At 73.9% G+C, this 57,671-nt stretch carries 46 protein-coding genes; 24 read left to right on the forward strand and 22 right to left on the reverse strand.

Going from position 1 to position 57,671, the window contains the following annotated elements; translation table 11 throughout:
• Positions 1-157: 157 nt before the first annotated feature.
• A complete protein-coding gene (locus ACFVFS_RS25210) occupies positions 158-1,693 on the forward strand; it encodes an FAD-binding oxidoreductase (RefSeq protein WP_380626963.1) in 1,536 nt (511 codons plus the stop codon).
• Between the two features lie 176 nt (positions 1,694-1,869).
• The gene (locus ACFVFS_RS25215; RefSeq protein WP_380626964.1) at positions 1,870-3,384 is read left to right on the forward strand and encodes an ABC1 kinase family protein; all 1,515 of its coding nucleotides are present in this window, start codon (positions 1,870-1,872) and stop codon (positions 3,382-3,384) included.
• A 141-nt stretch (positions 3,385-3,525) separates the two neighbouring features.
• On the opposite strand, the gene ACFVFS_RS25220 is transcribed toward ACFVFS_RS25215, so the two are convergent.
• The 4 genes from ACFVFS_RS25220 to ACFVFS_RS25235 form a co-directional block, all read right to left on the reverse strand.
• The gene (locus ACFVFS_RS25220; protein ID WP_380627012.1) at positions 3,526-3,771 is read right to left on the reverse strand and encodes a hypothetical protein; all 246 of its coding nucleotides are present in this window, start codon (positions 3,769-3,771) and stop codon (positions 3,526-3,528) included.
• A gap of 149 nt (positions 3,772-3,920) precedes the next feature.
• Entirely contained in the window at positions 3,921-4,286 is a 366-nt protein-coding gene (locus ACFVFS_RS25225) for a WhiB family transcriptional regulator (RefSeq protein WP_376149379.1), read from the reverse strand.
• A gap of 168 nt (positions 4,287-4,454) precedes the next feature.
• Complete coding sequence (locus tag ACFVFS_RS25230) at positions 4,455-4,931, reverse strand: hypothetical protein (protein WP_380626965.1); 477 nt, start codon at positions 4,929-4,931, stop codon at positions 4,455-4,457.
• Positions 4,932-5,190: 259 nt separating this feature from the next.
• Positions 5,191-7,449: an ATP-dependent DNA helicase UvrD2 gene (locus tag ACFVFS_RS25235; RefSeq protein ID WP_380626966.1), complete on the reverse strand. Its 2,259-nt coding sequence runs from the start codon at positions 7,447-7,449 to the stop codon at positions 5,191-5,193.
• Between the two features lie 291 nt (positions 7,450-7,740).
• On the opposite strand from ACFVFS_RS25235, the gene ACFVFS_RS25240 reads away from it, so the two are divergent.
• Positions 7,741-7,998 carry a mycoredoxin gene (locus tag ACFVFS_RS25240; RefSeq protein WP_344345785.1) on the forward strand — a complete coding sequence of 86 codons (258 nt, stop codon included), beginning with the start codon at positions 7,741-7,743 and terminating at the stop codon, positions 7,996-7,998.
• Between the two features lie 73 nt (positions 7,999-8,071).
• Here ACFVFS_RS25240 and ACFVFS_RS25245 read toward each other — a convergent pair whose 3' ends face one another.
• The 6 genes from ACFVFS_RS25245 to ACFVFS_RS25270 all read right to left on the reverse strand — a co-directional run bounded on the left by ACFVFS_RS25245 (position 8,072) and on the right by ACFVFS_RS25270 (position 16,298).
• Complete coding sequence (locus tag ACFVFS_RS25245) at positions 8,072-8,926, reverse strand: GntR family transcriptional regulator (protein ID WP_380626967.1); 855 nt, start codon at positions 8,924-8,926, stop codon at positions 8,072-8,074.
• A 218-nt stretch (positions 8,927-9,144) separates the two neighbouring features.
• The gene (gene nudC, locus ACFVFS_RS25250) at positions 9,145-10,095 is read right to left on the reverse strand and encodes an NAD(+) diphosphatase (protein WP_380626968.1); all 951 of its coding nucleotides are present in this window, start codon (positions 10,093-10,095) and stop codon (positions 9,145-9,147) included.
• A 142-nt stretch (positions 10,096-10,237) separates the two neighbouring features.
• Positions 10,238-11,650: a dipeptidase gene (locus ACFVFS_RS25255; protein WP_380626969.1), complete on the reverse strand. Its 1,413-nt coding sequence runs from the start codon at positions 11,648-11,650 to the stop codon at positions 10,238-10,240.
• A 137-nt stretch (positions 11,651-11,787) separates the two neighbouring features.
• Positions 11,788-14,676, reverse strand: coding sequence for an FtsX-like permease family protein (locus tag ACFVFS_RS25260; protein ID WP_380626970.1), 2,889 nt, complete (start codon positions 14,674-14,676; stop codon positions 11,788-11,790).
• Positions 14,673-15,446 carry an ABC transporter ATP-binding protein gene (locus tag ACFVFS_RS25265; RefSeq protein WP_380626971.1) on the reverse strand — a complete coding sequence of 258 codons (774 nt, stop codon included), beginning with the start codon at positions 15,444-15,446 and terminating at the stop codon, positions 14,673-14,675. Before ACFVFS_RS25265 ends, ACFVFS_RS25260 begins: the two co-directional genes overlap by 4 nt.
• 201 nt (positions 15,447-15,647) lie before the next feature.
• On the reverse strand, positions 15,648-16,298 hold the full coding sequence (locus ACFVFS_RS25270) for a PadR family transcriptional regulator (protein ID WP_380626973.1): 651 nt from the start codon (positions 16,296-16,298) through the stop codon (positions 15,648-15,650).
• 119 nt (positions 16,299-16,417) lie between these two features.
• Here ACFVFS_RS25270 and ACFVFS_RS25275 point away from each other — a divergent pair, with 119 nt between their 5' ends.
• Positions 16,418-17,389 (forward strand): endonuclease/exonuclease/phosphatase family protein, encoded by a 972-nt coding sequence (locus ACFVFS_RS25275; protein WP_380626974.1) that lies wholly within the window; start codon positions 16,418-16,420, stop codon positions 17,387-17,389.
• Positions 17,390-17,452: 63 nt separating this feature from the next.
• On the opposite strand, the gene ACFVFS_RS25280 is transcribed toward ACFVFS_RS25275, so the two are convergent.
• The 4 genes from ACFVFS_RS25280 to ACFVFS_RS25295 form a co-directional block, all read right to left on the reverse strand.
• Complete coding sequence (locus ACFVFS_RS25280; protein WP_380626975.1) at positions 17,453-18,715, reverse strand: PP2C family protein-serine/threonine phosphatase; 1,263 nt, start codon at positions 18,713-18,715, stop codon at positions 17,453-17,455.
• A gap of 190 nt (positions 18,716-18,905) precedes the next feature.
• Positions 18,906-22,118 carry a UvrD-helicase domain-containing protein gene (locus ACFVFS_RS25285; RefSeq protein WP_380626976.1) on the reverse strand — a complete coding sequence of 1,071 codons (3,213 nt, stop codon included), beginning with the start codon at positions 22,116-22,118 and terminating at the stop codon, positions 18,906-18,908.
• 136 nt (positions 22,119-22,254) lie between these two features.
• The gene (locus ACFVFS_RS25290) at positions 22,255-25,662 is read right to left on the reverse strand and encodes an ATP-dependent helicase (RefSeq protein WP_380626977.1); all 3,408 of its coding nucleotides are present in this window, start codon (positions 25,660-25,662) and stop codon (positions 22,255-22,257) included.
• A 125-nt stretch (positions 25,663-25,787) separates the two neighbouring features.
• Complete coding sequence (locus ACFVFS_RS25295; RefSeq protein WP_380626978.1) at positions 25,788-26,144, reverse strand: MGMT family protein; 357 nt, start codon at positions 26,142-26,144, stop codon at positions 25,788-25,790.
• Between the two features lie 134 nt (positions 26,145-26,278).
• On the opposite strand from ACFVFS_RS25295, the gene ACFVFS_RS25300 reads away from it, so the two are divergent.
• Positions 26,279-29,044, forward strand: coding sequence for a flippase-like domain-containing protein (locus tag ACFVFS_RS25300; protein WP_380626979.1), 2,766 nt, complete (start codon positions 26,279-26,281; stop codon positions 29,042-29,044).
• Positions 29,045-29,102: 58 nt separating this feature from the next.
• Here the strand turns inward: ACFVFS_RS25300 and moeZ are convergent, their stop codons facing one another.
• From moeZ to ACFVFS_RS25315, 3 genes are all read right to left on the reverse strand, one after another.
• Positions 29,103-30,281, reverse strand: a complete 1,179-nt coding sequence (gene moeZ, locus ACFVFS_RS25305; protein WP_380626980.1) for an adenylyltransferase/sulfurtransferase MoeZ — start codon at positions 30,279-30,281, stop codon at positions 29,103-29,105.
• Between the two features lie 251 nt (positions 30,282-30,532).
• Entirely contained in the window at positions 30,533-31,534 is a 1,002-nt protein-coding gene (locus tag ACFVFS_RS25310) for an NAD-dependent epimerase/dehydratase family protein (protein ID WP_380626981.1), read from the reverse strand.
• 703 nt (positions 31,535-32,237) lie between these two features.
• Positions 32,238-32,591, reverse strand: coding sequence for an alpha/beta fold hydrolase (locus ACFVFS_RS25315; protein ID WP_380626982.1), 354 nt, complete (start codon positions 32,589-32,591; stop codon positions 32,238-32,240).
• A gap of 233 nt (positions 32,592-32,824) precedes the next feature.
• Here ACFVFS_RS25315 and ACFVFS_RS25320 point away from each other — a divergent pair, with 233 nt between their 5' ends.
• The 3 genes from ACFVFS_RS25320 (at position 32,825) to ACFVFS_RS25330 (ending at position 34,334) form a co-directional block, all read left to right on the forward strand.
• Positions 32,825-33,487, forward strand: coding sequence for a TetR/AcrR family transcriptional regulator (locus ACFVFS_RS25320; RefSeq protein ID WP_380626983.1), 663 nt, complete (start codon positions 32,825-32,827; stop codon positions 33,485-33,487).
• A gap of 131 nt (positions 33,488-33,618) precedes the next feature.
• Complete coding sequence (locus tag ACFVFS_RS25325; RefSeq protein ID WP_380626984.1) at positions 33,619-33,846, forward strand: DUF3107 domain-containing protein; 228 nt, start codon at positions 33,619-33,621, stop codon at positions 33,844-33,846.
• A 170-nt stretch (positions 33,847-34,016) separates the two neighbouring features.
• Positions 34,017-34,334 (forward strand): hypothetical protein, encoded by a 318-nt coding sequence (locus ACFVFS_RS25330; protein ID WP_380626985.1) that lies wholly within the window; start codon positions 34,017-34,019, stop codon positions 34,332-34,334.
• Between the two features lie 23 nt (positions 34,335-34,357).
• Here the strand turns inward: ACFVFS_RS25330 and ACFVFS_RS25335 are convergent, their stop codons facing one another.
• The gene (locus ACFVFS_RS25335) at positions 34,358-35,089 is read right to left on the reverse strand and encodes a ferritin-like fold-containing protein (protein ID WP_380626986.1); all 732 of its coding nucleotides are present in this window, start codon (positions 35,087-35,089) and stop codon (positions 34,358-34,360) included.
• Between the two features lie 654 nt (positions 35,090-35,743).
• Between ACFVFS_RS25335 and ACFVFS_RS25340 the strand changes: the two genes are divergently transcribed.
• The 5 genes from ACFVFS_RS25340 to ACFVFS_RS25360 all read left to right on the forward strand — a co-directional run bounded on the left by ACFVFS_RS25340 (position 35,744) and on the right by ACFVFS_RS25360 (position 41,061).
• Positions 35,744-37,492 (forward strand): DEAD/DEAH box helicase, encoded by a 1,749-nt coding sequence (locus tag ACFVFS_RS25340; protein WP_380626987.1) that lies wholly within the window; start codon positions 35,744-35,746, stop codon positions 37,490-37,492.
• Between the two features lie 171 nt (positions 37,493-37,663).
• Entirely contained in the window at positions 37,664-38,569 is a 906-nt protein-coding gene (locus ACFVFS_RS25345; protein WP_380626988.1) for an alpha/beta hydrolase, read from the forward strand.
• A gap of 370 nt (positions 38,570-38,939) precedes the next feature.
• A complete protein-coding gene (locus ACFVFS_RS25350; protein WP_350563393.1) occupies positions 38,940-39,086 on the forward strand; it encodes a hypothetical protein in 147 nt (48 codons plus the stop codon).
• A gap of 375 nt (positions 39,087-39,461) precedes the next feature.
• A complete protein-coding gene (locus tag ACFVFS_RS25355) occupies positions 39,462-40,100 on the forward strand; it encodes a DUF6758 family protein (RefSeq protein WP_380626989.1) in 639 nt (212 codons plus the stop codon).
• A 100-nt stretch (positions 40,101-40,200) separates the two neighbouring features.
• Positions 40,201-41,061, forward strand: coding sequence for a PHP domain-containing protein (locus tag ACFVFS_RS25360; protein WP_380626990.1), 861 nt, complete (start codon positions 40,201-40,203; stop codon positions 41,059-41,061).
• Positions 41,062-41,090: 29 nt separating this feature from the next.
• Here ACFVFS_RS25360 and ACFVFS_RS25365 read toward each other — a convergent pair whose 3' ends face one another.
• Positions 41,091-41,732 (reverse strand): suppressor of fused domain protein, encoded by a 642-nt coding sequence (locus ACFVFS_RS25365; RefSeq protein WP_380626991.1) that lies wholly within the window; start codon positions 41,730-41,732, stop codon positions 41,091-41,093.
• A gap of 495 nt (positions 41,733-42,227) precedes the next feature.
• Here ACFVFS_RS25365 and corA point away from each other — a divergent pair, with 495 nt between their 5' ends.
• Positions 42,228-43,352, forward strand: coding sequence for a magnesium/cobalt transporter CorA (gene corA / locus ACFVFS_RS25370; protein ID WP_380626992.1), 1,125 nt, complete (start codon positions 42,228-42,230; stop codon positions 43,350-43,352).
• 29 nt (positions 43,353-43,381) lie between these two features.
• Here corA and ACFVFS_RS25375 read toward each other — a convergent pair whose 3' ends face one another.
• Positions 43,382-44,338, reverse strand: a complete 957-nt coding sequence (locus tag ACFVFS_RS25375) for a DMT family transporter (RefSeq protein WP_380626993.1) — start codon at positions 44,336-44,338, stop codon at positions 43,382-43,384.
• Positions 44,339-44,487: 149 nt separating this feature from the next.
• Here ACFVFS_RS25375 and ACFVFS_RS25380 point away from each other — a divergent pair, with 149 nt between their 5' ends.
• The 5 genes from ACFVFS_RS25380 (at position 44,488) to ACFVFS_RS25400 (ending at position 49,487) form a co-directional block, all read left to right on the forward strand.
• A complete protein-coding gene (locus tag ACFVFS_RS25380) occupies positions 44,488-45,048 on the forward strand; it encodes a hypothetical protein (RefSeq protein ID WP_380626994.1) in 561 nt (186 codons plus the stop codon).
• A gap of 161 nt (positions 45,049-45,209) precedes the next feature.
• On the forward strand, positions 45,210-46,496 hold the full coding sequence (locus tag ACFVFS_RS25385) for a magnesium transporter MgtE N-terminal domain-containing protein (protein WP_380626995.1): 1,287 nt from the start codon (positions 45,210-45,212) through the stop codon (positions 46,494-46,496).
• 76 nt (positions 46,497-46,572) lie between these two features.
• On the forward strand, positions 46,573-47,124 hold the full coding sequence (locus ACFVFS_RS25390) for a DUF1003 domain-containing protein (RefSeq protein ID WP_380627013.1): 552 nt from the start codon (positions 46,573-46,575) through the stop codon (positions 47,122-47,124).
• A 56-nt stretch (positions 47,125-47,180) separates the two neighbouring features.
• Entirely contained in the window at positions 47,181-48,341 is a 1,161-nt protein-coding gene (locus ACFVFS_RS25395; RefSeq protein ID WP_380626996.1) for an Mrp/NBP35 family ATP-binding protein, read from the forward strand.
• Between the two features lie 348 nt (positions 48,342-48,689).
• Positions 48,690-49,487 (forward strand): hypothetical protein, encoded by a 798-nt coding sequence (locus ACFVFS_RS25400; RefSeq protein WP_380626997.1) that lies wholly within the window; start codon positions 48,690-48,692, stop codon positions 49,485-49,487.
• Between the two features lie 933 nt (positions 49,488-50,420).
• Here ACFVFS_RS25400 and ACFVFS_RS25405 read toward each other — a convergent pair.
• Positions 50,421-51,230 (reverse strand): hypothetical protein, encoded by an 810-nt coding sequence (locus ACFVFS_RS25405; RefSeq protein ID WP_380626998.1) that lies wholly within the window; start codon positions 51,228-51,230, stop codon positions 50,421-50,423.
• A 1-nt stretch (position 51,231) separates the two neighbouring features.
• Complete coding sequence (locus tag ACFVFS_RS25410) at positions 51,232-52,077, reverse strand: sigma-70 family RNA polymerase sigma factor (RefSeq protein WP_380626999.1); 846 nt, start codon at positions 52,075-52,077, stop codon at positions 51,232-51,234.
• Positions 52,078-52,300: 223 nt separating this feature from the next.
• On the opposite strand from ACFVFS_RS25410, the gene ACFVFS_RS25415 reads away from it, so the two are divergent.
• The 5 genes from ACFVFS_RS25415 (at position 52,301) to ACFVFS_RS25435 (ending at position 57,374) form a co-directional block, all read left to right on the forward strand.
• Complete coding sequence (locus ACFVFS_RS25415) at positions 52,301-52,747, forward strand: hypothetical protein (protein ID WP_380627000.1); 447 nt, start codon at positions 52,301-52,303, stop codon at positions 52,745-52,747.
• Complete coding sequence (locus ACFVFS_RS25420; RefSeq protein ID WP_380627001.1) at positions 52,744-53,499, forward strand: hypothetical protein; 756 nt, start codon at positions 52,744-52,746, stop codon at positions 53,497-53,499. The genes ACFVFS_RS25415 and ACFVFS_RS25420 overlap by 4 nt, the downstream gene beginning before the upstream one ends.
• A 588-nt stretch (positions 53,500-54,087) precedes the next feature.
• A complete protein-coding gene (locus ACFVFS_RS25425) occupies positions 54,088-54,783 on the forward strand; it encodes a hypothetical protein (protein WP_380627002.1) in 696 nt (231 codons plus the stop codon).
• A complete protein-coding gene (locus tag ACFVFS_RS25430; protein ID WP_380627003.1) occupies positions 54,783-56,093 on the forward strand; it encodes a DUF3987 domain-containing protein in 1,311 nt (436 codons plus the stop codon). Before ACFVFS_RS25425 ends, ACFVFS_RS25430 begins: the two co-directional genes overlap by 1 nt.
• 1,050 nt (positions 56,094-57,143) lie before the next feature.
• The gene (locus tag ACFVFS_RS25435; RefSeq protein WP_380627004.1) at positions 57,144-57,374 is read left to right on the forward strand and encodes a helix-turn-helix domain-containing protein; all 231 of its coding nucleotides are present in this window, start codon (positions 57,144-57,146) and stop codon (positions 57,372-57,374) included.
• Positions 57,375-57,671: the final 297 nt, after the last annotated feature.

Genomic DNA, 57,671 nt, shown 5'->3' on the forward strand with positions numbered 1-57,671 from the left:
ACCCCCCATATAAACCCCCCCCTTCGCGGGGGCCGCTTTTTTTTTTTAAACGACACTGTACCCTTTGGGGGGGGGGGGCCCAGCCGCCCCCCGCGGCCCGGGCGGCCCCGGCTCAACGATCGCAACGCTCGTGCACGACCTCCCGAGAGGTATCGACATGATCACTCGCAGATCGCTCATCGGCGCCGCCGGTGCCCTGGCCCTCCCGCTGACCGCCGTCTCCACCGCCCCCGCCGTCGCCACGGCGGCCGAGGCCCGGCGACGACGCTGGTCCCGGCTCTCCGGCCACCTGCACGGCACCCTCGTCCTCCCCGGCGACCCGGCCTACGGCACCGCCAAGCAGATCGGCCAGGCCCGTTTCGACTCCGTCGAACCGGCCGCCGTCGCGTACTGCGCCGACGAGGCCGACGTCGCCCTCTGTCTCCGCTACGCCCAGGACCAGGACCTCCCGATCGCCGTCCGCGCCGGCGGCCACAGCGGCGGCGGCTACTCCACCGGCACCGGCCTGGTGGTCGACGTCTCCCGGCTCTCCTCCGCCGCGGTCACCCCCGGTGCCGCCACCTTCGGCGGCGGCACCCAGCTGGTCGACGTCACCAACGCCGTCGCCCCGCACGGGCTCGCCGTCTCGGGCGGCTTCTGCCCCACCGTCTCGCTGGGCGGCTTCCTCCAGGGCGGCGGCATCGGCCTGCTGACCCGCCACGCGGGCATCTCCAGCGACAGGGTGACGGCGGCCCGCGTGGTGCTCGCCAGCGGCAGGACCGTCACCGCCTCGCCCGACGAGCACGACGACCTGTACTGGGCGCTGCGCGGCGGCGGTGGCGGCAACTTCGGCGTCGTCACCTCCTACACGGTGACCCCCGTCCCGCTGGCCGCCCTCACCCTCGCCCGTCTGACCTGGTCCTACGACCACGCGGTGGACCTGCTGGACGCCTGGTCGCACTGGCTGCCGGACGCTCCGCGGACGCTGGGCGGCGGCGCCGTGGTCGGCCTGCGGGACGCCGCCCCGGGTGCGACCCCGTTCGTCTCGGTGCTGATCGGATCGGTCGGCACCGAGGCCGAACTCACTGCCGAGACCGCCCGGTTGACCGACCTGGTGGGCGCGCTGCCGGCCACCAGGAACAGCTTCACCGCCCCCTACCTCTCGGTCATGATGGGCCTCTACGGCTGCGGCTCCTACACCCGGGACCAGTGCCACCGGGCGGGCACCGGCCCGGCGGCCGCGCTGGCCCGGCCGACCGCCGCCGTGGACCGGGGCCGGCTGTTCGACGCCCCGCCGCCGCGGGCGCTCTGGGACGCCGCGCTGGGCCTGCTCGACAGGGACCGGCGGGCCGGGCAGCAGCGCATGGTGCAGCTGAGCGCGTTGGGCGGCGCCGCCAACGACCCGGCCCGCACGGCCACCGCGTACGTCCACCGCGACGCGCTGTTCAACGCGAGCTTCGGGGCGGTGATCGCCACCGGCCCGACGGACGAGGCCGCGCTGGCGGCCGCCCTCCGCTGGGCGGACGCCGGGTTCGCGCTGCTCGACCCGCACTCCGCCGGCGAGACCTACCAGAACTTCGTCGACCCCGGCCTGCCGGACTGGCGGCAGGCCTACTACGGCGAGAACTATCCGCGGCTGGTCGCGGTGAAGCGCCGCTACGACCCGTACCGACTGTTCTCCTTCCCGCAGGCCGTCGGCGCGACCCCGGCCTGACGGGGCGGTGCCACCTCGGCCGGGCCACCCGGGCCGATCCACCCGGGCCGATCCACCCGGGGCCGCCCCGGCGGGCGGCGGAATCCGGCCGGGGCCGCGCCGCCGAGCGGGCACAATGGCGTATGACGGTCGGCTCCCGCCCCGGGGGCCTTGGGCGTGTCGACTTGGAGGCCCGGGTGAGCGATCTTCCGCGCAAGGCAATGACCCGCACGGCAAGGCTCGCCGCCCTGCCGCTGGGGATAGCCGGCCGGGCCACCCTCGGCCTCGGGAAGCGGATCGGCGGACGGTCGGCCGAGGTGGTCACCGCCGAACTGCAACAGGCCACCGCCGACCAGCTGTTCAAGGTCCTGGGTGAGCTCAAGGGCGGGGCGATGAAGTTCGGGCAGGTGCTGTCCGTCTTCGAGGCCGCCCTGCCCGAGGAGGTGGCCGGCCCCTACCGGGCGGCGTTGACCAAGCTGCAGGACGCCGCGCCGCCGATGCCGGCCGCGAAGGTGCACGCCGCGTTGGCGCAGCGGCTGGGCGAGGACTGGCGGAGCCTGTTCCGGGAGTTCGACGACGCCCCGGCGGCGGCCGCCTCGATCGGCCAGGTGCACCGGGCGGTGTGGCACGACGGCCGCACGGTCGCGGTGAAGGTGCAGTACCCGGGGGCGGGCGACGCGCTGCTGGCGGACCTGTCGCAGTTGAGCCGGGTGGCCTGGCTGCTGGGTCCGCTGATTCCGGGCCTGGACATCAAGCCGCTGATCACGGAGCTGCGGGAGCGGGTCGCCGAGGAGCTGGACTACGAGCTGGAGGCGCAGGCGCAGCGCCGTCACGCGGAGGAGTTCGCGGGCGATCCGGAGATCGTGGTGCCGGGTGTGGTGGCGCAGGCGGACCAGGTGCTGGTGTCGGAGTGGATGGACGGCACGCCGCTGGCGGAGGTGATCGCCTCCGGTTCGCAGGAGGAGCGGGACGTCGCGGGCCGGCTGCTGGCGCGGTTCCTGTTCGCCGGTCCGTCGCGGACGGGGCTGTTGCACGCGGATCCGCATCCGGGCAACTTCCGGCTGCTGAAGGACGACGGCCCGGTGGAGGGCTGGCGGCTGGGGGTGCTGGACTTCGGGACGGTGGACCGGTTGCCGGGCGGTCTGCCGGCGCCGATCGGAGCGTCGTTGCGGATGGCGCTGGCCGGGGACGCGGCGGGTGTGCTGGCGATGCTGCGCGAGGAGGGCTTCGTGAAGCCCTCGATCGAGCTGGACGCGGACGCGGTGCTGGACTACCTGCTGCCGATCATCGAGCCTGCGGCGGTGGAGACGTTCCACTTCACCCGGGCGTGGATGCGGGCGCAGGCGGCGCGGATCGCCGATCCGCGGTCGCCCGCGTACAACCTGGGCAAGCAGTTGAACCTGCCGCCGTCGTACCTGTTGATCCACCGGGTGACGCTGAGCACGATCGGGGTGCTCTGTCAGCTGGGTGCGAAGGCGCCGTTCCGGGCGGAGATGCTGGAGTGGCTGCCGGAGTTCGCCGAGGCGGGTTCGCCGGGGAAGCGGCCGGCCGCCGAGGCGGCGCCGGCCACCGGGCAGGCGTCGAAGCCGGCCACGACGGCATCGACGAAGGCGACTGCGAAGAAGCCGGCCGCGAAGAAGGCCACGGCGAAGAGCCCGGCGGCCGGGAAGGCGGCCCCGGCCCGGCGTCGGAGCCCGTCGGCGGAGGGCTGATCCGCCGTCCGCCGCAACGGCCGCAGGCCGCCCCCCGGTGCTTCCGGGGGGCGGCCTGCGGCGCGACGGGGGTGCGTCGGGGCCGGGTGACGCCGGGGCCGGACGTGGCGGTGCGCCGGCGCCCGGGTCACCTCGGAGAGGTCACATCAGGGCGACGGCGAGGGCCTTGCGGGCCCGCAGCGAGGCGCGTTCGGCCTTGCGCTTGAGCCGGTGGGCCCGGGCGAGTCGGCCGACGAGCCGTTGGTGCTCGGCCTCCTGGAGGCGCTCTTGCATATGCGCCCTGGCCAGGGATTCGTGGAGCAGTTGCATTTCGAGGGTCCTGTTCTGGATCTGGAGTTCGGTGGTCTGCTCGGCGCGGACGGTCGGATCGATGGCGGCGGGGGTCATGTGGTGGTCCTGCTCGTGGTGCGTGGTCGGAAAGGGGTGGATGCGGGCGGCATCGGCCTTGGCTGCTGCGAGGCGTACGGAGCGGCGGAGGGCGTTGTCCGGCGGGGGCTGCTCTCCCCGGCGGACGGGTCCGGCTCCGGACGCGGGGTTCACGCCGCGACCTCGGTCTTGCGCGGGCGGCCGCGCGGCCGCTTGCGGGCCACGACGACACCCTGGACGAACAGCTCGCCACCCCAGACGCCCCAGGGCTCGCGGCGCTCGAGCGCGCCGGTCAGACAGGCGTCCTTGACCGGGCAGGTGCCGCAGAGGGACTTCGCGTACTCGACGTCGGCGGGCGTCTCGGCGAAGAAGACCTCCGGGTCGAAGGCACGGCACGGGATGGGGAGCCCGAGCTCCTCGGCCTGGTCGATCGAGGTGAACTGCATGGGGAGAACCTCCGGGGGGTCGGCCTGGTCGGCCTTGGTCTGGTCTGTCGGCGGTACGGACGGGGTGGGCGGCGTGATGACCGTGGACACTGTGGGCGTCTTCCTCGTCTTCTCAGTGGGTCCGGCTCAGCTGACTGGTGGGGCTGGGCCGGAGGCCCCGGGGGGCCTGGGTGGTCTTGCGTACCGGACAAAACAGAAGGGCCGCGGATCCCGGTGTGTGGGGTTCCGCGGCCCTGGAGGCGCCGACCTGAGGCAGGCTCAGGTTCGTTCTCTCCAGGGTTCGGGGCCGCGGAAGGCCCTCATCCGGATGGCCATGGCGTCGGCAAAGACGGCCGTGGCCTGCGTGATCTGCTGCTCGTTCTGCTTCTGGGTGTTTCCGGCACCGACGACCTGCGCATAGCCGCCATGCATGGCGAGGGCTACAGCCGTCTTCGGTGCCTGGGTCGGTCGCTCATCACGCAGGGAGCGGGAAGCGTCGGCCGACGCCCAGTCACGGGACAGACCAGTCTCGATACGGGTGCCGTCGAGGCTGCCGCCCTTGATGCCATTGCTGCCGGGGCCAGTGTGTCCGAGGCCACTGACAGCGGGGGCGGGGGAAGCGGGAACGACGGAGACACCGGTGGTGTCGAGACCCAGACCGGTTCCGCACAGCTCGGCGGCGAGCCGCAGGCTGGCGGCACGCAGGGAGGCAGCGTCGACGGTCTGGCCAGTCATTTTGGTGATCATGGTTTCCACTGCCTTCGCCTCCTCTCGGCGCCTAGCGGAGCCTGGTCTCCCGGGCTCCGAACTGTTCGGATGTCTGTCTCGGTGAAGCTGGTGAAGCTGATGGGTGCAGGGGATGCGGCGACAGGCGTCACCCTCGGCGATCGCGTCCCCTTGACCGCTCCGGCAGGCTATTGCGCTCCCGGCACGGCGCGCAAACTATTTTTCCGGCGAGTTTCCCGACGGTCTCCGCGGCGCCCCTCGGCGCCGGCTGTGATCGCCCCGGACCGGCTCAGGCCGGTTCGTCCGGCTGGTCGTCCGTGACGTCCACCGGATCCCTGACGGGCTCCTCCCCCGCACACAACGAGAGCACGGCGGCCCCGTATTTGTCCAGCTTCATGGCGCCGACCCCGGAGATGCCGGCGAGCTCCTGCCGGTTGGCGGGGACGTCCTCGGCGATGGCCATCAGGGTGGCGTCGGTGAAGACGACGTAGGCGGGGGCGCCCTGTTCCCGGGCCTGGGCGGCACGCCATTCGCGCAGCCGTTCGTAGAGCGCCTCGTCCATGGTGGAGGGGCAGCTCTCGCAGCGGCGGAGCTTGCGTTCGACGGCCTCGGTGAGGGCGCGCCCGCAGACCCGGCAGGTGACCGGGCCGCGGACCCGGCGCCCGGCGGAGCGCTCGCCGGCCTCCCCGCCGCGCCCGCCGCGCCCGGCGGGGCGGGTCCCGGAGGCGCTGGAGCCCGGGCGCAGCCCGTCCAGGAAGCGGCTGGGCTTGCGGGAGGCGCGGCCGCCCGGGGAGCGGGAGAGCGCCCAGGAGAGGGTGAGGTGCTTGCGGGCGCGGGTGACGCCGACGTAGAGGAGGCGGCGCTCCTCCTCGATCTGCTCGTCGGTCTTGGCGTAGATGATCGGCAGGGTGCCCTCGGTGAGGCCGACGAGGTACACGGCGTCCCACTCCAGGCCCTTGGCGGCGTGCAGGGAGGCGAGGGTGACGCCCTCGACGGCGGGGGCGTGCTGGGCGGCGGCGCGGGCGTCGAGCTCGGTGACGTAGGCGGCGAGGTCGGTGCCCTGGCCGGCGGCGGTGCGGCCGCGTTCGAACTCCTCGGCGAGCCGGACGAGGGCGGCGAGGGACTCCCAGCGGTCGCGGACGGCGCCGGAGCCGGCGGGGGGTTCGGCGGTGAAGCCGCGGGTGGCGAGGACGGCGCGGACCTGTCCGGCGAGGTCGGGTGCGCCGTCGGTGACGGGGTCGGAGGCGGCCCGGGCGGCGCCGCGCAGCAGGACGCCGGCGTCGCGGACCTCGGGGCGTTCGAAGAACCGCTCGGCGCCCTTGAGCTGGTAGGGGACGCCGAGGTCGGCGAGGGCCTGCTCGTAGACCTCGGACTGGCCGTTGGTGCGGAAGAGGACGGCGATCTCGCTGGCGCGCACGCCGGCGGCGAGGAGGTCCTTGATCCGGCGGGCGGTGTTCTCGGCCTCCGTGGGCTCGTCCTCGTACTCGGTGTAGACCGGGTCGGGGCCGGCCTCGCGCTGGGAGACGAGTTCGAGGCGGTGGCGGGCGGCCTCGCCGCGGGCCTGGGCGAGGAGCCCGTTGGCGAGGTGGACGACCTGGGGGGTGGAGCGGTAGTCGCGGACGAGCTTGACGACGGTGGCCTCGGGGTGGCGGGTGCGGAAGCCCAGCAGGTAGTCGGGGGTGGCGCCGGTGAAGGAGTAGATGGTCTGGCTGGCGTCGCCGACGACGCAGAGGCTGGCGCCGCCGCCCGGGCCGGTCCACTGGTCGAGGAGGCGCTGCTGGAGCGGGGAGACGTCCTGGTACTCGTCGACGGTGAAGTGCCGGTACTGGGCGCGGACCTGGTCGGCGATGTCGGGGCGGTCCTCCAGGATGGCGGCGGTGAGCAGCAGGACGTCCTCGAAGTCGATGTTCCCGCGGCGGCTCTTGGTCTCCTCGTAGACGCGGTAGACCTGGGCGGTCTCGGCCGGGTCGCGGGGGGCCTCGCGGCCGGACTTGGCGACGGCGGCGGGGTAGTCGTCGGGGCCGGTCTGGGTGACCTTGGCCCATTCGATCTCGGCGGTGAGGTCGCGCAGTTCGGTGCGCTGGACGCGCAGGCCGCAGCGGCCGGCGGCCTCGGCGACCAGCTGGACCTTGCGTTCGAGCAGCTGGGGGACGGGGCCGCCGACGGCGCGGGGCCAGAAGTACTGCAGCTGGCGCAGGGCGGCGGCGTGGAAGGTGCGGGCCTGGACGCCCTCGGCGCCGAGCTGGCGCAGGCGGCCGCGCATCTCGCCGGCGGCGCGGGCGGTGAAGGTGACGGCGAGGACCTGCTGGGGCTGGTAGACGCCGCTGCGCACGCCGTAGGCGATGCGGTGGGTGATGGCGCGGGTCTTGCCGGTGCCGGCGCCGGCGAGGACGCAGACGGCACCGTGCAGGGCGGTGGCGACGGCCCGCTGTTCGGGGTCGAGTCCGGCGAGGACGGCGTCGGGGCCGCCGCCGGCGGCGGGGTGGCCGGACCGGTGGGCGTCCTGGTGTCCGTCGAACGGGCTGCCGCTCAAGAGGTCTTCCTGCATGCGTTCCATCCTCTCAGCCCGGGCGGACATCCCGGGCGGGGTTGTCCACAGGTGCGGTGTGATCGCCGGATGATCGTGCAGCGGGCGGCGGACTGTGGCACTCGACGGCGCGTGCGGTGGTCCCCACGCCGGTGCTGGTGGGCGCGCGCCGGTGCGGCCGTCCGGCCCGGTGGCGTCCGGGTGCCTCCGGTCGCGGAATGACCGCCGGGCGGTGCGCGTTCTCCCCCCGGAGCCGTGCGACGTGCGCGGCGCCCCCCGTTCAGGCCCTCCCGATCCGAAGGAGTCCCCTCGATGTCCGGCAGCGTGACGATGTACAGCACGACCTGGTGCGGCTACTGCAACCGGCTCAAGAGCCAGCTGCAGCGCGAGGGCATCGGCTACACCGAGATCAACATCGAGGAGGACCCGGCGTCGGCGGCCTTCGTCGAGTCGGTGAACAACGGCAACCAGACCGTTCCGACCGTGCTGGTGAAGCCGGCCGGCGGCGGCGAGCAGGTCGTGATGACCAACCCGAGCCTGCTCCAGGTGAAGAAGGCCCTGGCGGCCTGACCCCGGGAACGCCCGGCCTGGCGAATGCCCGGCGCCCCCCGCGGCGCCGGGCCGGCGCGCCCGCCCACCGCGGCTACGGCGCGTCGGCCCGGGCCGGGTCGACGGGCGCGGCGGGCGCGGGCAGCGAGGCCCGGGCGCCGAGGTCCCCGACCCCGTAGACCAGCCGGCTGCGGTCGGCCGAGTAGCGGGTCTCGATGACCCGGACCGGCCCGCGCCGGTCGTAGGTGACCCGGGTCTGGACCATCAGCGGCACCCCGGGCCCGCCCTGGAACCACTGGGCCTCCTCGGGCCCCGGCATCCGGGCGACCAGGTGGTCGACGGCGCCGACCTCGGTGCGGCCGAGGGCGGCGAGCACCGCCTCGTCGCCGCCGTCGATCTGGTCGGGCTCCATCAGCGGGGTGCCGGCGGCGAGGCCGGCCCGGTAGTGGCTCTCCTCGATGGAGTACGGCTCGCGGTCGAGCATGCGCAGCTGGCGGCGGACGACGATGGCCTCGCCGGGGCGCAGTCCGAGCCGTTCGGCGATGTCGACGCGGGCCCGGACGATCATCATCTCGAAGTCGACGGTGAGTTCGCGCCCGGTCTCGGCGGCCTCGCCGCGGTAGACGGCGCTGGGGACGGCCAGGCAGTCGCGGGGGGCGGCGTCCTGCGGGTCGAGGCGGGGGGCGGGCCCGTAGGCGCGGTGGTCGAGCACGGGGTGCTCGCGCAGATAGGTGCCCTTGCCCTGGAGGCGGACCAGCCGGCCCTCGTTGACCAGGACGTCGACGGCGAGGCGGACGGTGTTGCGGGCGACGCCGTACTGGCGTTCCAGTTCGCTCTCGACCGGGAGGGCGGAGGCGGCGGTGAACTCGCCCTCGGCGATCCGGCGGCGCAGGTCGGCGGCCAGGCGCTGGTATTTGGGGGATTGGGCGGTGCCCCGGGGGATTGTCACCCGAGTGAATGTAGCGAGACGGGTGAGGGGCTTTCAGGCGTTTGCGGCAAAGTCGACCGGGATCGGTGACTCCGCCCGAGGGGCACCCGGGAACCGTACTGGACATGGCCGCTCCGGTTACGAACATCCTGGGGAGAAGGGTTCGAAAAGGAAATTGGGGGCGCGCGGATCAACTCCGCACGCCCCCAATCCGCAGACCGCCCCGGGCGGCGCCGGAATTACCAGCGGGCCGCCGCCGGCAGCGGTTCGCCGTACCAGACCTCGACCAGGTGCCGGGCGATCGAGATCCCGGACGGCGGCAGGATCTCCCCCGCCTCCATACCCGCCCGCAGCTCCTCCCGGGAGAACCAGCGCGCCTCCGCCAGCTCCTCGCCGTCCACGGCGATCGCGGTGCCCTCCGGGTGCGCCCGTCCCAGGAAGCCCAGCATCAGGCTGGACGGGAACGGCCACGGCTGGCTGGCCACGTAGGAGACCTCGGCGACCCGCACCCCGGCCTCCTCCCCGACCTCGCGGACCACCGCCTGCTCGATCGACTCCCCCGGCTCGACGAAGCCGGCCAGCGTCGACCAGCGGCCCTCCGGCCACAGCGCCTGGCGGCCGAGCAGGCAGCGGTCCTGCTCGTCGGTGATCAGCATGATCACCGCCGGGTCGGTGCGCGGGTAGTGCTCGGCCGCGCAGGAGGTGCAGCGCCGGACGTGCCCGGCGCCGGCCTTCTCGGTCGGGTGGCCGCAGCGCGAGCAGAAGCTGTGCAGCCGGTGCCAGTGCTCCAGCGCGACGGCGTGCACCAGCAGCCCGGCGTCCCGGTCGGAGAGCAGCGCGCCGACCTCGCGCAGCCCGGCCGGGCGGGCGTCGCCGTCCAGCCGGCCCGGCAGGCTCTCGCCGGCCAGCGCGAAGTAGGAGACGCCGTCCTCGTCGGTGCCGAGGAAGTACCGGTCGCCGGTCTGCGGCGCCTCGAAGGAGGGCAGCAGGACCAGCTCGGTCCCCTGCCCGGTGTCCACCACGAACGCCTCGCCGCCGGCGATCGGCAGCACCTTGGTGGACGGGTGGCTCCAGGCGGCCGCCAGCCAGGGCTCGTCGAACCGGTGATGGGCCGCCCGGTCCACCCCGGCCCGGGCCAGCGCCAGGTTCAGCGGGCGTTCGGTCTCAGGCACGGTGCTCAACTGTTCCATCCCCACGTGATGAGTCTTCCGGACGGTTCGGGTCCCACACTCGGTTCGGGTCCCACACTCGGGTCGGGTCCCACGGTCGGTTCGGCGCCGCGGCCGGTCCGGGGGCGCTCCCGCCACCGGTCCGCCCGCGCTCGCCCGCGGTTCACGCGCGCTCGCCGCCCGGCCGCCAGTTCTCGGCCAGGTCGGCCCACAGGTAGGCGGCGGTCTCGACGCCCTTGGCCAGCAGGTCCAGCTCGACCTTCTCGTCCACCGAGTGCCAGCCGTCCGACGGCACCGAGATGCCGAGGAACAGCACCGGCGCGCCGAGCACGTCCTGCAGGTCGGCGGCCGGACCGGAACCGCCCTCCCGGGTGAACAGGATCTTCTGCTCGAAGGCCCGGCCCATCGCCCGGACGGTGGACTGCAGCGCCGGGTGGTCGAGCGGGGTCAGGCACGGGCGGGTCGCGCCAGGGAAGACCAGCTCGTACCGGATGCCCTCGGGCACCCGGTCGGCCACCCAGCCGCGGACGGCCTCGCGGACCTTCTCCACCTCCTGCCCGGCGACCAGCCGGAAGGAGAGCTTCAGATGGGCCGAGGAGGGCACGATGGTCTTCCCGCCGGGACCGGTGTAGCCGCCCCAGATGCCGTTGACCTCGGCGGTCGGGCGGGCCCAGATCCGCTCCAGGGTGGAGTAGCCGGCCTCGCCGCGGGTGCCGTACGACTTGGCGGTCCGCAGCCAGGCCGCCTCGTCGAAGGGCAGCTCGGCGAAGAGCGCGCGCTCGCGGTCGGTCAGCTCGACCACGCCGTCGTAGAAGCCGGGGACGGCGACCCGGTGGTCGGCGTCGTGCAGGCCGGCGGCCAGCTCCGCGGCGACGGTGGCCGGGTTGGGCACCGCGCCGCCGAAGGAGCCGGAGTGGATGTCGGTGTCCGGCCCGTACAGGTCGATCTGGGCGTCGGCCAGGCCCCGCATGCCGGTGCAGACGGTCGGCGTGGTCTCGGACCACATGCCGGTGTCCGAGATGATCACGACGTCGGCGGCCAGCCGGGCGGCCTCGCGGCGGACCAGGTCGGCGAAGTGCGGCGAGCCGGACTCCTCCTCGCCCTCGACCAGCAGCTTGAGGTTGACGGCCGGCGCGGTGCGGCCGGTGGCGGCCAGGTGGGCGCGGACGCCGAGGGTGTGGAAGAACACCTGGCCCTTGTCGTCGGCGGCGCCCCGGGCGTACAGCCGGTTGCCGACCACGGTCGGCTCGAAGGGCTCGGTCGCCCAGCCGTCCTCCCGGGCGGCGGGCTGCACGTCGTGGTGGCCGTAGACGAGAACGGTCGGCGCGTCCGGGTCCCCGGAGGGCCACTCGGCGAAGACCGCCGGCAGGCCGTCCGTCTCCCAGACCTCGGCCACCGGGAAGCCGGTGTCGCGCAGCTTGACGGCCAGCCACTCGGCGGAGCGGCGGACGTCCCCGGCCCGGCCGGGGTCGGCGGACACCGAGGGGATGCGGAGCCAGTCCGCGAGGTCCGCGAGGAAGGCGGGCCGGTGCTGGTCGATGAAGGAGCGGACGACACTGTCCGGAGTTCTCGTCATACGGACGACTTTAGTTCGCCCGGGCGTCCCCCAACCGCCCCGGTCCCGAAGGGTGGGCCACCGGAGGCCTGTTACGTCCGTCACCCCCGGACGCGCGGGGGCGTCCGGGGGTGACGGGGCGGGACCGCGGCGGCGGCTCAGCCGGTGCGGCGCAGCAGCGAGATCCGCGAGCGGGTGAGCAGCGCGGCCAGCGCCACCGCGAGCAGCGGCAGCAGGACCACGGTGCCGCCGATGTTGGCCCACGGGAAGACCAGGGCCTCCTTGGCGATCTTCTCCTGCAGGCTCATCCCGGGGTACGCCGCCGACGCCGCCTCGACCTTGCGCAGGGCCACGGCGGGCACGAATCCGGCGACGGCGCCGAGCAGGGCGCCCATCGCGGCGATCACGCCGCACTGGAAGCCGGAGAGGGTGCGCCGGACCCCCGGGGCGGCACCGACCGCCGCGAGGGTGGTCAGGTCCCGCTGGGAGTCGGCGGCGGCGAGGCCGGTGGCGATGCCGGCCGCGCCGAGCGCGACCAGGCCGGCGAAGACGGTGAGGCCGAGGGTGACCAGTTCGTTCTCGGACTGGTAGCCGCGTTCGACCTCGAAGGCGACGCCGTCGGACAGCTTTGCGAGGCCGGCGCGGGCCTTCTGCTCGGCGCCCTCGCCGGGCGCGGACTCGGGCCGCCAGACCGATCCGGCGTCGCTGGTGACGAAGCCGAGGCGGTGTGCGGCCTCGGGGCTGAGGAGGGCGTCGCCTCCGGGGTTCACCGGTGGGGCGAGGAGGAACGCCTCGACGGTGACGTGCCGGACGCGCGCCTCCTGGTCGGCGGCGTTGACCACCTCGTCGGGGGCGGGCAGCATCTCGATGTCGATCGTGATCTTCCCGTCCTTGACGAGGCGCTCGTCGAAGACGACGGCCTTGCCCGCCGCGAGCGCCTGCGCGGCGGCCGCGTCGTCGCTCCCGTAGAGGTTGTGCAGCAGCCTGGCGTCGCCGGCCTGGACGTTGCCGAAGCGGCTGCCGCGGACGATCTGCGTCTGCTGGCAGCGCGGGTCCTCGGCGGCGATCCGCTCGCGCTCGGGCTGGGTCAGCCGTGCGGCTCCCTTGCCGTAGGCCGGGCAGCGGCGCTCCTCGGGCACGGCGACGCTGACGTAGCCGCAGCCGTCGGCCCGGGGGGTCGCGCAGTCGCCCGGGAAACCGACCCGCCGGACGTCGGCGCGCTCGCCGAGCGCGGGGATGCTGTCCTGCACGGCGCCGCGCATCCGGGGCAGCATCGAGCCGTCCGAGGCGGCGCCCCAGCCGTTGGCCACGATGACCGCGTTGGCGGGGCCTACGGCGGTGTACTGCAGGCGCAGCTCCTCGTCGGCGCTGGCGCCGTAGACGCCGACGGCGACGGAGCCGGCCACGGCGGCCATCACGGCGGCGACGGCGGGCGCGGTGCGGCCGCGGTGGCGCACGGAGTCGCGCAGGGCGAGGCGGGGGCCGAGCGGCAGCCAGCGGCCGAGCCGGCCGAAGAGTCCGACCAGGTAGGGGGTGAGGGCGACCATGCCGAGTTCGGCGACCGCCGATCCGCCCAGGACGGCGACGGCGCGGCCGCCGAAGCGGCCGGTGGACCCGAGCAGGGCGAGGGCGGTGCCGGCACCGAGCATGAGGAGGCCGAACAGGGCGAGCCTGCGGTTGGCCGGCTTGAGGGTGTCGCGGCCGGTGAGCGCGGCGACGACGTCCTGCCGGGAGGCCTGGACGGCCGGGACGACGGCCGCGAGCAGGCCGGTGACCAGGCCGATGAGCATGATGGCGATCAGGTCCAGCGGCTGGAGGTCGAAGTGGCCGAACCGCTCGCCGCCGGCCTCCTCGGCCCTGGTGCGCAACGCGGCGACGATGCCGATGCCCCCGACGAGGCCGGCCGCGGCGCCGGTGAGGCCGAGGACGACGCCGCCGCCGAGGACGACGGCGCGCACCTGGGCGCGGTCACCGCCGCCGGCGGCGAGCAGACCGAGCTGTCGGCGGGAGCGACGGGCGCCGACGGCGAAGGCGGGACCGGCGAGCAGCACGATCTCCAGCAGCGCCATGCCCATCACGGTGGCGCCGACGACGACGGCCCTGCGGTCGAGGAAGGCCGTCCGGGTGCCGCCGCCCTCGCTGTCCTGCTTGACGTAGAGCGGGACCTCGGAGCGGGCGGGCGGGTCGAGGAACACGGCCCGGGAGGCGGCGGTGAACCCGTACTTGTTGAGTTCGAGGACCTTGGACCAGGGCAGGGGCCCGCCGTCGGGGAGCTTGACCTCCCAGCGGTAGCCCTCGCCGTCGGCGTAGTGGCCCCGCCACTCCTCGCTGCCGGGGAGCTTCCTGAGCGGGTCGATCAGGGTGCCCGGCCGGCCGATGACGGCGACGGAGCGCAGGTTGCCCGGGTACTCGGCGACGCCGGTGATGGTGAAGGGGGTGGCTTCGAGGCCGCGCGGGGCGGTCCGGTCGCCGATCCGCAGGCCGGAGGTGTCGAGGAACTCCTGGGTGACGGCGACCTCGTGGCCGGCGCCCGGGGTGCGGCCCTTGACGATGTTCACGCGTCCGCGCCAGACCGGGTCGGTGAGGTCGATCTCGGTGATCTTGGCGTTGGCGAGGCCTTCCGCGGTGGTGACGGGCACGTAGGGGCCCTCGCGCGACGGGACGAGGACGGCGCCGGGCAGCAGCTGCCCGGCGAGCGACGCGGGGTCGGTGTCGAGGCTGCGCTGCTGCTCCGGGGTGCGGACGACCTCGGCACCGGCCGGCTTGTCGTCGTCGGGGCTCTCGATGCGGAAGTCGGCCTCCGGGTCCGGGGCCTGGAGGACGGTGGCGCCGCGCTGGAGCACCCGGAGCTCCGCGGCGGACTGGCCCATGACACGCACGGCCTTCTCGCCGGGGTCGAGTTCGGCGCTGCGGAAGACCACGTCGGCGCCGGCGACGCCGAGGACGGGCAGCGCGACCATCGCGATCACCAGGGCGCTGCGGCCCTTGGCGCGCAGGGCGTCGCGGCGGGCGATGCGCAGGGCGACCCGCCAGGAACCGAGGTTCACTCCCCCACCGGGCCCTTCGCGTTGGCGGCGGCGGCGACGAGCAGGCTGCCGGCGTCCTGGCTGGCGCTCTCGTCGACCATCCGGCCGTCGCGCAGGAAGACGACGCGGTCGGCCCAGGCGGCGTGCCGGGCCTCGTGGGTGACCATCATGGCGGCGGCGCCGGCGTCGCAGCGGGCGCGCAGCACGGCGAGGACGGCCTCGCCGGTGGTGGAGTCGAGCGCACCGGTGGGCTCGTCGGCGAGGACGAGGCGGCGGTCGCCGATGAGGGCGCGGGCGATGGCGACGCGCTGCTGCTGGCCGCCGGACATGTCGTCGGGGAAGCGGTCGGCGAGCTCGGGGATGCCGAGCTCCTCCAGGGCGACGAGGGCCTCGCGGCGGGCGGCGCGGGTGGACAGGCCGTCGAGTTCGCGCGGCAGCGAGATGTTCTCGGCGGCGGTGAGGGCCGGTATCAGGTTGTAGTCCTGGAAGACGTACCCGACGGAGCGGCGGCGGACCTCGGCGAGCCGCTTGCGGCCGAGTCCGCCGAGGGCGACGCCCTCCACCAGGACCTGGCCGGTGCTGGGCGTGTCGAGGCCGCCGGCGAGGGTCAGCAGGGTGGATTTGCCGGAGCCCGAGGGGCCCATGACGGCGACGAACTCGCCGGGGTGGACCTTGAGGTCGACGCCGCGCAGCGCCTGGACCTCGGCGGCGCCCTGTCCGTGGACGCGTGTGACGTTGTCCAGGTGCAGAACGGCGTCGGCGCCGTTCGTGCTCGGACCGGTGTGGGACACGATTCCCCCTGCTGTGGTGGGGCCCGCCGCGCGGAGGCGCGGGAGGGGCCGGTGGTTCGCGTGGTTCGTTCGGTTCTTGCGGCCGCGCGGTGCGCGTGCTCTGCCTGGTGCGTGTGCCGTGCGTGGCGCGTGTGCCGTGTGCCGTGCGTGTGCCGTGTGCCGTACGTGGTGTCGGCCGGGGGCGGCCCGGCCCCGGGCGGTTCAGGCCTTGGTGCGCCGGCGCCCGAACCGGGTGGGCGCGGGCGGGCCGTCCTCGGAGCGGGCCTCGGCGGCCCGGGCCTCGGCGGAACGGGCCTGTTCGACCTCGGCGTGCTGGGCGAGCCGGGTCTCGCAGTGGTCGAGCCAACGGATCTCGGCCTCGGTCTGGAAGATCAGCTGTTCGAGGACGAGCAGCCAGGCCAGATCGGAGCCGGGCTCCGCGGCGCCGCCGGGGCGGGCCTCGCCGGCCAGCGCGCGGCCCTTCAGCCGGGTGTAGTCCTGGAGGGCCTTGATGCTGTGCCGGCGCTGGCCCTGGACGACCGCGGGCACGTCGACGCCGGGGACGGTGACGGCCATCGCGAGCTTGATGGCGAGTTCGTCCCGGGGCGGGTTGGTGCGCGGCACCGGGGTGTCGAACCAGGCGCGCAGCTCGGCCCGGCCTGCGTCGGTGGCGGCGTAGAACTGGTGCCCCTCCTCGTCCTCCCCGGCGGGGACGACCAGTCCGTCGCGCTCCAGACGGGCGAGGGTGGTGTAGACCTGGCCGACGTTGAGCGGCCAGGTGGCGCCGGTGCGCGCCTCGAACTCGGTTCTCAGTTGGTAGCCGTAACGCGGCCCCTGGTCGAGCAGGGCGAGCAGGCCGTGGCGGATGGACATACCGAGTATGTATACCCGGTATGCTCGACGGGTCAAGCCGGAGCGGAACCGGCCGGAGGTCCGGCGGGCGGTCCGGCCGGGGGTCCGGCCGTCACCGGCGGCGGGTAACGTCGGGGGGCGTGAGCCAGTTGCGTATCGCCACCTTCAATCTGTTGCACGGTCAGCCGCTGGCGCCCGACGGCGCCCCGCGTCCCTTCCCGGCCGACCCCGGCGGGCCGCTCGCCCGGGCGGTGGCCGCGCTGGACGCCGACGTGCTCGCGCTCCAGGAGGTGGACCGCGGCCAGGCCCGCTCCGGCGGCACCGACCAGGCCGCCGTCGCCGCCAAGGCGATGGGCGCCGCGGACTGGCGGTTCGCCGCCGCCCTGCACGGCCGGCCCGCGCCGGTGGCCGGCTGGCTGCCGGAGGCCTCGGCGCCCGCCGGGATCCGGGTGTACGGGCCGGGCGAGGTCGGCGACGACGCCCCGCCCGCGTACGGCACGGCGCTGCTGACGCGGCTGCCGGTGCGGCACTGGCGGGCCCGCCGGTTCGCCCCGGCGCCGTTCGGGCTGCCGCTGCGGGTGGCCGGACGGCGCGGGCTGACGCCGGTGCCGGACGAGCCCAGGGCGGCGCTGGCGGCCGTCCTGGAGGGTGAGCACGGCCCGTTCACGGTGGTGGCCGCGCACCTGTCGTTCGTACCGGGCTGGAACATGGCGCAGCTGGCGGCGATCCGCCGGTGGATCGCCGACCTGCCGCAGCCGTACCTGGTGCTGGGGGACTTCAACCTGGTGGGCGCGGTGCCGCGCACGGTGCTGGGCGGGGCGAGCGCGCTGGAGCGGTCCGCGCCGCGGGCGCGGGTGCGGGAGCTGCGGGCGGCCCGCCGGGCCCGGCCGGCACTGGTGGAGCCGCGCCGGCGGCGGGTCCGGGAGCCGCGGGCGCGGCTGCAGGGCTGGTCGGACCTGGTCCGCACGCCGACCTACCCGTCGCACCGCCCGGCCGTGCAGTTCGACCACGTGCTGGCGGTGGGGGTGCCGCGCTCCGCGGTGGGGCCGGCGTCCGCCCCGCGCACGGAGGTGTCGGACCACCGGCCGCTGGTGGTCCGGGTGTCGCTGTAGGAGTTGGAGGAGTCGCAGGAACCGCAGCGGTTGCCGGAGCCGCCCGGCTGCCGGAGCGCCCGGTCACTGCCGGGACAGGTGCCCGTTCTGCTGCGGGACGTGCGGGACGGTCGAGGCGGACGGAGTGACCGGGCGGGCGGGATCGGCGGGGGCGGACGCGGCGGCGGCCTGCGGCCGGTCGGCGGCCGGGGGCGGCTCGTACTGGAGGAGGAGCATGGCGGCGTCGTCGCCGAGCTGGCGCCCGACGTGGCGCACCACGTCCTCGTGCAGGCGGCGCAGCACGTCGACGGGGCCGCCGCCGTGGGCGCAGCGCGGGAGGCGTTCGGCGAGCGGGTAGAAGGCGCCGGACCGGTCGCGGGCCTCGATGACGCCGTCGGTGAAGAGCAGGACGCGGTCGCCGTGGTGCAGCGGGACCCGGTGGACCGGGGGTCGGACGTCGGCGGGGTCGAGGACGCCGAGCGGAGGCACCGTCTCGGCGAGTTCGAGCGGACGGGCGGCCTCGGTGCCCCGCAGCAGCAGCGGGGCGGGGTGGCCGCAGTTGACGATCTCGGCGGTGCCGTCGTGGCCCACGCCGATGAGGACGAGGGTGACGAACTCCTCCTCGACGCCGGGGTGGTCGTTCTCGTGCAGGGCGCGGTCGAGGCTGTCGGCGAGCCAGCCGGCGACCTTGTCGAGGGCGGCCTCCTGGTGGGCGGCCTCGCGGAAGGCGCCGAGCACGGCGGCGGCGGTCTCGACGGCCCCCAGGCCCTTGCCGCGCACGTCGCCGACGACGGCGCGCACGCCGTGCCGGGTGTTGACGACCTCGTAGAGGTCGCCGCCGATCCGGGCGTGGGCGGCGGCGGCCGCGTAGTGGACGGCGGCGCGGACGGTGCCGACCCGGTCGGGGACGGGGCGCAGCAGGACGCGCCGGGCGATCGAGGCGACGAGTTGGGCGTCGGCGAGCAGCCGCTCCTGGCGCAGCCTCAGGGTGGCGCTGACCCAGCCGATCGCGGCGACGAGGACGATGGCGAAGACGGTGGCGCTGTGCACGGACTCGCCGAGCACGTCGTTGCGGAAGGCCATCAGGAAGGCGGCCGCCTCGGTGCAGGCGCCGATGGCGAGTGGGTACCAGGTGCGGCGGCTGACCACGGCGGCCAGCGCGGGGACTGCGGTGAGTGCCGGTTCGACGGTCACCGCGGCGTCGGTGAAGTAGTCGAGGACGACGACCAGCGCCATGCCGATGAACGGCAGCGACAGTGCCGTCCTCGGCCAGGTGCCGGTCGCGCCCGGTGCGGCCCCCGGGGTCGGCCCGGCGAACCGTTCTCTGATCCATCCGGTCGCGCTCAACTTCGGTTCTCCAGCAGAAGACGCCGATGCCCGTGGGCACCTGCGGTGATGACTGAGGGTTAGGGAATGCGGGCCTCGCTGGCGGCCGGAGCACGGGGGTTGACCGGTTACCGACCCCACAATATGCGCGAAACGTGCACTACGCACAGGTTTCGCCCGATGCCGTGATGACTTGAATGCTCTCCGTGACTCATTCTTCACTGTTCCCGATCAGGAGCCGTTCCAACTCTTTTCGGCCGGGAAGTCCTGCGGGTTGTTCGATCCGGCCGCTGCGGACGTACAGGAACGAGGCCGTGACCTGCTCCGGCGGAACGCCCGCCTGTTCGGCCCAGGCCAGCCGGTAGACGGCGAGTTGGAGCGGATCGGCGGTCTCCTCGCGGTGCGTCTTCCAGTCCACCACTTCGTAGCGTGACGCGCCGCCCATTTCTGACCCGCCGTCACCCTCACGATAGACCGCGTCGATCCGGCCGCGCACCACCCGTCCCGCCAGCACCAGCTGGAACGGCGCCTCGACCCGCAGCGGCTCGCGGTGCGCGTACGGGGTGTGCAGGAAGGCCTCCTTGAGGCGTTCGAGGTCCTGCTCGTCCTCGATGCCGTCGTCGTCGGCGCCGGGCAGCGCGCCGGGGCCGATCAGCATCAGCGGTTCGATCCTGGACTGCACCCAGGCGTGGAAGCGGGTGCCGCGCCGGGCGGCGGGCTGCGGCGGGCGGGGCATCGGGCGGGCCAGGTCGTGCGCGAAGCCGTCCGGGTCGGCGGCCAGCCGCAGCAGCTGGGTGGCGGAGAGCGAGGGCGGCAGCGGCACCTGCCGCACCCGGGTGCGGGAACGCTCCAACTCGCCGACCAGCGCGGTCAGGTCGCGGTCCCAGGACTCCACCAGCCGGCGGTCCTCGGGGGCCATCGGCTCGGGCTCGGGGGCGGGCGCCCCGGCCAGCCGGCGGTGCACGACCTCGGCGACCCGGCGGCGGGCCCGCTGGGCGTCCGGGTCCAACGGCAGCGGCCAGGGGCGTTCGACGGGCGCGGCGAGCGCCGGGTTCTCCTCCCCCTCGGCGGGCGGCTCGGCCCAGGCGGCGAGCTCGCCGTTGCCGGGCCGCCCGGCGTGCTCGCGCAGCTGCTCCAGGAAGGCGGACGGGCCGCGCGGGGACTTCTGGCTGGGCCCCCACCAGTGGCCGGAGGCGAGCAGCAGGGCGCGCGGGCGGGTGAAGGCGACGTAACCCAGGCGCAGCTCCTCGGTGGCGGAGTGCTCGGCGAGGGCCGCCTTGAACTCCTTCACGGCCTTGGCGTTCCAGCCGCCGCGCACATCGGGCAGGGTGGCGGCGTCGCCGCGCAGGGCGTGCGGCAGGACGCGCTTGGCGCTGGTCCACCGCTCGCGCGGAGACGAGGACGGGAAGGCGCCCTTGACCAGGCCGGGGACGGCGACGACGTCCCACTCCAGGCCCTTGGACTTGTGGGCGGTGAGGACCTTGACGGTGTCCTCGCCGCCGGGCAGGCCGGCGTCCAGGCCGCGGTCGTGCTCCTGGGCGGCGCGCAGGAAGCCGAGGAAGGCGGCGAGGCCGGGGTCGCCGTCGAGGTCGGCGAAGGAGGCCGCGACGTCGAGGAAGGCGTGCAGGGTCTCCCGGCGGCGGGCGGCCAGCGCCTGCGGGGAGGCGGCGAGCTCCACCTCCAGACCGGTGACGGCGAGGACCCGGTGCAGCACGTCCATCAGCGGATCGGCGAGCGAGCGGCGCAGCTCGCGCAGCTCGCGGGCGAGCCGGGCGAAGCGGACCCGGGCCTCGGCGGAGAAGGGCAGCTCGTCGGCCTCCTGCGCGTCCAGGAAGGTCTCCAGGGCGTCGGCGAGCGAGACGACCTCGGTGGGGTCGGTCTCGGCGACGGCGGCGGCCAGCGCCTCGACGCCCTCGGGGCGCTCGGTGCGGACGAGTTCGGCGGCGCGCCGGCCGAGCAGTGCGAGGTCGCGCGGGCCGATCCGCCAGCGCGGGCCGATCAGCAGCCGGACCAGGGCGGCGTTGGCGGTCGGGTCCTGGAGCACCTCGCAGACCGCGACCAGGTCGGCGACCTCGGGCAGGTGGAGCAGCCCGCCGAGGCCGACCACCTCGACCGGCACGTCCCGGGCGACCAGCGCGGCGTGCACGTCGGGGAAGGCCGCGCCGCCCCGGCACAGCACGGCGATCCGGCCGGGGGCGGTGCCGGTGCGCACCAGGTGGGCGATCTCGTCGGCGAGCCAGTCGACCTCCTCGGCGTGGGTGGGCAGCAGCGCGGCCCGCACCAGGCCGTCGGACTCGGCGCCGGGGGCGGGGCGCAGCGCCTCGACGCCCTCGTGCATGGCGCGCAGCGGCGCCGCGAGGTCGTTGGCGAAGGCGAGCAGCCGCCCGCCGCTGCGGCGGTTCTCGCTGAGCGCGTACCGGTCGGCGGGGGCGCCGTCGGCGTTCGGGAAGTGGCGGGGGAACTCGTCGAGGTTGGCGACGGAGGCGCCGCGCCAGCCGTAGATGGCCTGGCAGGGGTCGCCGACGGCGGTGACCGGGTGGCCGGGGGCGGTGCCGTCCTGGCCGGCGCCGAAGAGGCCGGCGAGCATCAGGCGCTGGGCGACGGAGGTGTCCTGGTACTCGTCGAGCAGCACGACCCGGTACTGCTCGCGCAGCAGGGCGCCGACCTCGGGGCGCTGCTGGGCGAGGCGGGCGGCGGCGGCGATCTGGTCGCCGAAGTCCATCAGGCCGGCGGTGGTCTTGCGGCGCCGGTAGTCCTCGACGAGCCGCAGCAGTTCCAGGCGGGCGCGGGCGGTGGCGGGCACGGCCCGCAGGTCCTCGTTGCTGAGCCGCACGCCGGCGAGGGTGTCGAGCAGGCCCTCGTCGAAGGCGCGCAGTCCGGCGGGTTCGACGAGGTGCTCGGCGAGTTCGCCGTCGAGGGCGGTGAGGTCGGCGACCAGGTTGGCGAAGGTGCCGGTGAGGGCGGGGAACGGGCCGCGGGCGGTGCGCAGCACCTTGGCGGCGAGCTGGAAGCGGGTGGCGTCGGCGAGCAGCCGGGTGTCGGGCTCGATGCCGATGCGCAGGCCGTGCTCCTTGAGCAGGCGGCCGGCGAAGGCGTGGTAGGTGGAGATCTCGGGCTCGCCGAGGGCCTCGCCGTCCTCGGGGTCGGCCACCCCGGCGCGGTGCAGCGCGGCCCGGACGCGTTCGGCGAGTTCGCCGGCGGCCTTGTTGGTGAAGGTGAGGCCGAGGACCTGTTCGGGGCGGACGGCGCCGGAGCCGACCAGCCAGACGACCCGGGCGGCCATCACGGTGGTCTTGCCGGAGCCGGCGCCGGCGACGATGACGGCCGGCCGCAGCGGGGCGCCGATGGCGGCCATCTGCTCCCGGTTGAAGGGGATGCCCAGCAGCTCCTTGAGCTGGTCGGGATGGCTGAGCACGGCGGTCACCACGCAACGGTAGCCGGGGGCGCCGACAGCCGGGCGCCGCTGTGGCGACGGCCACGTGCCGCGTCCGCCACACCGGCCGGCCGCGCGCCGGCCGCACCGCCGTCCGCACCGCCGCACCGCCGGCCGCGGCGGACGGCTACTCGACGAGCTGGGCGCCGTCGCGCTGGGCGGAGCAGCTGCGGCGGAAGGCGCAGCGGTCGCAGCCTCCGCCGGTCTGCGGGACGAACCGCTCGGCGAGGACCCGCCCCGCGGCGTCGGCGAGCAGGTTCTCGATCCACGGCTCGCCCTCGGGCGGGTCCTGGCGCTGCACCTTGGGCGCGTCGGCGACGGCCTTGTCGGGCTTGCGCAGCTGGACGAGCTCGGCGCCGCCGGACTCGGGGGCGGCGGCGTCGAAGCCGGGCAGCCCGTTGAGGGCGCCGGAGCGGACGGCGAGCTGGTAGACGGCGAGCTGCTTGTGCTCGGGCAGGGACCGGTCGGTGGGCGTCTGCTTGCCGGTCTTGAAGTCGACGACGTAGGCGCGGCCGGCCTCGTCCTTCTCCACCCGGTCCATCGAGCCGCGGATGCGCACCTGGACGCCGCCGGCGTCGAGGGTGACGTCGAAGCCGTGCTCGGTGGCGACCAGGTCGCGGCCGCGGGCCATCACGTGCCAGGTGAGGAAGCGTTCCAGGGCGGCGCGGGCCTCGGTCTTCTCCTGCTGGGACTTCCACGGCGCGTCGAAGGCCAGCGCGTCCCAGACGGTGTCCAGGCGCTCCATCAGGACGGCGAGGTCGGCGGGGGTGCGCCCGGAGCCGACCTCGTCGGCGAGGGCGTGCACGACGTTGCCGAAGCCCTGCGCGGCGGAGGAGGTGCCGCGGGCCTTGACCTCCTTGTCGAGGAACCACTGCAGCGAGCAGTCCTCCAGCTGTTCCAGGCCGCTGCCGGACAGCCGCACCGGCAGGTCGGCGGAGCGCAGCGGGTCGGGGGCGGCGGTGGGGTCGTCCAGGCCCCACCAGGTCTCGGGGCGGGCGGCGGGCACCAGCGGGCGGTCCTCGTCGTCGGTGGCGAGGGCGAGGGTGGCGAGCCGTTCGGCGGCGGCCCGGCGCAGCTCGGGCGAGCGGTCGGGGTCGACGGTGACCGCGCGCAGCTCGGCGACCAGCGCGGGCACCGCGAGCGGGCGGCGCGGGCGGTGGGTGACGTCCTCGACGGTGACCGGCGGGGTGCGGCGCAGGACGCGGCCGGTCCTGGGGTCGACGTCCTCGCGGTAGAGCTCGCGCAGGAAGCGGGACGGCTGGTCTCCGTCGTCGGCGGGGGCCTTGACGGCGGTGACGACGAGCCGGTCCTTGGCGCGGGTGGCGGCGACGTAGAAGAGGCGGCGCTCCTCGGCGAGCAGGGCGGCGGGGGTGAGCGGCTCGGCGAGGCCGTCGCGGCCGATCCGGTCGGCCTCCAGCAGGGAGCCGCGGCGGCGCAGGTCGGGCCAGAGGCCGTCCTGGACGCCGGCGACGACGACCAGCCGCCACTCCAGGCCCTTGGCGCGGTGGGCGGTCATCAGCCGGACGGCCTCGGGGCGCACGGTGCGCACGGTGAGGGTGTCGGCGGCGATGTCCTGGGCCTCCAGCTCGGCGAGCAGGTCGAGGGCGCCGCGGTGGCCGGTGACCTGCTCCTCGGCGCGGGCGGCGGTCTCGAACAGGGCGCAGACCGCGTCGAGGTCGCGGTCGGCGTTGCGGCCGGCGGCGCCGCCGCGCAGGGCGGCCCGCTCCAGGCGTTCGCGCCAGCGGCGGGAGCCGTCCCACAGCTGCCAGAGGGCGTCCTCGGCGGTGCAGCCGCCGGCCAGGGCCTCGCGGACCTTGCGCAGCAGGGTGCCGAGGTCGTGGGCGCGGCGGGCGTACGGGGCGTCGACGACGGCGAGGCGCTCGGGTTCGGCGAGGGCCTCGCGCAGGAGTTCGCCGGCCGGGCGGGGCACGGCGGCCGGGGCGCCGGCACCGTTCGCGGCCCCGGCGCGCAGGGCCGCGCGCTCCTCCTCGCGCAGGGTGCGGCCGAGGCGGCGCAGGTCGGCGCCGTCGAGGCCGCCGAGCGGGCCGGTGAGCAGGGCGTGGGCGAGGTCGGTGGTGAGCGGGTCGGGCGCACCCGGGCCCGCGGCGTCCGCACCGTCGCGGTCGTCCGCACCGTCGCGGTCGTCCGCACCGTCACGGTCGTCCAGCCGGTCGCGGACGGCCTGCTCGGCGCAGACCCGCAGGGCGAGCAGCAGCTGGGCGACGGCCGGCTCCTCGCGCAGCGGCAGGTCGTCGCCGTCGATCTCCAGCGGGACGCCGGCCGCGCCGAGCGCCCGCCGCACGCCCGGGATGGACCGGGCGCCGGCCCGGACCAGGACGGCCATCTCGCCCCACGGCACGCCGTCCTCCAGGTGGGCGCGGCGCAGCAGGTCGGCGATCGAGTCCAGCTCGGTGCCGGGCGTCGGGTAGGTGTAGACCTCGACCCGGCCGCCCTCCCGGGCCGGCAGCGGGGCGCGGTGCTGGGCGAGCTTGTCGGCGGGCAGCCGGCTCATCGGCATCCGGCGGGTGAGTTCGCGGGCGGCGGCGAGCAGCACGGCGCCGGAGCGGCGGGAGACCCGCAGCACCTTGACGTCGGCGGGGCGGCCGTCGGTGTGCCGGAAGGTCTGCGGGAACTCCAGGATGCCGTTGATGTCGGCGCCGCGGAACGCGTAGATGGACTGGTCGGGGTCGCCGACGGCGACCAGCTCGCGCCCGCCGCCGGCGATCCGGTGCAGCAGCCGCACCTGGGCGGGGTCGGTGTCCTGGTACTCGTCGACGAAGACGGCGTCGTAGCGCTCGCGCAGGCCCCGCTCGACCTCGGGGCGGTCGGCGAGCAGCACCGCGCGGTGCACCAGCTCCGCGTAGTCGAGGACGCCGCGCAGGTCCAGGACGTCCAGGTAGTCGGCGAGGAAGTGGGCGGCGGCGGCCCAGTCGGGCCGCTGGACGCCCTCGGCGAACCGGGCCAGCTCGGCCTCGCCGAGGCCGAGCTCGCGGCTGCGGGCGAGCACGGCGCGGACCTCGTCGGCGAAGCCGCGGGTGGTCAGGCAGGCCCGCAGGTCCAGCGGCCAGGCGATCCTGGAGCGGCCGCGCCGGGCGTCCTCGGCGCCGCCGGCGAGCAGTTCGCGGACCATGACGTCCTGCTCGGGGCCGGAGAGCAGGCGCAGCGGCTCGGCGTAGTCGGCCGGGTCCTGGTGGGCGCGGAGCAGGGCGTAGCAGAAGGAGTGGAAGGTGGTGGCCTGCGGGGCGGCGGCGCGGGAGCCGGTGCCGGTCGCGGAGAGCCGGCCGGCCATCCGGTCGCGCAGTTCCATCGCGGCCTTGCGGCTGAAGGTGAGGACGAGGATCCGCTCGGGGTCGGCGCCGTCCTCGATCCGCCGGGCGACCGCCTCGACGAGGGTGGTGGTCTTGCCGGTCCCCGGTCCGGCGAGCACCAGCAGCGGGCCGCCCGCGTGCTCGACCACGGCGCGCTGGTACGCGTCGAGCTCGGGCGGGGCGGGCGGTACGAGGGGGCTGCGCACCAGACGGTAGGGGGAGGTCACGGACGTCCTGGGGGTCGTACTCGGGCAACTGCGGGCGGGCCCGCCGAGGGGCCCGCCGTATCGAGCCTACGATCCTGCCCCGTCATTCCCGTCCGCGCACGGGATTGCGCAGATCCCGGCCCGGCTCACTCCCCGGCGGGCCGGCCGTCCCAGCGGGCGCGCCGCAGGTCGACCCGGGGCGGGTCGGCGAGCTCGCGCAGCGGGGTGCCCTCCTCGCCGTAGTGGGCGAGGGCGCGGTGCTCGTGGCCGGGCAGCAGTCGGCCGTCGGCGCGGATCACCCGCCACCAGGGCACGGCGCCGCCGTACAGGGCCATCACCCGGCCGACCTGCCGGGGGCCGCCCTGGCCGAGGTACTCGGCGACGTCTCCGTAGGTCATCACCCGGCCGGGTGGAATCCGCTCGGTCAGGTCGAGCACCAGTTCCGCGAAGGGCGGCAGCCCGGCGGGGCCGGTGCCGTCGGGGGCGTCCGTCACCTGCGGCATTCTTCCGCATCCGGCCGGTCCGCGGGCCCCGGGCGAACGATCCGCCGCGCCCGATCCGGCCCCTGTCCAGCACGGGGCGCCGCGGCATGCCACCATCTTCGGGGCGGTGAGTGGTGATACGAGGACAAGACCAGATGACCGGGACGGCTGACGTGGGTGTGGACGAGGGCTCCGACGAGTCCTCCGACGGCATGCCCGCGGAGGGCGGCGGCGACGCCGCCACCGAGGCACCACCGGAAGTCTCCCTGATCAAGGACCGGACGATCAAGAGCCCGCAGTCGGCCCGCCCCGCGAGCGGGGCGCCCGCCGTCGTACCGAACCAGCCGACCGGGCCCGCGGCGGTGCCCGGGCCGCCGGCGTCCGAACCCGCCGCGGCCGCGCCCGGGCCCGGGCCCGCCGCGGCCTCCCCGGCCCCGCTGGACGACGCCCCGCACCTGGATGTCGACGAACCGCTGCTCGCCGCCCGCGCGCACCGGCCCTCCGACCTCATCCGCTTCCTGGCCGGCGTCTTCGGCATCGTCGCGGTCTTCGTACTCGCCGGGGTGGCGACCTCCACCACCACCGGCATCGAGATCGACATCGCCGAGAACGCGCCCCGCTTCTCCCCGGTGCTCACCACCATCACCGGCCTGGTCTCCAACGTCGCGGTGCTGGCCGTGCCGCTCGCCTTCGCGGTCGAACGGCTGATCAAGCGCGACGGCCTGCGGGTCGCCGACGGCGTGCTCGCCTCGGTGCTGGCCTACGGCGTCTCGCTGGGCATCGACTGGTGGGTCGCCGAGGGCGCCTCCGACCACATCAGGGACGCCCTGACCCGCTTCCCGCTGGACTCCGTCGGCACCCTCACCGACCCGGTGCACGGCTACCTCGCCCCGGTGATCGCCTACATGACCGCGGTCGGCATGTCGAGCAGACCCCGGTGGCGGGTCGCCCTGTGGGTGGTGGTCGTCTTCAGCGGCATCACCGAGCTGCTCGGCGGCTACACCACCCCGCTGTCCCTGCTGCTCACCGTCCTGATCGGCTGGTCCGTCGCCTACGGCACCCTGTACGCGATCGGCTCGCCGAACATCCGGCCCACCGGCCAGCACCTGATGATCGGCCTGCGCAAGGTCGGCTTCACCCCGGCCAGCGCCCACCGCGCCCCCGACGCCCCCGGCGGCACCCGCCGCTACCTGGTCGCCCAGCAGAGCGGCCCGCCGCTGGACGTCCACATCGTCGACCGCGAGCAGCAGGCCTCCGGCTTCTTCTACCGGGCCTGGCGGCGGCTGCGGCTGCGCTCGGTGGCCGTGCGGCGCAGCCCGCAGTCGCTGCGCCAGGCGCTGGAGCAGGAGGCGCTGATCGCCTACGCGGCGGCCGCCTCCGGTGCCCGCGCCCCGCAGCTGGTCGCCACCTCCGAGCTGGGCCCGGACGCCGCGATCCTGGTCTACGAGAACGTCGAGGGCCGCACTCTGGACGACCTCGCCGACGAGGAGGTCACCGACCGGGTGATGGCCTCGCTCTGGGAGTCGGTCGCCGCCCTGCACGAGCGCCGGATCGCCCACCGCCGGCTGACCGGCGAGTCGCTGCTGGTCGTCGACGGGAGGACGGCCTGCCTGGTCAACCTCTCCGGCGGCGACATCGCCGCCACCGACCTGACCCTGCGCATCGACGTCGCCCAGCTGCTCACCACCTTCGCACTGCGGATCGGCCCCGAGCGGACGGTCGCCACCGCCAACGCGGTGCTCGGCGCCGAGCGGGTCGCCCAGTCGCTGCCGCTGCTGCAGCCGGTCGGCATGAGCCGCTCGACCCGGGTCGACCTGAAGAAGCTCACCAAGGAGCGCAAGGCCGCCGCCCAGGCCCGGGCGCTGGAGCAGGTCGCCGCGGGCGAGCGCACCCAGCAGCAGGCCGAGGAGGACATCGCGGTCGCCGGCGAGGACCTGCTCAGCCGGATCCGCGCCCAGATCCTGCAGATCGCCCCCGAGGCGCCGATGGAGCCGGCGAAGCTGGAACGGCTCAAGCCGAAGAGCCTGATCATGGTGATCGCGCTCACCTTCGCCGCCTACCTGACGCTGACCACCGTCAAGCCGGCCCAGCTCAAGCTCTCCCAGATGGACTGGGCCTGGGCGGCGGCGGCGCTCGCCGCGGCCGCGTTCTCCTACGTCGCCGCGTCGATGAGCCTGACCGGGTTCGTCCCGGAGAAGCTGCCGTTCCGCCGCACCGTGGCCGCCCAGCTGGCCGGCTCCTTCGTGAAGCTGGTCGCCCCGGCCGCGATCGGCGGCATCGCGCTGAACACCCGCTACCTGCAGAAGGCGGGCATCCGCTCCGGCCAGGCGGTCGCCTCGGTCGGCGCCTCCCAGCTGGCCGGCCTGGCCGGGCACCTGCTGCTGCTGTTCAGCTTCGGCCTGATCACCGGCAGCCAGACCAACGGCGACCTCTCCGCCTCCCGCGCGGTGATCATCGGCGTGCTGAGCGCCGCCGTGCTGGCCCTGGTGGTCGCGGCGGTGGCCCCGCTGCGGCGGTTCGTGCTGAACCGGCTGCGCGCGCTGTTCTTCGGCGTGGTGCCCCGGATGCTCGACCTGATGCAGCGGCCCAGCAAGCTGGTCACCGGCTTCGGCGGCATCCTGCTGCTGACGCTCTCCTTCACCGCCTGCCTGGACGCCTCGGTGCAGGCCTTCGGCGGCTCGATCTCCTTCTCGGCGGTCGCCGTGGTCTTCCTGACCGCCAACGCGGCCGGCTCCGCGATCCCCACCCCCGGCGGCATCGGCCCGGTCGAGGTCGCGCTGATCGGCGCGCTCACCTTCGCCGACGTGCCGACCACCGTCGCCACCCCGGCGGTCTTCCTCTACCGGGCGCTCACCTTCTGGCTGCCGGTGCTGCCCGGCTGGATCTCCTACAACATGCTCCAGCGCAAGGGCGCGCTGTAGGTCCCCGGACACGCGGAAGGGCCCGCCGGAGCGGGCCCTTCCGGTCGTCGCGCGGGGATCAGTACACCGGCTTGTGCGGCTCGATCTGGTTGATCCAGCCGAGCACGCCGCCGCCCAGGTGGACGGCGTTGGCGAAGCCGGCCGACTTCACCACGGCCAGCACCTCGGCCGAGCGGACGCCCGACTTGCAGTGCAGCACGATCTTCCTGTCCTGCGGCAGCTGCTGCAGCGCGTCGCCCATCAGGAACTCGTTCTTCGGGATCAGCACCGCGCCGGGGATGTTGACGATCTCGTACTCGCCGGGCTCGCGGACGTCGATCAGGAAGATGTCCTCCTCGTCGTCCTGCCACTGCTTGAGCTGCTTCGAGGTGATCGTCGAACCGGCGGCCGCCGCCTGCGCCTCCTCCGACACGACTCCGCAGAAGGCCTCGTAGTCGATCAGCTCGGTGACGGTCGGGTTCTCGCCGCAGAGCGCGCAGTTCGGGTCCTTGCGGACCTTCACCTGGCGGTAGTTCATCTCCAGGGCGTCGTAGATCATCAGCCGGCCGACCAGCGGGTCGCCGACCCCGGCCAGCAGCTTGATCGCCTCGGTGACCTGGATCGAGCCGATCGACGCGCAGAGCACGCCCAGCACGCCGCCCTCGGCGCAGGACGGGACCATGCCCGGCGGCGGCGCCTCCGGGTAGAGGCAGCGGTAGCAGGGGCCGTGCTCGGCCCAGAACACGCTCGCCTGGCCGTCGAAGCGGTAGATCGAACCCCACACGTACGGCTTGCCGAGCAGCACCGCGGCGTCGTTCACCAGGTAGCGGGTGGCGAAGTTGTCGGTGCCGTCCACGATCAGGTCGTAGCCGGAGAAGATCTCCATGACGTTGGAGTTGTCCAGGCGCTCCTCGTGCAGGATCACCTCGACGTAGGGGTTGATCTCCTTGACCGAGTCCCGCGCCGACTCGCCCTTCGAGCGGCCGATGTCCGACTGGCCGTGGATGATCTGACGCTGCAGGTTCGACTCGTCGACCACGTCGAACTCGACGATGCCGAGCGTGCCCACCCCGGCCGCCGCCAGGTACATCAGCGCGGGCGAGCCCAGGCCGCCGGCGCCGACGCAGAGCACCTTGGCGTTCTTCAGCCGCTTCTGCCCGGCCATGCCCACGTCGGGGATGATCAGGTGGCGGGAGTACCTGCGGACCTCGTCGACGGTGAGCTCGTCGGCCGGCTCGACCAGGGGTGGCAGCGACACGGAAACTCCGATGGTCGTCAGTTCAGGTGGCCAGGGCCAACCTCTAGGGGCATGTTGCTCCGCCACCGAGGTGGCTCTGCTACGCCAACAGTGTCACGCCGCTCCGGTATTCCGAGACAGCTCGTCCGATGGGCGAGACGACCCGCGCCGGATGGTGGGACCACGGAGCAGGCCCCGGACAGGCCCCCTCAGGGGCGTCCGGGGCCTGGCGCGCGGGCCTCCGGGGCCCTGCCGGGAGACACGGCCGGGGGTCAGACCCGGCAGGCCGTCTCCAGCCAGACGTCGCCCAGCGACTCCTCCAGCGGCACCTGCGTCCGCCAGCCGAGACGGTCCCGGGCGGTGCGCACGTCCGCCTGCCGCCACGGCACCGGCTCGCCCGCGGCCACCCGCCCCTCCCCCGGCCGCGGCTCCGCGGGACGGTGGCCCGGCAGGTGGTGCGCGGGCACGTGCCCCGGCACGTGCTCGACCGGCCCGCCGGCCTGCGCGGGCAGCACGACCTGCCGGTTCTCCTCCAGGACGGTCCCCTCGAAGCCGGACGCCCGGACCAGCAGCTGGGCCGCCTCCCGCGCCCGCACGGCGTGCCCGCTGCCGACGTTGATCACGCCCGTCGCGGCCGACACCGCCGCCGCCTGGATCGCCCGCGCCACGTCCCGCACGTCGACGAAATCCCGGTATCCGGACAGGTCCGGCATCCGCACCTGGGACTCCTCGCGCTCCAGCGCCCGCCGCAGGCCCTCCGCCAGCCGTCCGAACAGCGAGGCGGTCGGCGCCCCCGGCCCCACCACGTCGAACACCCGCAGCACCGCCGCGTCCAACCCCGAGGCCAGCACCAGCTCCGTGCCGGCCAGCTTCGACACCCCGTACGGGCCCACCGGGCGCGGCTCGGCGCTCTCCGACACCGGGACCCCGCCCGGCACCGGCCCGTACTCGGCCGCCGAGCCGACGTGCACCAGCCTGGCGGGCTCCCGGCTGCGCCGGATCCCCTCGCAGACCGTCGCCACGGCGAGCGTGTTGGCCCGGATCAGCGTGCGCGAGCTGCCGTAGGTGGCGCCCGCGCAGTTGATCACCACCTGCGGCGCGACCGCGTCCAGGAACCGGGCCAGCGCGCCCGGACTGCCGGTGGTCAGGTCGAAGCGGATGTCGGCGGAGTCACGCCGGCCGAGCACCGTCACCTGCAACTCCGGATCCACGAGCAGGCGGTCGGTGACCCGACGGCCGATGAAGCCGTCGGCGCCCAGCAGCAGCACCCTCATCGGGGGCGTCCTTCCACGAAGCCAGACCGAGGCACGGCCTGGCGGGTCCGAGTGAACAACGGGAGATCGAGCGGATCGAAGGCGGGGGGATCGAACGGTCGGCGCGCACCGGTCCGCGCCCGGGGGGTCACCGGTACGCCTCGGGACGGTCCGGCACCGGCCACGCGTACGCCAGCGCCACCGCGCCCCCCGCGAGCGGTGCGGACACCGCCGCTGCCGGACCTCCGCCGGACCGGTCGGCTCCACGGCGGGCGGGCGGCGCGGCACCCTCGGTGAGCAGTGCAACGCGCACGGGGGACCTCCAGAGCAGAGCGGATCGACGGACGGCTGGGCGGACCTGGTGGGCCGGGCGGACCGGTCGGGCCGAGCGGGCGCCGCGTCCGGCGCGTGCGCCGCGGGGCGGCCCGGGGCGGGGGACGGCGGTCCGCGGCACGGCGCCGCGACCGGGCCGGCGACCGTCACCGGCGCCGGCGTCCCCCCGTGCGGCCTCCCTCCGGACGCTCCGGCGGCCGCGACTCCCCCACACCTGTTCGGTCCGACAGCAGAAAGGTAGGTCCGGCCCGGGGCAAACCATCGGTCACATGCCTGGCTGCCACCTGAACGAGTGAACCGGAGTGACCTCGTCCCGATCCTGGCGTTAACGGCACCCGATCACCGGGTGTCCACCGCACCCCGCCGTCCCGCCCCGCCGTCGCGCGGGCGGTCAGGCCCGCCGGAGCAGCTCGCGCACCGCGCGGGCGACGGCGTCGGGGTGCTCCGTCATGGCGACGTGCCCGGACTCCGGGAGCACCGGCAGCCGGGAGTCCGCGAAGGCCGCGCAGGCCCGGCGGGCGGAGCGGTAGGGGACGAGTTTGTCGCGCAGCCCGTACACCAGCAGGACCGGGGCCTCCACCCGGGCGGCCTGCCGCCACAGCGCCTGGTCGCCCCGCTCGGTGCAGGCGGAGACGATCCCGCGCGCCGAGCCGGCCAGCGCCCGCATCGCGTAGGGCAGCTCGACGGTGCGCGGCGGCGCCAGGGCGGCCGGTTCCGGGAGTATCTGCTGCTCAGCGCTGTCCATGGGGGACGATGGTAGTGAGCCGGTACCGCCGCGGCCCACCGGCCGCCCGGTCCCGCGGGGTTCTCCTTTGCCTCGTGCTCAGCACTGCCGACGGCCGTGGTGGGCGCCGTATTGTGGGCTCCTGACAAGGGGGATCGCCGCTTTTCTCGTGCCTGGCAAGCGCGAACGCGGTTACCCGAAAGTAGAATCGGTCATCTTGCCGACCCCGTACGACCCGTGAAGTGAGGAGCGCCGTGACGGCCATCCAGGAGGCGCAGGAGCGCCCGCGCGGTGCCCGCCTGCCGCGAAGCGCCCGCCGTGAACAACTGCTCGGTGCCGCCCAGGAGGTGTTCGTCGCGCAGGGTTACCACGCGGCCGCCATGGACGACATCGCCGACCGTGCCGGGGTGAGCAAGCCGGTCCTGTACCAGCACTTCCCCGGGAAGCTGGAGCTCTACCTGGCGCTGCTGGACAAGCACTGCGACGCCCTGGTCGACTCGACCCGCGAGGCGCTGGAGACGACCACCGACAACAAGCTCCGGGTGGCGGCGACGATGGAGGCGTACTTCAACTACGTCTCCAGCGAGTCGGGCGCCTTCCGGCTGGTCTTCGAGTCGGACCTGACCAACGAGCCGGCCGTGCGCGAGCGGGTCGAGCGGGCCGCCGAGGCCAGTGCGACGCTGGTCAGCAAGGTGATCCAGGAGGACACCGACCTGCCGGAGGCGGAGTCCAAGCTGCTGGCCGCGGGCGTCTGCGGCCTGGCCCAGATCACCGCCCGGTACTGGCTGTCGCAGGGCCTGGAGATCCCCCGCGACGAGGCGGTCCGGCTGGTCGCCAGCCTGGCCTGGCGCGGGCTGAAGGGCTTCCCGATGCACCCGAACAACGACGGCCCGGAGGCCCCCGCGGCGGGCCGGTGATCCACCGGCCTTCGCCTCGGCCCCGATCCGGTGCTCTATGGTGAAGCCGTACGGCGCGGTCGCCGGGCCCGCTTGTCCCAGGCGGCGCGGTGCCGCGCGTGGATGGCTGCAACCCCGGAGGGACGGAAGCCGTGGAGGTCAAGATCGGCGTGCAGAACGCGCCTCGCGAGATCGTGATCGAGAGCTCGCAGACTGCCGATGAGGTCCAGAGCGCGGTCGCGAAGGCGCTGGAGGGCACCGAGAAGCTCTTCTCCCTGAGCGACGAGCACGGCCGACGCATCATCGTCCCGGCCGACCGCCTGGCGTACGTGGAGATCGGCGAGTCGGCCGCGCGCAAGGTCGGCTTCGGCACGCTCTGAGCCACGGGCCTCGCCCGGTGCCCCGTCCCCTCGGCCGAGGGGGCGGGGCACAGTCGTCCCCGGGGACGGGCACCCGGTGCGGCCGGGGCCTGGTGTACGGGCGGGGCGGCCGGGGTACGGCGACAGTGCGGCCGGCCTCGCGCCGGGCGCCCGTCCCCGGGGAGGCATCCTTGTTGGTCGAGACGTTCGCCTTCGCCCTCGTCGGCGTGGTCGTCGGCGCCGCCGCGCTGCTGTCGTGGCCCGCGTACTTCCCGGCGGGGCGGCCGATGACCGCGGGCACGGCCCTCGGCTCGGCGCTGCTCGCCGGGGTGGTCGCCCACTTCGTGCTGGACGGCCGGTACCCGGCGGCGAGCATCGCCGTCTCGGCGGTCGCCTCGGCCCTGTTCACCTCGGTGCTGGCCCGGCCCGACCTGGCCGCCGGCCGGGCGCCGGCGCACCGCCACCGCCAGCACCGGGCGGGCGCGCACCGGCGCCACCGGCACGCCTGAGCCGCCCGGGCGGGCGGGGGGGGTCAGGACGCCAGGCCGAGCGCCGCCATCCGGCGGGTGTGCGCCTCGGTGATCCGGTTGAACATCTTGCCGACCTCGACCAGGTCGAAGCCCTGCACCCGGACGCCGCCGACCAGCAGGTTGGAGAGCGCGTCCCGCTCGGCGACCACCCGCTGCGCCTGGCTGAGCGCCTCGCCCATCAGCCGCCGGCCCCACAGGGCGAGCCGGCCGCCGGCCCGCGGATCGGCCTCGATGGCCTGGCGGACCTTGTCGACGGCGAACTGCGCGTGGCCGGTGTCGGACATGACGCCGAGGACGAGGTCACGGGTGTCGTCGTCGAGCCGGACGGCCACCTCGCGGTAGAAGTCGGTCGCGATGGCGTCCCCGACGTAGGCCTTGACCAGGCCCTCCAGCCAGTCCGAGGGCGCGGTCATCCGGTGGAAGAGCTCCAGCGGCTCGACGAACGGCCGCATCGCCTCCTGCGGGTCGGCGCCGACCTCGGCGAGCCGGTCGTGCAGCCGCTGGTAGTGCTGGAACTCGGCGCAGGCCATCCGGGCCAGCGCCGCCTTGTCGGCCAGGTCGGGCGCGAGCTTGGCGTCCTCGGCGAGCCGCTCGAAGGCGCTCAGCTCGCCGTACGCGAGGGCGCCGAGCAGGTCCAGTACGGCGGCCCGGTAGCCCGGATCGGCCGAGCAGGCCGCCCAGTCGCCGATCGAGCCGGCCGCCACGTCGTCCTGCGTCTCACCACGGTTCTCCATGACCCGCCACCTTAGTGCCGCTCCGTCCCCGGCCACCTCTTCCACCGCTCCGACCTGCGATGTCGTCCGCGTCACGTGTTCGAGTCGTCGGGTGACTGTATGGTGGTACGGAGGCCCGTCGTGCTCGCACGGTGTCACCGCCGTCTCGGTGCGCCGCGCAAGCCCGCTCCGCAGCGGCTCCGTCCCCACGGACGCGCAGCACGGAAGCCGGGTTCTCAACGTACGCGGATGCCCGGTCGGAGAGCCGATCGGCTCCGACCAGGGTTTGGACCTCAAGCCTTGGCACCGCATGTGGCCGAGCGAGGGCCGCCGAGACCGCGCCGGTCGGCGCAGGTCCCGCGCAGGTCCCTCACGGGAATCCTCCCCGACGCCGCCGGCGACGCGCCCCCTTGACCGGGCCGCGCGCACCGGCCGGCCGCAGGGACCGGCGCGGTTGTGCGTCCGCGCAGCTGTATTCGGGGCCCTCCGGGCCCGTACGCAGCCGCGCGGCTGCCCGCCCGCCGCTCGCTCTCGGCCCCTCCACACGGAAGAGGCAGCACCCTGTCCACCACCGCTGAACCCACGAAGACGACCTTCCGGGACCTCGGGATCCTCCCGGAGACCGCCGAGGCCCTCGAATCCGTCGGCATCGTCCACCCGTTCCCGATCCAGGAGATGACCCTGCCGGTCGCGCTGACCGGCCACGACGTCATCGGCCAGGCCAAGACCGGCACCGGCAAGACCCTCGGCTTCGGCCTCCCGCTGATCGAGCGGGTCGTCGTGCGGGCCGACGTCGACGCCGGGCGCGCGCAGGAGGAGCAGCTCACCGACTGCCCGCAGGCGCTGATCGTCGTGCCGACCCGCGAGCTGTGCACCCAGGTCACCAACGACCTGCAGACCGCCGGCAAGGTCCGCGACGTGCGCGTGCTCGCCGTCTACGGCGGCCGCGCCTACGAGCCGCAGGTCGAGGCGCTGAAGAAGGGCGTCGACATCGTCGTCGGCACCCCCGGCCGCCTGCTCGACCTGGCCGGCCAGAAGAAGCTGAACCTCTCCCAGGTCCGCTCGCTGGTCCTGGACGAGGCCGACGAGATGCTCGACCTCGGCTTCCTGCCGGACGTCGAGAAGATCATCACCATGCTGCCGGCCAAGCGGCAGACCCTGCTGTTCTCGGCGACCATGCCGGGCCAGGTCATCAGCCTCGCCCGCCGGTACATGAGCCAGCCGACGCACATCCGCGCCGCCGCGCCGGACGACACCGGCACCACCGTCGCCAACATCGAGCAGCACATCTTCCGCGCCCACTCGCTGGACAAGGTCGAGATGGTCTCGCGCATCCTGCAGGCCGAGGGCCGCGGGCTGGCGATGATCTTCTGCCGGACCAAGCGGACCGCCGCCGACGTCGCCGACCAGCTCACCCAGCGCGGCTTCGCGGCCGGCGCGGTGCACGGCGACCTCGGGCAGGGCGCCCGCGAGCAGGCGCTGCGGGCGTTCCGCAACGGCAAGGTCGACGTGCTGGTCTGCACCGACGTCGCGGCCCGCGGCATCGACGTCGAGGGCGTCACGCACGTGATCAACTACCAGTGCACGGACGACGAGAAGACCTACCTGCACCGGATCGGCCGCACCGGCCGGGCCGGCGCCTCGGGCACCGCCGTCACCCTGGTCGACTGGGACGACATCCCGCGCTGGCAGCTGATCAACAAGGCGCTGGACCTGCCGTTCAACGAGCCGGAGGAGACCTACTCCACCTCGCCGCACCTGTACGAGCTGCTGAAGATCGCGCCGGGGACCAAGGGCATCCTGCCGCGCTCGGAGCGCACCCGGGCCGGGCTCGGCGCGGAGGAGGTCGAGGACCTCGGCGAGACCGGCGGGCGCGGTTCGCGCTCCGGCGCCCGCGGCCGCGGCGGGCGCGGCGGCTCCGGTCGCACCGGTGCCGCCGCCGAGCAGCCGGCCGAGGCCGAGGAGAAGTCGGCCCGCAAGCCCCGTGAGCGCCGGCGCACCCGCCGGGGCACGGCGGTGGACGGGGCCGCGGACGTCGTCGACGGGGCGCTCGACGCTCCCGTCGCGCCGGAGGCTCCGGCCGCCCCCGCGGTCGAGGGCGGCGAGGAGGAGGCCGCCCCGCGCCGCCGTCGCCGCCGCTCGCGCACCGCGGCGCCGGGCGAGGGCACGGCCGCCGAGGCCGCCGCCACCGCCGTCGAGGAGGCCGCCGCCGTCGAGCCGGCCGCCGCCGAGGCGCCGGCCGCGGAGAAGCCCAAGCGCACCCGCACCCGCCGGGCGAAGACCGAGGCTCCGGCCGAGGCCGAGGCCGCCGCCCCCGCCGGGGCCGAGGCCGCCGCGGAGGCGCCGGCCGCCGAGAAGCCCAAGCGCACCCGCACCCGGACCCGCCGCCCGGCGGCCGCCCCCGAGGCGACCCCGGAGAGCTGACCCGCGTTCCCGGAAGGGGCGGCCCGGACTCCCGGGCCGCCCCTTCGGCATTCCCCGGCGGCGCCCGGCGCATGGGCCCGCCCTTCGAACGCCCGGCGGACGGGAGTCCGAGGACAGCCCCTAAGCTCGGAGTTACCCGCCAGTTCGCCCCGGTCTCCGGAGGTTCGTTCGATGAGCACGCCGCCCTTCCTCACCCTCCCGCCCGGTGCGCGTGCGCTGCGGGTGGCGACGGCCCGCGGCGGGTTCGCGGCGCTGCGGGCCGAGCCCGCCGGGGCGGTGCGCGGCTCCGCGCTGCTGGTGCCCGGGTTCACCGGCAGCAAGGAAGACTTCATCGCGCTGCTGGAGCCGCTCGCCGCGGCCGGCTACCGGGTGACCGCCGTCGACCAGCGCGGGCAGTACCAGACCGGCGGGCCGGACGACCCGGCCGCCTACGCGGTGGCGGCGCTGGGCGCGGACGTGCGGGCGCTCACCGCCGCGCTGCTGGCCGAGGGCGGCACCGGGCCGCTGCACCTGCTGGGCCACTCCTTCGGCGGCCACGTGGTCCGCGAGGCCGTCCTGGCCGAGGCCGGGGAGGCGGCCGGGGCCGCGGACGGCGCGGCGCTGCCGTGGGCGTCGCTGACGCTGATGTCCACCGGCCCCGGGGCGATCGACCCGGCCGAGGCGGAGCGGACCCGGCTGCTGACCGGCGTCCTGCCGACGATGGGCCTGGAGGAGATCTGGCAGGTCATGCAGCAGATGGAGGAGGGCGGCGGGGACCGCGCCCGCCGGCCGGCCCCCGAGGTGGCCGGGTTCCTGCACCGCCGCTGGCTGGCGAACGTGCCGCAGGCGCTGATCACCACCGGCGGCCACCTGGTCGCCGCGCCGGACCGGGTGGCCGAGCTGGCCCCGGTGGTCGCCGCCGGCCTGCCCGCCCTGGTGCTCTCGGGCGTGCGGGACTACGCGTGGCCGGTGCCGGAGCAGACCGCGATGGCGCGGCGGCTGGGCGCCCGCCGGGTGGTGGTGGCGGACGCCGGGCACTCCCCCAACGCCGAGCAGCCGGCCGCCACCGCCGAGGCCCTGCTGGCCCTCTGGGGCTGACTCCCCGGCCCTCTGGGGCCGACACCGGGGCCCCACCTGGACGGTTTCCGGAGGCCCTGGTACAAGGGGGGCGACAAAATTCGTTAGTTGCGGTAATATTTGATTCGGTCCTGGAAACATCGTCGACAGTGCCGTCGGCGTCCCGTCGACGCGATCCATCCGAAACCAGGACTTCACGGACGGGCAACGACCCGGTAGCAGCGCCACCGCAGTGTGGTTCACGAGGGACCACGCGCCTTGGGCGAGCAGGGGGGAGCCCTCTTTGCCGCGACAGCGTTCGGTCGACGATTCGGCCCGACGGACCCCGACCCGGCTGACACCGACTCAGCCACGACCGCCCCGCCCGGCGGGGCCAGGAAAGGACAGGCCCATGCGCTTCGAGATCCTCCGACTGGACGACGCCCACGGCACCGCCACCGACCGCCTCATCGCCGACGCCGAGACCGTCCGCGAGCTCGTCCAGGCCGCCGCCCGCACCGGCGAACGCCTGCTCATCCGTCCGTGCCCGACCGTCTGACCGGGCGCGGCCCCCGGGAGCCCGAGCACTCCCCCGCCGCCGACGAGCCCGGCCCGTCCGATCCGGACGTTCCGATACCCGACTGACGCCCCGTCATCGCCACAGCGAGCGCGGGGCGTCAGTGCGTCCGGGCCCGAACGGCGCCCGCCGCACCGGCTTCGAACGGCGTGTCGAACGCCGGCGGGCCGGCGTACCCCGGCGCACGCCGCCGACGTTTGCCGCCGCCCGCCGCTGGACATTTCCCAACGGGAGCCGCCCGCACCGCGCCCACCCCGCGCCGCGCGGGCGCCCGCCACCGACAGGTGCCGCCGAACCGCCCTCCGTACGGGTGATCGTCCTTGACGCGGCGGTCCGGAGGGAGGAGCGTTGACGGCTATGAGGGGCGAGCCCAGCTGCCCGAGGTGCGCCGGTCGGGTCCGCGCCCCCGGTCTGTTCTCAGACACGTGGCAGTGCGACCGGCACGGCGCCGTGCACCCGATGCAACCGGTGCTGCCCCCGAGCGTGGAGGCGCTCGGCGTCGCCGTCGCCCGCTCGCAGGTCCCCGTCTGGATGCCCTGGCCGCTGCCGGTCGGCTGGCTGTACACCGGGATCGCGCACGTCGGCGACGACCTCTCCGGGGCCCGGGCCACCGCCGTCGCCTGCTCCGGCCCCGCCCCGCTGGGCGGTTTCGGCGAACTCGTGCTGGTCGCCGAGGAGCTGGGCGTGGGGCTCGGCGCCCGGTATGCGGGGATGGCCGGCCCGGACCCGGGCGAGTCGGTGGCGCTCTACAAGCCCGCCGACGCCAAGCTGATGGCGGCCGGGCGGCCGACGCCGATGTTCCACGTGCCGCAGGCCCCGGCGGACCGGGCGGTGTTCGTCGGCGAGGCCCGCGGCCTCTGGCTCTGGGCGGTGGCCTGGCCGGAGCAGTCGGCCCTGGTGATGTACGACGAACTGGTGCTGACCGACCTGCGGGAGGCCGGCGCGGAGCTCGACCTGCTGCCCTGCGGGGCCCTCTCGCCCCGGCTGCTCGGCTGAGCGGTCCGCCGCCCCCACCGCACTATCCTGGGCGTCACCCCGCCGGCAGGCCGTGCCGGCGCCAGCGCCGACCGGCGCCGACCCCCGAGGAGCACCACTCGTGCGCATCGACCTCCACGCCCACAGCAACGCCTCCGACGGCACGGACAGCCCGGCCGAACTGGTCGCGGCGGCCGTCGGGGCCGGGCTGGACGTGGTGGCGCTGACCGACCACGACACGGTGGCGGGCCACGCCGAGGCGGCCGACGCGGTGCACGCGCTGCCGGCCGGCACCCGGCTGACGCTCGTCCCGGGCGCGGAGCTGTCCTGCGTGGTGGACGGCATCTCGATGCACATGCTCGCCTACCTCTTCGACCCGGCCGAGCCCGAGTTCGCGGCGGAGCGCGAACTGGTGCGCACCGACCGGTTCCGGCGCGGGCGGGCGATCGTCGAGCGCTGCCGCGAACTGGGCGCCGACATCAGCTGGGAGCAGGTGCGGCGGATCGCCGGGGAAGGCTCGGTGGGCCGCCCGCACATCGCCAGCGCGCTGGTGGAGGCGGGCGTGGTGGCCTCGGTGTCGGACGCGTTCACGGCGGACTGGCTGGCCAACGGCGGGCGGGCGGACGTCCGCAAGCACGAGACCGACCCGGTGACGGCGGTCCGGCTGGTCCGGGCGGCCGGCGGGGTGCCGGTCTTCGCCCACCCCGGGGCGGTCAAGCGCGGGCGGACCGTCTCCGACCGGGTCATCGCCGATCTCGCGGCGGCCGGACTGGCAGGCCTCGAGGTCGACCACGTCGACCACGACGAGCCCGCCCGCGAGCACCTGCGGGGCCTGGCCGCCGAGTTGGGGCTGCTGACCACCGGGTCCAGCGACTACCACGGCGCCCGCAAGACCGTCCGCCTCGGCGAGTTCACCACCGACCCGGCGGTCTACGAGGCACTCGTGGGCCAGGCGACCGGCGCCAAGCCGATCGGCGGCTGAGCGCCCCGCGCGGGCTCCGTGACGCCGGGTCAGTCCAGCCGGACGCCCCGGCGCTCCGGGTCGCGCAGGTCGGTGCCGTGCTGGAGCCAGCGCTCCTGCAGGGCCGCCGCACCGTGCACCCGCTTCCAGCCCGCCTCGTTGGGCGTCATCGGCAGCAGCGGCAGGAAGCGGACCGGGTCGGCCGGCGCGTCCAGCTCCAGGTCCTCCACCAGCCCGCCGGGTTCGGCCGCCAGGACGGAGGTGAACGGCGCGCCGTCCCAGAGCGGGGCGCCGAGGTCCAGCGAGCCGCCGGGGGCCACCACCAGGCCCTCCACCTGGGGCGTCGCGGCGAAGGTGGCCAGCGACCGGAGCACGCCGTCGCGCCCGCCGCGGATCGTCAGGACCAGTTCGGCGCGCGGGCCGCGGACCTGGTCGACGACCGCCGCGGCCGGGTCGGCCATCGGCGCGGCGGCCATCCCGAGGGTCGCGTAGCGGACCAGGCCCTCGGCGTCGGGGCCGAAGCGCAGCACCTCGATGCGGTCGGCGCCGAGGAAGGTGACGGCGGCACGGCCGCTCGGCTCGCCGAGGACGGTGAGCAGCCGGGCCTCGACCGCGGCCAGCACCTCCGCGCGGGAGGGGCCGTGCGGGCTGCCGCCGGAGGGGTCGCCGAAGAGCGGGAAGTCGTGGGCCATGCCGGTGAGCGTAACCCGCGCACCGCGGGCCGTTGGCACGGCCTTTACGCGAACGCGGGCGCGGCGGAGGCCGCCCGGATGTTAGTGTGAGCGACTGGCTACCGGGGATCCCACTCCTGCGGGGCAGCGGCGCGAAGGAGGTGGTTGCGGTGGATACCAGCCGACCATGCAGTACCGGCAGCTCTACCCGGCCCGGACGCCTTCCCCGTACCCCTCGACGCGCGGGCTGAAACAGCGGGCCTGAGAGACCCCGGCGGTTGCCGGGACTCCTCCCCAGCACCGCGGACCCCAGCCCCCCGTGCCGACGCACGGCGGAACTCCGGTCCGGCCGGGAGAGCACCCCACCGACGTCCGGCCGTTCCGTACCTCCGTGCCCCGGCAAGGCACCCGGGAACGGCCGCAGGCGCCGGAGTCCATCGGTGTTCCTCCGCCGTCGCACCGCGGCCGCCCGTCGCCGCGCCGCCGTGCGTCGGTTCCTGCCCAAGGGAGCCTGCCATGTCGATGATCAACAGCCTGCGCGCAGCCGTCCGCACCAACCGCCGCCGGTCTGCCGCGGCCCTGTTCGACTCCATCCACCCGGGCCAGACCCCGTCCGCGGTGGTCGACTGCGCGGTCTACCAGCAGGGGAGGCGGCACGGCGAGACGTGCAGCCCGCGTGAGGCGGCCCGGCTGGTCAAGGCCTCGAAGCAACTGCCGGACGGTGAAGGATCGTTCAGCTGGATCGGGCTGCACGAGCCGACCGAGGCGGAGTTCGAGGGCATCGCGCAGCGGTTCGGACTGCACCCGCTGGCGGTCGAGGACGCGGTGCACGCGCACCAGCGGCCGAAGGTCGAGCGGTACGACGACGTGCTGTTCGCCGTCTTCAAGACGATCCGGTACCTCGACCACGACCAGCTCACCCCGACCAGCGAGGTGGTCGAGACCGGCGAGCTGATGGTGTTCGCCGGGCGGGACTTCGTCATCACCGTGCGGCACGGCGGGCACAGTTCGCTGAAGGAGCTGCGGCACCGGCTGGAGGCCGACGCGGACGGCTCCGGGCTGCTCGCCAAGGGCCCCTCGGCGGTGCTGCACGCGATCGCCGACCACGTGGTGGACAACTACCTGCTGGTCGCGGACCAGTTGCAGACCGACGTGGACGAGATCGAGTTCGAGGTCTTCTCCAACCGGGGCGGCCGGGGCGCGGACGTCGGGCGGGTGTACCAGCTCAAGCGCGAGGTGCTGGAGTTCAAGCGCGCGGTGACGCCGCTGCTGCGGCCGATGCAGCAGCTGTCGGAGCCGCTGCAGCGGCTGGTCGACCCGGAGATCCAGAAGTACTTCCGGGACGTCGCCGACCACCTGGCCCGGGTCACCGAGCAGGTGCACGGCTTCGACGAGCTGCTCAACTCGCTGCTCCAGGCCAACCTGGCGCAGGTGTCGGTGGCCCAGAACGAGGACATGCGCAAGATCACCGCCTGGGCGGCGATCTTCGCGGTGCCGACCATGATCACCGGCGTGTACGGGATGAACTTCGACTACATGCCGGAGCTCCACCACAAGTACGGCTATCCGATGGTGCTCGGCAGCGTGGTGCTGATCTGCGTCGGCATGTACCGGGGCTTCCGCCGCAACGGCTGGCTGTAGCGGACGTCCCGGGTGTCCGGGGCGCTCGCCTACCGCCGGTCGGCGCGGGCGACCAGGACCAGGCCGGCCAGGATCAGCACCACCGCCGGGTAGGCGGCCACCGGGGGCCACTGGCCGAGCCAGAGCGCGGCGATCAGCGCGGCGCCCGGGGTCTCCAGCAGGATCGCGGTCGAGGTGACCGAGGGGCCGAGGGTGCGCACCACCCGGTTGCTGAGCGAGTGGCCGAGCAGCTGGGCGGTGACCATCAGCAGCACGATCTGCCACCAGGCCCCGGCGGACCAGCCGGACAGCGGCGTCCCGGCGACCAGGCAGACCGCCAGCAGCACGGCCGCCGTGGTGGCGTAGCAGACGAGCGTGTACGCGGTGGTGCTGACGGTGCGCCGGACCTCGGCGCCGAGCAGCATGTACCCGGCGGCGGCCAGGCCCGCGCCGAGCGCGAGGGCGTCGCCGGCCAGGGCGCGCGGCGAGAGCGAGAGGTCGACCCCGGTGAGCACCAGGACGCCGGCGAAGGCCGCGCCCGTCCCGAGCCACACCGTCCGGGGCGCCCGGACCCCGAGCAGCCGCATCAGCACGATGGTCCACAGCGGGGTGGTGGTGACCAGGGCGGTCGCGGAGGCCACCGAGGTCATCCGCAGGCTGGGCATCCAGAGCGCGAAGTGGACGGCGAGCAGGGCCCCGGCCGCCATCGCGAGCAGCAGCGCGCGGCGGGAGACGGCGCGCAGCTCGGCCCGGTGGCGCAGCAGCGCGTAGGGGCCGAGCACGCCGACCGACATCAGGTTGCGCCAGAAGGCGATGGCCAGCGCGGGCGCGGCGGTGGCGCTGATCAGCGGGGCGGAGAGCGAGATGCCCGCGACGGAGACGGCGAGCAGCAGCAGGTCCGTCCTGGGGAGCGGGCGCGCGGGACCGTCGGCGACGGCGGCGGGTGCGGGGGCGGGGGCGGGGGCGGGGACCGCGGTGGCGGCGGTCTCGGGCCGGACGGCGGGCACGGCGCTCCTCGGATCGGCGGGTCCGGTCGGGGCCGGACTGGTCCGGACCGGGCTGGGCGGCTCCTACGGTAAGGCCCGTGCGCCGCCCACGGAACTGTCGCCCGAACCGTGGACCCTCACCGGGCGGCGCAGGCCGTACGCTGTGCGCCATGGACCGTACGCCTGCCGCAGCCGCGACCGCCGACGACTTCCTCGACCGGGCCCTGTTGGAGGAGGCCGCGAAGAAGTCCGGCCTGCTCTGGGTCCGGGCGGACGGTCAGGAGCACGCGCGGGCGCTCTGGCACGCCTGGCACGACGGCGCGGTGGTGGTGGTCGGCGACGGCGCCGAGCAGCCGCTGCACGGGCTGGCCGGCGGGTCGGCGGCGACGGTGACCGTCCGCAGCAAGGACAAGGGCGGCCGGCTGACCGGGTGGCCGGCCCGGGTGGTCGAGCTGGCGCCGGGCGGCGAGGCCTGGCTGGGCGCCGTCGAGGAGCTGAAGGGCAAGCGGCTGAACGCGCCCGACACCGACACCATCGCCGACCGCTGGGCCCGCGAGTGCCGGGTGCTGCGGCTGGAGCCGGCCGGCGCGGCGGGCTCCGAACTCGCCGAGCGGCCCGGCGCGATGCCGGAGGACCCGCACGTCGCGGCCCCGCTGCCCACCCCGGCCACCACCCGCCGCCCGATCCCGGCCGGCCTGCCGAAGCTGCTGCTCAAGCGCCGCAAGGGCTGACGCCCCGCCGTCCCCTCGCCCGGCCCCGGCCCCCGCCACCCCGTCGCCCGATTCGCCCGGCTTTCGCCGAGCCCGGGCGGGAACGCCCGAGTAGCCTGGGCCTCGGGGCGTGCCCGCGCGCCCGACCGGGCGTCGAGCGAGGCGAGGGAGTCCAGAAGTCCATGGCAGGGCCAGGCAACCGGGTCTTCATCTCGCACCTCTCCGGCATCGCCGTCTTCGACCCGAACGGCGACCAGGTCGGCCGAGTCCGGGACGTCGTGGTCACCCTGCGGGTCGGCGGCCGCCCGCCGCGGGTGCTCGGCCTGGTGGCGGAGGTGGTCGGCCGCCGCCGGATCTTCCTGCCGATGACCAGGGTGACCAGCCTGGAGTCCGGCCAGGTGATCACCACCGGCGTGATCAACATGCGCCGCTTCGAGCAGCGCCCCGCCGAGACGCTGGTCCTCGCCGAACTGCTGGACCGCACCGTCACCTGGACCAAGACCGGCCAGGAGGTCACCGTCCTGGACGTCGCGATGACCCAGACCCGGCTGCGCGAGTGGGAGATCGGCAAGGTGTTCGTCCAGGTCGGCCGGGTCGGCCGGCTGCGCAAGGCGCGCGGCGAGTCGCTCACCCTGGACTGGCAGGACGTCACCGGCTTCACCCTGCCCGAGGAGAACCAGGGCGCCGCCAACCTGCTCGCCACCTTCGACCAGCTGCGCGCCGCCGACCTCGCCAACGTCATGCACCACCTGTCCGCCAAGCGCCGCGCCGAGGTCGCCGCCGCGCTCGACGACGAACGGCTCGCCGACGTCCTGGAGGAGCTGCCCGAGGACGACCAGGTCGAGATCATCGGCAAGCTGAAGGACGAACGGGCCGCCGACATCCTGGAGGCGATGGACCCGGACGACGCCGCCGACCTGCTCTCCGAGCTGCCCGGCGACGAGGCCGAGCGGCTGCTCCAGCTGATGGAGCCGGACGAGGCCGAGCCGGTCCGCCGGCTGCTGACCTACGAGGAGAACACCGCCGGCGGTCTGATGACCACCGAGCCGATCGTGCTGGAGCCGGACGCCTCGGTGGCCGAGGCGCTGGCCCGGGTGCGGGTCTCCGACCACAAGCCGGCGCTGGCCGCGCAGGTCTTCGTCTGCCGCCCGCCGAACGAGACCCCGACCGGCAAGTACCTGGGCACCGTGCACTTCCAGCGGCTGCTGCGCGAGCCCCCGTACACCCTGGTCGGCTCGCTGGTCGACGACGACCTCGACCCGCTGCCGCCGGACACCCCGCTCTCCCTGATCACCAGCTACCTGGCGACCTACAACATGGTCGCCGCACCGGTCGTCGACGACGCGGACCACCTGGTCGGCGCGGTCACCGTGGACGACGTGCTCGACCACCTGCTGCCGGAGGACTGGCGGGAGGCCGCGCTGCACGGCGGGCCCGCCGACGAGAGGGAGGTGACCGGTGGACGCTGACCGCAAGGGCCGGCGGGACGAGTCCCCGCGCCAGCGGCTCCAGGGCGAGCTGCGCCAGCTGCGCCAGCTGCGCGAGCTGCGCGCCCGCGAGGGCGGCGCCCGGGACCGCCGGGGCGAGCCCGCCGCCGGCGGCCCGTCCGCCCGCACCCGGCTCGACCAGCCGCGCACCGCCCGCCCCGGGCTGATCACCCTGCCGTCCTACGACCCGGAGGCCTTCGGCAAGCTCTCCGAGCGGATCGCCCGCTTCCTGGGCACCGGCCGGTTCATCGTCTGGATGACGGTGGTGATCATCCTCTGGGTCGCCTGGAACACCCTGCTGCCCGACGCCGCCCGGTTCGACGACTACCCCTTCATCTTCCTGACCCTGATGCTCTCGCTCCAGGCCTCCTACGCGGCGCCGCTGATCCTGCTGGCGCAGAACCGGCAGGACAACCGGGACCGGGTCAACATGGAGCAGGACCGGGCCCGCAGCGACCGCAACATCGCCGACACCGAGTACCTCACCCGCGAGGTCGCGGCCCTGCGCCAGGGCCTCGGGGAGGTCGCCACCCGCGACTTCGTGCGCTCCGAACTCCAGTCGCTGCTGCGGGAGATCGACGAGCGCCGGGAGGCCCCCGAGGCGCTGTGACCCGCGGCACCCTACCGACCGGTTATGCACCCCGCGCGGCGCCGTACCATCAAGGCATGGCCAACGAGACAGAGGTCGCGGCCGGCGCCACGGAGGAGTCCGTGCGCCAGGCGCTGGCGACCGTCAACGACCCGGAGATCAACCGCCCGATCACCGAGATCGGCATGGTGAAATCGGTCGAGATCGGCGAGGGCGGCGCCGTGCGGATCGCGGTCTACCTGACCGTCTCGGGCTGCCCGATGCGCGACACCATCGTCACCCGGGTCCGCGAGGCCGTCGGCCGCGTCCCCGGCGTGACCGGCGTCGAGGTCGAGCTCGACGTGATGAGCGACGAGCAGCGCAAGGAGCTCTCCCAGCTGCTGCGCGGCGGCGCCCCCGAGCGGGAGATCCCGTTCGCCAAGCCCGGCACGCTGACCCGCGTCTACGCGGTCGCCTCCGGCAAGGGCGGCGTCGGCAAGTCCTCGGTGACCGTCAACCTGGCCGCGGCGATGGCCGCGGACGGCCTGAAGGTCGCCGTGGTGGACGCCGACATCTACGGCCACAGCGTGCCGCGCATGCTGGGCGTCGAGGGCCGGCCCACCCAGGTCCAGGACATGATCATGCCGCCGCAGGCGAACGGCGTGAAGGTCATCTCGATCGGCATGTTCACCCCGGGCAACACCCCGGTGGTCTGGCGCGGCCCGATGCTGCACCGCGCCCTGCAGCAGTTCCTGGCCGACGTCTACTGGGGCGACCTGGACGTCCTGCTGCTGGACCTGCCGCCCGGCACCGGCGACATCGCCATCTCGGTGGCCCAGCTGGTCCCCAACGCGGAGATCCTGATCGTCACCACCCCGCAGATGGCCGCCGCCGAGGTCGCCGAGCGGGCCGGCACCATCGCGGTGCAGACCCACCAGAAGATCGTCGGCGTGATCGAGAACATGTCCGGCATGCCCTGCCCGCACTGCGACGAGATGATCGACGTCTTCGGCACCGGTGGCGGCCAGACCGTCGCCGACGCGCTCACCCGCACCGTCGGCGCCACCGTCCCGGTCCTCGGCTCCATCCCGATCGACGTCCGCCTGCGCGAGGGCGGCGACGACGGCCGCCCGGTCGTCCTGGCCGCCCCCGACTCCCCCGCCGGCGCCGCCCTGCGCGCCGTCGCCGGCAAGCTCGGCGGCCGCCAGCGCGGCCTGTCCGGCCTGTCCCTCGGGCTCACCCCGAAGAACAAGTTCTGATCAAGCACCGGGCTGGTCAGCGGCCGGGCATCCGCCCACCCCGCTGACCAGCCCGTTTGCCGTCATCACCTGTCAACGTTGGTCACCCCTGGCGCCCCTCGCACGGCCCACCGACGGCCCAGCGCCACTTCTTGTCGTGTCGTTGCGGGTGAGGTTAGAGCCAACGAGGTGATCTGGCCGGGAGAGTTACCAGCAGAAGTCCCCGGTGCACTAACATCCACAAACCAGGATGGCATCGCTTCGCAGCAACATCCTGTGAGTTACCGCTCCGTCACTTGAAGTTGGAGAATCCGGCCCGCGAAGGAGACCGCCGTCAAGTCTGGCGCGCAGCTTGAAATGGATAGCTCATTGTCGCTCCACTTTGATCAATTCTTCCAGCAAATTGACCTGAGCGAAGAAGAGTCAAGCATTGCAATAGCGCGGGCCAAGAATGTCGCCGCCAACCTAACGCACGGAAAGCATCGACGCGATACCGTCATCACGGGATCAATCATCAGATCCACCGCCGTGCGCCATTTCTCCGATGTGGACATCGTGGCCTCAATTGGCAGATATTCCAATTCGGAATCAATTGACCCCCATGACGCCCTGCGAAGAATCGAGCGAGACCTCAGGAAGATTTACCCCTCGGCGACAATTTCAGGAAACGTGGTAACAGTCGGCTTCGAAGAAGGCTTGAATGTAGATGTTCTGCCCGCCTTGAGTGCCGAAATCAACGCTCCCGGCGGTCCGGTATTTAAAATCCCCTCAGCGGATCACAGCCATTGGGAGGAATATTCGCCCGGCCGACAGGACGAACGCGTGCGAGTCGCTGCAAGGTCCTCGGGGGAGAAACTTCTCAGAGTGATCCGCCTGGCAAAATGGTGGAGCCGGAAAAACGGGGGCGTGATCCCCTCGCATGAAATTGAGACCATGGCCTGCGAGGCGCTGTCCGGAATTCTGCCGAGCTTCCCGAGGGCAGTGGAAAAGTTCTTTGAATCGGCACTAAGGTTGCGAGAATTCCCCCCAGAGATCCGTTCGGCAATTCTCGGCGCACACAGTCTGGCAAGATCTGCAAATAGCGCACTCCAGCAAGGAAACGAGTTGCGATCAATCGCATATTGGAGGTGTCTACTAGGTGACAAGTTCCCAACTGTCGCCCGCTGAGGTTTTGGGAATCTCTAACGGTCAGCTAGAAAAGGCGGCAATCGGCTACAAGCTCAGCCGGAGGCTCCAATTAGCCGCACTTCTACTCAGTGCCGTATCACTTTTCATCGCCAACCCATATACTTACATCCCGACGCTTCTTGCACTCGCAGTCCAGACGTACTCATGGGTAGTGCGCTACAAAGCTAGTCGCTGCCACAGCACTGGCGAAGAGGGCAGAATTCGTGGCCTTCTGCTCGATGCACTCGGCGAGACCGAGGAGCGAATTGATCTAGCTAACTGGTTCAGCCGCGCAATTCCAGCGCAGGGCGCCGCCCCAGATCCAGTACCAGCCGACTACTTCGCCAGCAACGCTTCCCCTGGCATGCGAAGGCTGTGTGACCACCTCCAAGAGAATGCCTTCTGGGGGAGGTTCCTATACAAAGCGTCCGCTGCATACTATTCTCGATGGCTCTGGATTTGTGGAATATCCGGGATTGCAGTAATTCTAATTGCCGTACCGATGAGCTCAAACGAACAAGGGCTCGTGCTGGCGCGCCTCATCGTCGCTGCTTTGGCTTCAGGGGCTGCCACTACTCAACTGGGTGAAGTAATGTCTTGGAAGTCTGCAGAGGCAAAGAGCGAAGTTCTCGATCGCCGCCTCGAAGCGATTTCCGACTGCTCAGACGACATGCTCCGATCAACCAAGATTAATACTGTTCTTTCAGTTTACGGAGACTATTGCGTCGCCACAGCTGGAGCACCCCCTGTTCCAGGGTTCTTGTATACCCGCGAGCAAGACAGAGTCAACACTCTTTGGAGACGGCGAGGTCAGCAAAGAATCTAATTGCCATTAGGCGGAATGGCGTGGAGATTACGCAATAGTCGGAGGGAATGTTAGGCTCGAAATAGAGAGGCCGTGGAGCATCCACGGCCTCTTACACTGTGCATCAATCAGTGCAACTGGCAGAATGCCACAGCAGAATCGTCTCCGACCTTAAAGCGCGGCCAACGAATCCCGTTCGGGTCTGTGGCCTCAACCTTGCGTACTGCCGAAATCAAACCGTCAGCACCGTTGGCTCTTAGGATCGTAAAAACCTCTGCCCACTCCAGAGCCTGATATTCGGTGACGATCCTCGATGCGCCGTCCGAAAGGACAGCGACTGACTGCACACCTTCTGTCAGCATGGAGCCAGTCAGCGCATAGCTGGCTGCCTCGCCTCGGGAGGCGGCAACCCAATAGCCATCTGGCGTATTTCGCGTGAGCCGCTGAGCCTCGACCATTCGACGGACGGAAGCTGTGTGCTCCGGACTACCAGTAGCGAATCGCTCGGTCTCAGCGCGCAGCTCGGGCACGACGGTGTCCACGCGAAGGTCTGTGAAGACCTCGTAGGCCCCGCCTCGCTCTACAACGATCGGCGAGTCGGCGAGCACTAGGTAGTCGAACCGCTCGGCACCGGCACGGAGGATTGAGACTGTCGCGGACGGCGTACCCGGGTTACCGAGGTCGCACTCAGGATGGAGTGCCGCCACCTGTCCAAGAGCCTGAGCTAGCCCGTCGGCGAGCGTCCGATCCGGGGCAGCAAGCGCTGCAAAAAGGTGTCCGCCGAGCTGGGCGACGTACCAGGGAACGCCGTGACGGCAGCCGGTGTCGAGGCCGACCGTGCTGAGCCCGTCCAGCACGACGGCGAGCGACGGCGTGGCGCCCACCCAGTCTTCGTTGGGGTTCGGTCCGCCCGGGGCGGTGGCGATGGAGACGCGCATCTCAGGCCTCGTGTCGGTAGATCGGGGTGACCCTGCTGCTCTCTAGAACATCCAGGGTCTTCGGGTCGTAACGGCAGGAGATGAGCGTGGAGAAACGCTTCGTTCGCACCTCGCGGTACAGCTCGTTCAGGTGGTTCTCCAGGTAGTGGACGACGCCGTTCGCCCCGATCGCATGGATGCCCGCGATGTACAGGAACGTGCCCTTGCCGTCGAGCCGGGGCAGCCGCGCCAAGTAGCCGATGTCGCCGGCCGTGCCGTCTTCGTCGAGCGGTGAGCGGTACTCGGTCCCGGTCCACAGGTCCGCCAGGTGCCAGGCGTGGTCCTTGCGGAAGCGCAGATTGTCATCGCCTTCGAGCACCTGGGCCACGATCGGGGACAGCCGCGGCCCGCAGATGACCACCAGGTGGTCTCGGTTCAGGTTGACGATGCCGGACGGCGGGATCACCTCGGAGTCGGAGTCGAGCTTCAGGCCCGCGAACAGCTTGCGCAGGTGCTCGTAGTTGCTGAGGTCTTCCCTGGTCACGACCTCGCTTGGGTTCTCCTCCTGCGACTTCCCGGCCTCGTACTTGCCGCCGAGCGCCACCGTCATCGGCCCCAGGCCGAAGAACGCACGCTCCGGCGCGGGGCCGGCCGACGCGAGCTGACCGACACGCCCACGGCTTACGCCGAGCAGAGCAGCAATCTCGGTCTGCGTCATGCCGGACGCCGACGCCTCTTCGATGGCCTCTCGCCGAACACGGGACAGTTCGACCACCCGGTTCTGATAGTCCGCCATCAGGGCAATCGCGGCCTTGGCCCGTTCGATCGGAACGGCGACGTTGGCCACCCGCTCCAGTTCCTCGTGCATGGTCGTCCCTTCACTGCCTAGGGGGGCGAAGCAAGAGTACCGCGAGGGGGACTTGACGCACAGGTGGCGCCTGCCTACCTTGGGTATCGCAAGAAAACGAAAGCCCCCCTAAGCAATGAGAGGGATGGGCTTGGACCTTCTCTGACCTGCTCATATGCAGCGGAGCGACGCCCAATCCGCCAAGAAAGACCGTCGCTCCGCGCCCCGCGAAGGGAGTTCCATCATGCACGGAACGCTTGTGTCGCAGCCATCGCTCACGGTCGGTGCGGTGGAGGAGAACGTGTCGCTGTTCGGCGAGACGGACCCGGGTGAGCCGGAGCCGCGCCTGTCGGTGCGGGTGTCGGTGTCGCTGCGGTTCTTCGACCTGGTGGGCTTGCTGGCCTTCCAGCCCGAGATGGAGCTGACCGCCTCGGACCTACTGAACTCCGAGTCGCTGGCCGAGGCCCTGCGGTACGCGGTGGTGAACTCCGACACCTTCCAGATCGAGGAGTACGCGGAGCTGGCCCGGACCGCGCTGTCGCACCCGCGCCGGCCGTTCCACGCCTACACGCGGCTGGTGGCCGAGGCCGTGACCCGCACGTTCGGGCTCGGCGCGCCGCAGCCGCCGGCCCCGCTCGCCCCGGTCCTGCCCCTGGTCGCCCCGGCGGGTGTGCGGGCGGTGGCGGCGTGAACGCCACGACGACGGCGGCGGGCAACGCCCGGCTGCGGGCCGCGCTGGTGGCCTCGCGGATGACGGTCGAGGCGCTGGCCCACGCGGTGGGCACCGACCCGCGCACGGTGGAGCGCTGGCTGAACGAGCCGGGCCGCATGCCCTACGCCCGGCACGCCCACGCGGTGGCCAAGCTGCTGCACGCCGACCCCTACGAGCTGTGGCCCACCCTCGGCAGCCGCCGCAAGACCACCGCGCAGCCCCGGGACGAACTGCTCGCCTGGTACCCGACCCGGGGCGCCGTCCCGGCCGCGCTGTGGGCGACGGTGCTGCGCGGCGCCACCGACCGGATCGACCTGGCGCTGTCGTGCGGCCTGTTCCTGGCGGACGCCGTGGGAGAGCTGGTGGAGCTGCTGGCCGAGCGCGCCGGCGCCGGGGTGCGGGTGCGCCTGGCGCTGCCGGACCCCACGCTCGCCCCCACCCAGAACGAGGCGACGCGCCTGCTGCTGGTCGAAGACCTCTACGCCCCGCTCCACGAGGTGCCCGGGGTGCGGCTGGTCCGCCACGGCGGGGTGGCGAACGACGTCGTGCGGGCCGATGAGCAGCTGCTCGTGATGCCGAGGGTGGACGGCTGCCCGCCGGCCGCCGCCCCGGTCCTGCACCTCAAGCGCCTCGACCAGGCCCCGCTCACGAGCGCCTACCTCCTCGGCCTGGACCACGTGTTCACCACCGCCACCCCGCTGCTGAACACCCGTAGGTTCACCACCGCCTGACACACCGCCCGGTGAGCGCTCACCACCGCTCATCACCCGCTCACCGGGCACTCACGGGGTGCTCACCGGCCCGGCCGACCGGCCTGGTTTCACCCACGGTCGGCCGGTCTTCAGGGGCACGCGCGGGGCGGTGAACACCCGACTGTTCACCGCCGCTCACGCAGCCGTTCCCGGCGCTGCCCGCCGACCGTTCCCACGTTCCGGGAAGCGCTTCCCGCCCTTTACCCCCAAGCATCGGTCGCCTGCTGACCAGGCATCACGACCCAATCGTTACCCGACTTGCTCACCGCGTTCCCGCCGACCGTTCCCGCGTTCCCGGAAGCGCTTCCCGCCCTTGCAGGAGTAGCTGTGACCAGTCAGAACGGGGCCGGCTCCCGCGCCCCCGAACCACCACCACCCGGAGCTGAAACCCCGCCCCGCGCCGCTGAAACAGGCGCCGCCGTGGGCGGTGAACGCCCCGCCGTGAGCGCCGTTCAGCCGGGTGTTCACTGCCCCGTTCACCCCGCCGCTGAATCGTTCACTGGTGCGGCTGAAGCTCCGGCCCGCGCCGCTGAAACGGCGCCCGGCGGACTTGAAACAGGCCCGGCCGTGAGCGGTGAACGCCCCGCCGTGAGCGCCGGTGAGCACCCGGTGAACACCCCCTCCGCCGGTGCCGCCGAAACGCCGGACGGCGGCGCTGAAGCGGACCCAGACGCGGTTGAAACGGTCCTGCCCGACCCGATCGCCCTCCCGGCGCCGGTGCGGGACGCGCACCGCTCCACCGCCCGGTGGGCCGCCGACCGCTTCCTGAGCGTGATCCGCAGGATCAGCCCGGCGGTGGTGTTCGACCGGTGGGGACAGCCCGTCGGCATCCCCGAGTACGGCTCCCCCGCGTTCGCCGCGCTGGCGCCGGCCGACCCGCGCCGCGAGGCCGCCCTCGTCACGGCCGCCGAGGCCTGGCGCCAGCAGGCGGAGAGCGCCCCGGAGGCGATCCACGCCCGTCTGCGCACGGACCTGGTGCTCGGCGAGCGGGCCCGCGCCGCGTGGGTGGCCGAGGACGAAGCCGCGTGGAAGGACCTCGTGCGGACCGTGCGCGCCTGGTCCAACCACCCCACCGCGTTGGAGCTCGCCGAGCGTCGCACCCGTGCCGCCGAGGCCGCCCACCGCCCGGTGAGCGCCTCGCCCGGGTGGCCGCCGGTAGCGATCCCCGGCCGACCCGGCTGGCACCGCCACCATCGCCCCGACGGCCGGCAGACCGACCTCCCCGACACCACCACCGCCACCCAGCTTGCGGAGAGCGCCTGATGCCCGTCGAACTCCACCTCGCCGCCCCCGGCGGCCGACCACAGACCCGACCGAACCCGATGTACGACCCGGCGGACAGCACCGCCCGGCCCGAACGGCCGGGCCCCGTCCCGGACCCGGAAGTGTTCTGCGGGTGGGTCGGCTCCACCGTCCGCGACCTCGACCCGACCACCGAGGCCGACCCCGTGGGCATCCTGGTCAACCTGCTGTCGGCCGGCGGCGCCGCGATCGGCCCGGGGCCGTTCATGTGGATCGGCAACGACCGCCACCCCGCCCTCATCTGGGCCCTGACCGTCGGCGCCACCGCCGCCGGGCGCAAGGGCGCCGGGACGAACACCGCCAAGCGGCTGTTCAAAGCCGCGGTTCCGGAGTTCCTCGCCTGCAACACCCGCTCCGGCCTGTCCTCCGGCGAGGGCCTGATCGACATGGTCCGCGACGGCGACGGCGACAAGGACCCCGGCGTCACCGACAAGCGCCTGTGGGTCGTGGAGTCGGAGTACGGCGTCACGATGGCCCGGGGACGGCGCGAGGGCTCCTCCCTGAGCGGCATTCTGCGCCAGGCGTGGAACGGCGAGGACTTGGGCGTGATGAACCGGGACGCGCTGCACGCCACCGCCCCGCACATCGCCGTCATCGGCCACATCTCCCCGCGCGAACTGCGGGCGAAGATGCAGGACGCCGAGATGGCCGGCGGCACCTACAACCGCTTCCTGCCGGTCTTCGTCCACCGCAACCTCCTCGACCCCGACGGCCAGGGCGCCCCCGACGAGCTGATCGACAACCTCGCCACCGCATGGCGCACCGTCCTCGCCGACGCCCGCCGCATCGGCGAAGTCCAGCTCAACCAGCAGGCCGCGCAGCTCTGGCGCGACGAGGTCTACCCCGCGCTGTGCGGCGACGAGGCCGACGAGGGCCCGATCGCGGAGTTCACCGCCCGCGCCGCCCCCTACGCCAAGCGCGCCGCCATGGTCTACGCCCTCCTCGACCACACCGACCGCATCGCCGAGACCCACCTGCGCGCCGCCTGGGCCCTGGTCCGGTACGCCCGCGCCAGCGCCGCCCACATCCTCGGCCCCACCGCCGCCGCCAGCACCGGCGACCCGCACCTCGACAAGCTCATCCACGCGGTGAAGACCGCCGGCCCTTCCGGCATGACGCAGTCGCAGGTGCAGGTGCTGCTGAAGCGGCTGAACGCCACCCAGCGCGCCGACGTCACCGCCCGCCTGGTGCAGCTGCCCGGCTTCGCCGCCGCCCAGCTCGCCACCGGCGGACGCCAGCAGACCGTCTACCTCTACGCCCCGCCCGACTGACAGGCGGTCCGGAAAGGCCGAAAAGGCCGGAAAGCCCTCCGACCTGCGGAAACGGCTGGCGGAAAGTGGTCCGCAATGGTCCGCAAAGCCGTCCGCGATCCCCCGGCCCCGAACCTCCCGGCCCCTTTCCGGACCATTCCGGACCACTTTCCGCCACGCAAAACCCCAGCTCAGACCCCTTTACGGCCTTTCCGGCCTTTCCGGACCACCCCGAGAGAACGGATACCACCACCATGCCCACCATCCACGCCCCGTCGACCGCCCGACCGTCCAGAAAACTGGACACCCCACCCGCCACCCCGACGCCCCGCGCCCGCTCCCCACCAAGGCCGCCGGGAAGACACCACCCCCGCCGGCGCCCGGCGGGCGGGTGGCCTCTTCAGGGACCACGCCGCGTCACCGGGGCAGGGCCACACAGGGCCACACAGCCCGCCGTGTGCCCCACACAGCCGCGTGTGACCCCCTGACCTGCCCGTGTGACCCGTGTGGGGCACACGCCCAGGGCCACACAAACCCCCTCCCCGGGCCGCTGAGCCCCACACACAGCCCGCTGTGTGCCCCACACGGGCCACACGGAGACCATCACCCACCGTGACCAACGGAGAGCGCGCCGACCGTCAGGCGTCAGGTGTCAGAAACCGTCTGACGCCGCGGCGGGCCCGGATTCCCCGGGTAACGCGCACGCGCGCGCGAGCTGACGCGTCTGACACCCCGCTCTGACGGCCCTGACACCCCGACTGGCACCCGCTCGGACGGTCCTGACACCTCGCCGCGAGCCGGTTCTGACGGTCCTGACACCCCCCGAACCCCGCCCGCCGGACCGCCCTAACCGTCCTGACACCCCTGACGGCTGCCCTGACACCCCGGCGCCGTCACCCACCGCAGCCAGACCGACCACCGGCCCGCTTGTCGCTTGTCATCCCCACCCCGAAACGGGCCCCACAACCCCGAAACACCCCCCTGACCTGCGCCTTACAGGCGACAGACAGGTGACAGGCGACAGGTGAGGCGACAGGTGCCGCGACAGCCCAACCACCCCCGGAGGAGACCTTGGCCAACCGCCGCACCCCGCCCGACAACCCGCCCGCCGCCGTCCCCCTGCCCACCCGCTTCCTCACCCCCGAGGACATCGCCTCCCTCTTCGGCGTCCCGCTGGAAACCGTCTACCAGTGGCGCCGCAAGCACACCGGCCCACCCGGCTTCCGCGTCGGCCGGCACCTCCGCTACCACCCCGATGCCGTCGCCCAATGGGTCACCGACCAGACCCAACAGGCCGCCTAACCGATCGGGGGCCCGCCAGGGAGGCGGGGAGGCGCCCCGCAGACCCCGCCCGACGCCCCAAAAGCGGCTCCTCTCCCGGCCCCGGACGCCTCCCTCCTTGCCCCACCACACACACCCGCCCGGCGCCCAACCGGTCAGCCCACCCCGACCGGCCGCCGGCCAGCCGCCATGCGGGCCATCCCCGCGACGCTCCCCATCACCACCCCCGGGCGCTGGCCCGGCCGTCGTTCGCCGGGCCGCTCCAGCCCCTCCCCCGAGGACCGCCGAACGCCCCGCCCCGCTCGACTACACCCACCA

Source organism: Kitasatospora sp. NPDC057692 (assembly GCF_042799475.1).
GTDB lineage: Bacteria > Actinomycetota > Actinomycetes > Streptomycetales > Streptomycetaceae > Kitasatospora.

What these genes read in the sequence shown, in the direction of transcription:
- ACFVFS_RS25210 (WP_380626963.1), top strand. Translation starts at nt 158, where the DNA reads ATGATCACTCGCAGATCGCTCATCGGCGCCGCCGGTGCCCTGGCCCTC.
- ACFVFS_RS25220 (WP_380627012.1), bottom strand. Translation starts at nt 3,771, where the DNA reads ATGACCCCCGCCGCCATCGATCCGACCGTCCGCGCCGAGCAGACCACC.
- ACFVFS_RS25235 (WP_380626966.1), bottom strand. Translation starts at nt 7,449, where the DNA reads ATGCAGGAAGACCTCTTGAGCGGCAGCCCGTTCGACGGACACCAGGAC.
- ACFVFS_RS25240 (WP_344345785.1), top strand. Translation starts at nt 7,741, where the DNA reads ATGTCCGGCAGCGTGACGATGTACAGCACGACCTGGTGCGGCTACTGC.
- nudC (WP_380626968.1), bottom strand. Translation starts at nt 10,095, where the DNA reads ATGGAACAGTTGAGCACCGTGCCTGAGACCGAACGCCCGCTGAACCTG.
- ACFVFS_RS25255 (WP_380626969.1), bottom strand. Translation starts at nt 11,650, where the DNA reads ATGACGAGAACTCCGGACAGTGTCGTCCGCTCCTTCATCGACCAGCAC.
- ACFVFS_RS25270 (WP_380626973.1), bottom strand. Translation starts at nt 16,298, where the DNA reads ATGTCCATCCGCCACGGCCTGCTCGCCCTGCTCGACCAGGGGCCGCGT.
- ACFVFS_RS25295 (WP_380626978.1), bottom strand. Translation starts at nt 26,144, where the DNA reads ATGCCGCAGGTGACGGACGCCCCCGACGGCACCGGCCCCGCCGGGCTG.
- ACFVFS_RS25300 (WP_380626979.1), top strand. Translation starts at nt 26,279, where the DNA reads ATGACCGGGACGGCTGACGTGGGTGTGGACGAGGGCTCCGACGAGTCC.
- ACFVFS_RS25310 (WP_380626981.1), bottom strand. Translation starts at nt 31,534, where the DNA reads ATGAGGGTGCTGCTGCTGGGCGCCGACGGCTTCATCGGCCGTCGGGTC.
- ACFVFS_RS25315 (WP_380626982.1), bottom strand. Translation starts at nt 32,591, where the DNA reads ATGGACAGCGCTGAGCAGCAGATACTCCCGGAACCGGCCGCCCTGGCG.
- ACFVFS_RS25335 (WP_380626986.1), bottom strand. Translation starts at nt 35,089, where the DNA reads ATGGAGAACCGTGGTGAGACGCAGGACGACGTGGCGGCCGGCTCGATC.
- ACFVFS_RS25340 (WP_380626987.1), top strand. Translation starts at nt 35,744, where the DNA reads ATGACCCTGCCGGTCGCGCTGACCGGCCACGACGTCATCGGCCAGGCC.
- ACFVFS_RS25345 (WP_380626988.1), top strand. Translation starts at nt 37,664, where the DNA reads ATGAGCACGCCGCCCTTCCTCACCCTCCCGCCCGGTGCGCGTGCGCTG.
- ACFVFS_RS25350 (WP_350563393.1), top strand. Translation starts at nt 38,940, where the DNA reads ATGCGCTTCGAGATCCTCCGACTGGACGACGCCCACGGCACCGCCACC.
- ACFVFS_RS25355 (WP_380626989.1), top strand. Translation starts at nt 39,462, where the DNA reads ATGAGGGGCGAGCCCAGCTGCCCGAGGTGCGCCGGTCGGGTCCGCGCC.
- ACFVFS_RS25365 (WP_380626991.1), bottom strand. Translation starts at nt 41,732, where the DNA reads ATGGCCCACGACTTCCCGCTCTTCGGCGACCCCTCCGGCGGCAGCCCG.
- corA (WP_380626992.1), top strand. Translation starts at nt 42,228, where the DNA reads ATGTCGATGATCAACAGCCTGCGCGCAGCCGTCCGCACCAACCGCCGC.
- ACFVFS_RS25380 (WP_380626994.1), top strand. Translation starts at nt 44,488, where the DNA reads ATGGACCGTACGCCTGCCGCAGCCGCGACCGCCGACGACTTCCTCGAC.
- ACFVFS_RS25385 (WP_380626995.1), top strand. Translation starts at nt 45,210, where the DNA reads ATGGCAGGGCCAGGCAACCGGGTCTTCATCTCGCACCTCTCCGGCATC.
- ACFVFS_RS25395 (WP_380626996.1), top strand. Translation starts at nt 47,181, where the DNA reads ATGGCCAACGAGACAGAGGTCGCGGCCGGCGCCACGGAGGAGTCCGTG.
- ACFVFS_RS25405 (WP_380626998.1), bottom strand. Translation starts at nt 51,230, where the DNA reads ATGCGCGTCTCCATCGCCACCGCCCCGGGCGGACCGAACCCCAACGAA.
- ACFVFS_RS25410 (WP_380626999.1), bottom strand. Translation starts at nt 52,077, where the DNA reads ATGCACGAGGAACTGGAGCGGGTGGCCAACGTCGCCGTTCCGATCGAA.
- ACFVFS_RS25415 (WP_380627000.1), top strand. Translation starts at nt 52,301, where the DNA reads ATGCACGGAACGCTTGTGTCGCAGCCATCGCTCACGGTCGGTGCGGTG.
- ACFVFS_RS25430 (WP_380627003.1), top strand. Translation starts at nt 54,783, where the DNA reads ATGCCCGTCGAACTCCACCTCGCCGCCCCCGGCGGCCGACCACAGACC.